A 55,713-nucleotide genomic window follows, 5' to 3' on the forward strand; every position below is an offset into this window, starting at 1 on the left:
AGTGCAAGTATTTGGCTTGGCCAGACACTTACACCTATCGGTTATTCGTTTTGTTAAAGAGCAGTGCTGCGTCGCGTTTCGTTTGCGGCGTCAGCTGAGGAGGCGAACTATAGCGAAGCACGCCCCCTCCGTCAACACCCCGCCACGCACTTTATCGCACCAAATCGGCAAGTCCTTGATTTCACAACCACCCCACCGCCAAGAAAAATGAAAAAGGTTGGCCGCAATGCTTGCGGCCAACCTTGAGCACTTCAAATACGGCGCGAGAATTACGCGTGATAAGCGGTGACGCGCTCCACTTCTTCCTTGGAGCCGAGGAATACCGCCACCCGCTCGTGCAGACCGTTAGGCTGGATATCGAGAATACGCTGATGGCCGTTGGTCGCCACGCCGCCGGCCTGCTCGATGATGAAGGCCATCGGGTTGCCTTCGTACATCAAGCGCAGCTTGCCCGGCTTGCTTGGTTCGCGCGCATCCTTCGGATACATGAACACACCGCCACGCACCAGGATGCGATGCACCTCGGCCACCATGGAGGCCACCCAGCGCATATTGTAGTCCTTGCCCAACGGGCCTTCGCTACCAGCCAGCAATTCGCCGATGTAGCGTTGCACCGGAGCTTCCCAGTGACGCTGATTGGACATGTTGATGGCGAATTCCTTGGTGGTTTCCGGCACCTGCATGCGCGTATTGGTCAACACCCAGGAACCCAGCTCACGATCCAGCGTGAAACCGTATACGCCCTGACCGAAGGTCAGCACCAGCATGTTCTGCGGACCATACAGTGCATAGCCGGCGGCCACCTGGCGACTGCCCGGTTGCAGGAAGTCCTGCTCGGTTGGCTGCTCGTTACCTTCCGGCGCTTCCAGCACCGAGAAGATGGTGCCGACCGAGATGTTGACGTCGATATTGGAAGAACCATCCAGCGGGTCGAACAGCAACAGGTAACGGCCACGCGGCATGTGATCCGGGATCGAGTGCGGCAGCTCCATCTCTTCGGAGGCCATCGCGCCGAGGTTACCACCCCACTCGTTGGCTTCCAGCAGGATGTCGTTGGCGATCACGTCCAGCTTTTTCTGGGCTTCGCCCTGCACGTTGCCGGTACCGGCCTCACCGAGCACACCAGCCAGCGCGCCCTTGTTGACGGAGTGGGCGATGGCCTTGCAGGCGCGGGCCACGGTTTCGATCAGCAGACGCAGGTCCGGCGGCAGTGCACCGTGCTGGCGCTGTTCTTCGATCAGGAAGCGGGAAAGGGAGATACGGCTCATCGTTGTCCTCGTATCGCAAGGTAGGTGGAAGGGGCTATGGGCAAAGTTTACCATCGCCCTTCTGCCATCGGGGGTGTTACCTGCGAACTACATGAATTGACAAAGAAAAACGCCCGACTTGGGCGGCGAGTGCACTCGATGCGCTCGCCAGTCGGGCGTTGACAGGATCAGGCGGTCAGGCTCAGGCGTTGAGTTCCTTGGCCAGGTACAGCCAGGTTTCCACCACGGTGTCCGGGTTCAGCGAGATGGTCTCGATGCCCTCTTCCACCAGCCACTTGGCGAAGTCCGGGTGATCGGACGGGCCCTGACCGCAGATACCGACGTACTTGTCGAGCTTGCGGCAAGCCTGGATCGCCATGTGCAGCATGGCTTTCACCGCTTCGTTGCGCTCGTCGAAGGTGGTGGCAATCGGGCCGCCGGAGTCGCGATCCACGCCCAGGGTGAGCTGGGTCATGTCGTTGGAGCCGATGGAGAAGCCGTCGAAGAATTGCAGGAACTTCTCGGCCAGTACCGCGTTGGTCGGCAGTTCGCACATCATGATCAGGCGCAGGCCGTTTTCGCCACGCTTCAGGCCGTTGGCGGCCAGGATCTCGATCACTTTCTCGGCTTCGGCCAGGGTACGCACGAACGGGATCATCACTTCCACGTTGGTGAGGCCCATCACGTCACGCACTTTCTTGATGGCGCGACATTCCAGCTCGAAGCAGTCGCGGAAGCTGTCGGCCACGTAGCGCGCCGCGCCACGGAAGCCCAGCATCGGGTTTTCTTCGTGCGGCTCGTACAGCTGGCCACCGATCAGGTTCGCGTATTCGTTCGACTTGAAGTCGGACATGCGCACGATGACCTTTTTCGGGTAGAACGCTGCGGCCAACGTCGACACGCCTTCGGCGATCTTGTCGACGTAGAAGTCGACCGGGCTCGCGTAACCGGCGATGCGATCGGTAATGGTCGCCTTCAGGTCGGCCGGCAGGGTATCGAACTCCAGCAGCGCCTTCGGGTGGATACCGATCTGGCGGTTGATCACGAACTCCATGCGCGCCAGACCTACACCTTCGTTCGGCAGCTGCGCGAAGTCAAAAGCCAGTTCCGGGTTGCCGACGTTCATCATGATCTTGACCGGGGACTTCGGCATCTTATCGAGCTCCAGCTCGATGATTTCCACATCCAGCAGGCCGTCGTAGATATTGCCGGTGTCGCCTTCGGCGCAGGATACGGTTACCTGCATGCCGTCGCGCAGCAGGTCGGTGGCGTCGCCACAACCGACTACGGCAGGAATACCCAGTTCACGCGCGATGATCGCGGCGTGGCAGGTACGGCCACCACGGTTGGTCACGATGGCAGCGGCGCGCTTCATCACCGGTTCCCAGTCCGGATCGGTCATGTCGGTCACCAGCACGTCACCGGCCTTGACCTGATCCATCTCGGACGCATCCTTGATCATGCGTACGGTGCCCTGGCCGATCTTCTGGCCAATGGCGCGGCCTTCGGCCAGCACAGTGGACTTGTTCTTCAGGCGATAGCGACGCAGGGTGTCCTTGCGGTCTTCCTGCGACTTCACGGTTTCCGGACGGGCCTGCAGGATGTACAGCTTGCCGTCGGTACCGTCACGGCCCCACTCGATATCCATCGGGCGGCCGTAGTGTTTTTCGATGATCAGCGCGTACTGGGCCAGCTCTTCCACTTCCGCGTCGGAGATCGAGAACTGCTTTTGCAGTTCCGGCGCCACGTCGACGGTTTTTACCGAACGGCCGGCTTGCGACGCGTCGGTGAATTCCATCTTGATCAGCTTGGAGCCCATGTTCTTGCGCAGCACGGCCGGACGGCCTGCTCGCAGGGTCGGCTTGTGAACGTAGAACTCGTCCGGGTTCACCGCGCCTTGCACCACTGTCTCGCCCAGACCATAGGAAGAGGTGATGAACACCACATCTTCGAAGCCGGATTCGGTATCGATGGTGAACATCACGCCTGCTGCGCCGCTATCGGAACGCACCATGCGCTGCACACCCGCCGACAGTGCCACCACATCGTGGGCAAAGCCTTTGTGTACGCGATAGGAGATGGCGCGGTCGTTATAGAGGGAAGCGAAAACGTGTTTCATGGCGTCCTTGACGTTGTCAAGGCCACGAATGTTCAGGAAGGTTTCTTGCTGGCCTGCGAACGAGGCATCGGGGAGGTCTTCTGCGGTGGCAGAGGAACGGACTGCGACGGAAATATCGGCACCACCGGCATCGGCGACCATTTTGTCCCAGGCTGTCTTGATGTCTTCATCAAGCTTGGCCGGGAATGGGGTGTCGATGATCCATTGCCGGATTTCCTTGCCGACGCGGGCCAGTTCGGTGACATCATCGATATCGAGTTTGCCAAGGGCTTGGTTGATTCGGTCGGCGAGGCCATTGTGCTGCAAAAAGTCACGATAGGCGTCTGCAGTGGTTGCAAAGCCTCCCGGTACTCGCACGCCGGAGTTTGCCAGCTGACTGATCATTTCGCCGAGAGAGGCATTCTTGCCGCCTACTTCTTCAACGTCGGTCATGCGCAGCTTCTCGAACCAGATGACGTAGTTCTCTGCCATCACTTCACTTCCTGTATGTGGATTGGACGATAGGGATAGCGCATTCTAGCCGAACAAGTCGCTGTTTGCGTAGCTACTTCTGCACTGCACAACGCAGGGTTTGCCCTGACTCAAGGCGCAATGCCGCTTTCTGGTGTTCTGCCCTGCACCACAATGTCGCGCTTTTGCCGACTGCCGCTGTAGTCGGATAACTACAGCGCACCATCGGCAGCCGCCATGCTTGCGGCTTGCATCCGCCGCCGCCTGCCCGCAGACTTGTTGCCGTAGACCGCCACTGGACATTTGCAGGAAATCACCATGCCGCACCGCCGTTCCGTTTTTTTTGTTTCCGACCGCACCGGGATCACCGCCGAATCACTCGGAAACACCCTACTGACGCAATTTGATGCCCAAGAATTCAAGCGCGAGACGGTACCGTTCATCGATACCGTAGAGAAAGCGCAGGAGCTGACGCGCCAGATCGACGAAGTCGGCGCCACCGACCACCTCAAGCCACTGGTGTTCACCAGCATCATCAAGGCCGATGTTCGCGCCGCACTGCAGATCAGCCACGCGCTGGTGATCGATTTTTTCGAGACCTTCATCGGCGAGCTGGAGCGGGAACTGGGTGAAAAAGCGACACTACAGCTCGGTAAAGCGCATGGCATGAGCAACGAGGAGGAATACGACCACCGCATCGAGGCGGTGAATTTCTCGCTCAATCATGATGACGGCGTAAAACTGAAGGACCTGGCCGAGGCCGACGTGATCCTGGTCGGCGTGTCGCGTTCCGGCAAGACCCCGACCTGCCTGTACCTCGCGCTGCAGTACGGCATCAAGGCGGCCAACTATCCGCTGACCCCGGAAGACCTCGACAGCCCGACACTGCCGAAGATGCTGCTGCCGTACCGCAGCAAGATGTTCGGCCTGACCATCGACCCGGCGCGCCTGCATCACATCCGCTCCGAGCGCCGTCCGGATTCGCGCTACGCCAGCATGGACAACTGCCGCCGCGAGGTGAACGAGGCCGAGTCGATGTTCCGCCACCATTCGGTGCCCTTCATCAGCACCACGCACAAGTCGATCGAGGAGATCGCCTCCACCATCATGCACAAGGCGCACCTCACCCGCCGCTTCTAAAAACGGCTTGACGCCCGCAGCGATGCCGTGATCTGATGAAAAACATGACTACCAAACCCGCAACCGCAGCTTTCTTTTTTTCCTGGTGGCGCCTCTGACGGCGGCACCGCGGTTGCGTACGTAAAGCAAACCCGGGAGCAGCCGACAAGGCGCCCGGGTTTTTTGTTGTCCCCCTCTCCCCTGCGCCAAGTCGGTCTCCCGCGAAATAACGGAGATCAGCATGGACATCCTCAGCACCGTATCCAGTAACGACATCATCCTCACCGGCGACCGCACCACCGGCCCGCTGCACCTTGGCCACTACGTCGGCTCGCTGCGCAACCGCGTGATCCTGCAGGAGCGCTGCCAGCAATTCCTGCTGCTGGCCGACGCGCAGGCACTCACCGACAACATGGGCAACTACCTGAAGGTGCGCGACAACGTGCTGCAGGTGGCGCTGGACTACCTCGCCGTCGGCATCGACCCGGCCAAGAACACCATTTTCATCCAGAGCCTGGTGCCGGAGCTGATGGAGCTGGCGTCCTACTATCTCAACCTGGTCACCGTATCGCGCCTGGAGCGCAACCCGACCATCAAGGACGAGATCAAGCTGCGCGGCTACGAGCGCGACATCCCGGCCGGTTTCCTCACCTACCCGGCCGCCCAGGCCGCCGACATCACCGCGTTCAAGGCCACCATCGTGCCGGTGGGCGCCGACCAGATCCCGATGATCGAGCAGACCAACGAGATCGCCCGTCGCTTCAACGGCAGCGTCGGCCGCGAGGTGCTGGTCGAGGCCCGCGCGGTGGTGCCGGCCGCCGGCGCGCGCCTGCCGGGCATCGACGGCAAGGCCAAGATGTCCAAGTCGCTGGGCAATGCGCTGCCGCTGTCGGCCAGCGCCGACGAGATCAGCCACGCGGTGAAGATGATGTACACCGACGCCCTTCACCTGCGCGTCGACGATCCCGGCCAGGTCGAGGGCAATGTGGTGTTCGCCTACCTGGACGCCTTCCACCCCGACGCCGGCCGCGTGGCCGAACTGAAGGCGCACTACCAGCGCGGCGGCCTGGGCGATGCGCAGATCAAGCGCGAGCTGGAGGACATCCTGCAGACGCTGCTGGCGCCGATCCGCGCCCGCCGCGAGGAGTACGCGCAGGACCCGGCGCAGGTGATGGCGCTGCTGAAGGAAGGCACCGCCAAGGCACGCACGGTGGCGGCGCAGACGCTGGCCGAAGTGAAGGCCGCGATGGGGCTGAACTACTACTGAGATCGTTTACCTTGCGGCCAACCTTCAACGTTGGCCGCACCGACATCGGGAGTCACACCATGGAATGGGTTTACCAGTGCCGTAACCTGGACGAAGTCCGCACACAGATCGATGCCCTCGACCGTGCCATCGTCAGCCTGATCGCCGAGCGCGGCCTGTACGTGCAGCAGGCCGCCGCCTTCAAGCACAGCGACGCCGAGGTAGAAGACGGCAAGCGCGTCGACCAGGTGATGCGCCGCGTCACCCGACTCGCCGGCGAGCTGGGCGCCGACGCCGCGCTCACCGCCAGGATCTACCGCACCATGATCGGCCACTTCATCGACAGCGAACGCGAAGAGCGGCTGCGCCTGGTCGACGAACGGGAGGCGCACGCATGAACGATGACGGCTCCGGCTTTTCCACGGTGCGATGGCGCCCCATCGCACCCGACAAAAAAGGCGACACCATGTGGTGTCGCCTTTTTTCATGCCGGCCGTGCAACTCAGGACAGCGCCAGCGCGCCGGCCAGCGTCCACATCACCGTGCCCACCACACCGTCCAGCACCCGCCACGACAGCGGCTTGGCAAACAGCGGCGCCAGCAGCCGCGCGCCGTAGCCCAGCGTCGCAAACCACAGCACCGACGCGGTACACGCCCCCAGCGCAAACCACAGCCGGCCGTCGCCCGCCTCCTGCCCGCCGATGCTGCCCAGCAGCACCACGGTATCCAGGTACACGTGCGGGTTCAGCAAGGTCAGCGCAAGCACCGTCAGCAGCGCCGCCTGCAGCGGCATGGCAGTGGCCCCGGCCGCGATCTGCAGGCTCTCGTCGGCCAGCACCGCCCGCCACGCGCGCAGGCCGTACCAGAACAGGAACGCCGCCCCGCCCCAGCGCGCCGCCTCCAGCAGCAGCGGACTCTGCTGGATCAGGCTGCCCATGCCGGCCACGCCGGCGGCGATCAGCACCGCGTCGCACAGCATGCACACCAACACCGTCACCCCGACGTGCTGGCGCAACAGGCCCATCTTCAGTACGTGGGCGTTCTGTGAACCGATGGCCATGATCAGGCTGGCGCCCAGACCCAGGCCCTTGAAATAGCTTGCTGTCAGCATGGTGTGCTCCACGAGGTAAGGTTGGCCGCAGTATCGCCGCAGCCGCCACGCAACAACAGCAAGATTAAATTATCTTGGCTATCATTAATTTCGTTTCACTTACGCTTCCCCCATCATGAAACTCGACCCCAGGCACAGCGAAGCCTTTCTGGCCGCGCTGGACAGCGGCAGCTTCGAGCAGGCCGCGCAGGATCTGCACCTGACCCCGTCCGCCATCTCGCAGCGCATCCGCGCGCTGGAAGAGGTGCTCGGCAAGCCGCTGCTGATCCGCAGCCGCCCCTGCCGCGCCACCCGCGAAGGCCAGCTGCTGCGCCAGCACCTGCAGCGCGCCGCGCTGCTGGAAGCCGATCTCGCCGCCACCTTCGCCGGTGACGACAGCGCGATGCTCAGCGTGTCGCTGGCGATCAACGCCGACAGCATCGCCAGCTGGTTCCTGCCGGCGCTCACGCCCTTCCTCGTCCGCGAGCGCGTGCTGCTGGACGCGATCGTCGACGACCAGGACCACACCTACACCCTGCTGCAGGCCGGCATGGCGCTGGGCTGCGTGTCCACCGAGCCGCAGGCGATGCGCGGCTGCAGCGCGAGCCCGCTGGGGGTGATGCGCTACCAGGCGCTGGCCAGCGCCGACTACCACGCACGCTGGTTTGCCGGCGGCGTCAGCCGCGACGCGCTGCGCCGCGCGCCGGTGATGATCTACAACCGCAAGGACAGGCTGCAGGCCGACTGGCTTCTGCAGCACTTCGGCCTGCCGGACGACAGCTACCCCTGCCACTTCCTGCCCGCGTCCGACCCCTACCTGCAGGCGGTGCGCCTGGGGCTGGGCTGGGGCATGCTGCCCGACGTGCAACTGGCGGCCAGCGGCCTGGCCGACACCCTGCTGCCGCTGCAGCCCGACAAGCCGGTGGACGTGGCGCTGTACTGGCACCACTGGCAGGTGCAGTCGCCACGACTGGCGCGCCTTAGCGACGTGTTGATAGAAGCCGCGCGCGCCGTGCTGCGGCCAACGTCGACCGGCTGAGCCGTCCCGTACAAGCGGCTTACTCCCGCCAGAAACAAGGTTGGCCGCACGCCGTGGCAGGCGGTGCGGCCAACTGTTGACGGGTTACACGGCGCTAGAGCGCGCCGTGCCTGACTTACTGCGCGACCGGGCCGGCCGGTAGCGGCAGCAGCTTGCCCATCGCGCTGGCGCCCTGCGCCGCGTGCTCCGGCAGCAGCTGCATGCCGAGCCAGACGCCGCCGACGATCAGCAGCACCACCAGCCCGCCCTTCCAGATGAAGCCGAACGACCAGTCGGCCTCGTCACGGTGCCGCAGCGCGAACAGGAAGGACAGCGGCGGAATGAAGAAGGTCAGCGAGCCCCACACGATGCGGCCGTGGTTGAAGGCCGCCATCGACGCGCCCAGGCAGCCGAGGTAGAACACCACCACGGCAACGGAAAACACCAGACCGATCAACGCGACCAGCCCCAGAATCAGCACACTCATTGTTTGTCAGCTCTTAAAAAGTCAGTTGCAGGCCATCGTACGCCACCGCCACGCCCGGCGGACACTGCGCCGACAACGCCTGGTATTCCAGCTGGTGCGTCATGTGGATCAGGAAGGTCTGCCTTGCGGCCAACCTTTGCGCCCACTCCAGCGACGCCGCCAGATGCAGGTGCGAAGGGTAAGGCTCCGGCCGCAGGCAGTCGAGGAAAAGCGTGTCCAGCCCGGCCAGCAGCGGCAGGCTGGATTCGGGAATGTCGGACACATCGGTCAGCCACGCCACATCGCCGATGCGCCAGCCAAGGCAAGGCCAGGCGCCGTGCTGCAGCGGGATCGGTGTCACCGTCACGCCGTTGATGTTCAGCGGCGCCGACACCAGCTCGGTGTGCAGCACCGGTTTGTCCCACACCGGCGACGGCGGCGCCAGCGCGTAGTCGAAGCGGCGGCGGATGTTGTCGAGCGTGAAGGCGTTGCCGTACAGGGTAACCGGTCCCTTCTTCACGTAGCAGAAGGCGCGCAGATCGTCGATGCCGTTGAGGTGGTCGGCGTGCGGGTGGGTGTAGAGCACGGCGTCGACGCGGCGGATGCCTTCGCGCAGCGCCTGCTGGCGCAGATCCGGCGAGGTGTCGATCAGCACGCCGGCGTCGCCGATGCGCACATAGGCGGAACAACGGGTGCGCCGGTTGCGCGCATCGTCAGAGCGGCAGGTCGCGCACTCACAACCGATGGCCGGCGTGCCGCTGCTGGAGCCGCAACCGAGTACCGTCCACTGCAGCTTGCTCATCGCCATCCCCTTAGCCCTGCCCCGCGACGCGCTGCGCCTTGCTGAACAGGCGGAAGTAGTTGTCGGTGGTCGCCTCGGCCACCGCCTCGAACGACAGGCCGCGCAGCTCGGCGATGTGCGCCGCCACGTGCTTGACGTAGGCCGGCTCGTTGGTCTTGCCGCGGAACGGTACCGGCGCCAGGTATGGCGAGTCGGTCTCCACCAGCAGGCGATCCAGCGGCACCTTCTGCGCCACCTCCTTCACCACCGCGGCGTTCTTGAAGGTGACGATGCCGGACAGCGAAATATGGAAGCCCAGATCCAGCGCGGCACGGGCGGTCTCCCAGTCCTCGGTGAAGCAGTGCATCACGCCGCCGGCCTGATCGGCGCCGTGCTCGCGCATCATGCGCACGGTATCGGCGGCGGAAGAACGGGTGTGGATCACCAGCGGCAGCCCGCTGCGGCGCGCGGCGCGGATGTGCACCGCGAAGCGCTCGTGCTGCCAGGCCAGATCGCCCTGGCACCAGTGGTAGTCGAGGCCGGTCTCGCCGATGCCGACCACCTTGGGGTGCAGCGCGTGCGCCACCAGCTCGTCCTCGCTGAATTCCTCGGCCTCCGGATCGTCCGGGTGGATGCCAACGGTGGCGAACAGGTTGGCATGCGCCTCGGCCAGCGCCAGCACCTCAGGGTACTTGGGCCGGCTGACGCCGATCACCATCGCGTGGCTCACGCCGTTGGCGGCCATATTGGCCAGCACTTCCGGCATGCGCGCGGCAAGGTCGGGGAAATTGATATGGCAGTGCGAATCGACCAGCATGATGGGCTTCCAAAAAAATTGCGGCCAACGTTGGCCGCAACATCTGACCGGCTAAATTGTAGAAGATCGGCCGCGGCCAGGGAATGCCCGCCTGCGGCTTTGTGTCACATGGTGTGCGTCGGCCGCGTCGAGTTCAGCGCGCCGCCGAGCAGGCTCTCGATCTTCAGCCGCGCCTGCTTGCAGGTCTCGTCGGCGGCGAACTCGATGCCGATGCCCTGGTTGCGGTTGTTGTTGGCGCCGGCGGGGGTGAGCCACGCCACCTTGCCGGGGATCGCCAGCTTCTGGGTGTCGTCCAGCAGCGTCAGCAGCAGGAACACCTCGTCGCCAAGGTTGTAGTCGCGGTTGGTCGGCACGAAGATACCGCCGTTGCGCAGGAAGGGCATGTAAGCCGCGTACAGCGCGCTGCGCTCCTTGATCGACAGCGACAGCACGCCGGGGCGGCTGGCGTCGGGCTTGATCTCGACTGCGTTATCCATGCTTGTCCCCTGTCATGCGGGTTTGCCGGCAAAGGCTTTCAGGTAGTTCATCAACAGGGCCTCCAGTTGCAGCCTTGTCACCAGGGTGTGCTGGCCGTACGGCGCCAGTGCGGTCAGTTCGCGCTGGCAATCCATTAAAGCATGGATGTTCAGCCGTGGCAGCAGGCGCTGCATCGCCGCCTGCTGCGCCGGGAAGTAGCGCACCGCACCGCCCAGCCGCAGCGCGGCCAGGTCGTGCAGCCATTTGCCCAGCCAGCGCAGCGGCAGCTCCAGCGCCACCTTCTGCTTGTCGACGGCGTCGGCGAGGCTCAGCACGCTGCCCATGCTGCACTCGGTCAGCCCGGACACGAACTGCTTGCGCAGCGCCGCCTCCGCCGCGTCGTGCTCGAACAGCGGCATGCCGCCGTGGAACGCCAGCTCGGCCGCGGCGTCGGCTACGCCCTGCTCGTTCACCCATGCCAGCGCCTGCGCCGAGGTGGGCAGGCTGAGCGGGAACTGGCGGCAGCGGCTCTTGATGGTCGGCAGCAGGCGCTGCGGCGCATCGGACACCAGCAGGAACACCACCTCGGCCGGCGGCTCTTCCAGCACTTTCAGCAGCGCGTTGGCGGCGGCCGGGTTCAGCGCCTCCGCCGGCTCCACGATCACCACCCGCCGGCCACCGCGGTGGGCGCTGAGGTGGGCGAATTCGATCACGTTGCGCACGCCGTCGATCTTGATGACCGGCAGCTTGCGTTTCGGCGCCTTGGCCTCCTTGCCCTCTTCCGCTTCCTCGTCATCACTGTGCGGCGTCAGCACGCGCAGGTCGGGATGGTTGCCGGCGGCCAGCCAGTGGCAGGCCGGGCACTGGCCGCAGGCGCGGTGGTCGGCCTGCGGCGCCTCGCACAAGAGCGCGCGCGCCACTTCCTGCGCGAATTCGCGCTTGCCGATGCCGGCCGGGCCGCTGAGCAGCCAGGCGTTGGGCAGGCGCTCGAAGTTGGCGGCCAACCTTTGCCAGTCGCCGGCTTGCCACGGGTAACGCATCAGGCCTGCGCCTTCAGTTCGGCCAGCCGGCCGGCCAGCTGCTGCTGGATGGTGGCGAGGTCGCCGCTGGCGTCGACCACGAAGAAGCGCTGCGGATAAGCGGCGGCGCGGGCGAGGTAGCTGTCGCGCACGCGCTGGTGGAAGTCCTCGCGCTCGCGCTCGAAACGGTCCGGCAGCCGCGTCTGACTCAGGCGCTGCTGCGACACCTGCAGCGGCACGTCGAGCAGGATGGTCAGGTCCGGCTGCAGGCCCTGCTGCACCCACTCCTCCAGCTGCGCGATGCGCTTGGCCGGCACGCCGCGGCCACCGCCCTGGTAGGCGAAGGTGGCGTCGGTAAAGCGGTCGCTGACCACCCAGCGCCCCATGGCCAGTGCCGGGCGGATGATGGAGGACAGCAGCTCCTGGCGGCTGGCGAACATCAGCAGGGTCTCGGTATCCAGCGTGGCCTCGGTGTCGACGTCGAGCAGCAGCTCGCGCAGCTTCTCGCCCAGCGGCGTACCGCCCGGTTCGCGGGTAAACACGGTGTCAACGTTGGCCGCAGCCAGCCAGTCGCGGATGAAGGCCAGATGCGTGGTCTTGCCGGCACCGTCGAGTCCCTCCAGCGTAATGAAGCGCGCTCTGGACATCGTCAACCTTTCTTCAGGATGTATTGGCGGACGGCCTCGTTGTGCTCGTCCAGTGTTTCGGAGAATTGGGTAGTGCCGTCACCGCGCGACACGAAGTACAGCGCGCGGCTCGCGGCCGGGTGCGCGGCGGCGTCCAGTGCCGCGCGGCTGACCAGCGCGATCGGCGTCGGCGTCAGCCCGGCACGGGTATAGGTGTTGTATGGCGTGTCGCGGCGCAGCGCGTCCTTGCCGATGCGGCCGCGATAGCGCTCGCCCATGCCGTAGATCACCGCCGGATCGGTCTGCAGCCGCATGCCGATGCGCAGGCGGTTGACGAACACGCTGGCCACCATGCTGCGGTCTTCCTCGTGCGCGGTTTCCTTCTCGATCAAGCTGGCCATGATCAGCAGCTGGTACGGGGTCTGGTACGGCAGGTCGGCATCGCGCGATTCCCACACCGTCTGCAGCTGCTGCATCAGCGTCTGGTTGGCACGGCGCAGCAGTTCCACGTCGCTGCTGCCGGGCAGGTAGTAGTAGGTGCTGGGGAAGAACAGGCCTTCGCCGCTGCCCTCGGGAATGCCCAGCTCGGCCAACAGGCGCTGCTCGCTCCAGCCGGCGCTGTCCTGGCGCAGGTCTTCCTCGCCCAGCAGGGCGGCGCGGAACTGGCGCAGGGTCCAGCCCTCGATGATGGTGACGCTGGCCTGGTCGGGGTGGCCGTCGTTGAAGCGCGACAGGTACTGCCACAGCGCGGTCGCACCGGAGAACTGGTACAGGCCGGCCCTGAGCTTGCGGTCGCTGCCCATCATGCGCGAGATCGCCACCATCACCCAGCGGTTGCGGATGGCGCCATCCTCTTCCAGCGTGCGCGCCAGCTGGCCCAGGGTGCGGTTGGGGGCCACGCTCACGGTATAGGGCGAGCCGGGCGGGGTCACCGGAACGGCGACCACCCAGGCCAGCCACAGGGCAAACAGCAGCGCGAGCGCGGCAAGGATACGGCCTATCAATCGGTGCATACGGACTTCATCAACTCAGGTAAAAAGAGGCGCTGGCGCCGGGTAAATAAGGGGCGCTGGCGCCGGACGCGCGATGATACCACGCACGCCGGTCGCCTTCCGCGCCAAAGCGGCGCACCGTTCAGGGCTGCGGCGACAGCACCACACCGTAGCGCCGCGACACGTCGGCGGCGGCCAGCGGCCGCAGCAGCAGGCTGCCTTCGGGCAGGCGCAGCTGCAGCGCAAGCGCGCCCTCTTGCCACGCCGCCCAGTCGGCCGCCGTCGGCGGCTGGCCGTCGCTGCTACGCAGCATCGCGTCGCTCAGCGCCAGCAGCTCGCGGTCATCCACCACCGCCAGCTCGCCGCCGGCCTCGACGAACAGCCGCCCGTCCTCGTCCAGCAGCGCCAGCCGCGGCGTGCCGGGGTCGATGTCCGGCAGCCAGTGCCAGCCGGCCTCGCCGCGGCGCGCCACGTAGGGCGCGGCGTCGAGCGCGACGTAGACCTTTTGCGGGCCGTTCTGCACGTAGTAGCGGCCGTCGCCGTCGCGCGCGTAGTTGCGGCGGAAGAAATCCACGATCGCGGCCTGGTTCAGCCGCTCCTCGCGCAGCCACCACTGGCCGCGCGTATCCAGCCGCAGCCAGCCGAACACGGCCGGCACGTTCGGCCACTTGACGAGTGACGCCAATACCATTGCATCCATGATTCGCTCCTGTCTCAGCTGTTGCGCAGTATGTCGGTGGGCGGGGTGCGCGTGATTTTACGCAGCAGCGGCCAGCCGGCAAGGCCGACCACCGCGCCGCCGCACAAGGCACCCAGCAGCGGCAGCCACAGGTTGGGCGCCAGCGGCAGGTTGAACAGCTGCACCGCCACCAGGCTGCCGATCGCCATCGCGCCGATGCCGGCCAAGAGCCCGGTCAGGCCGCCCAGCCACGCCAGCTCGGCGAGGATCACCGCGCGCACCTGCTGCCGCGAGGCGCCCAGCGCGCGCAGCAGCGCGACGTCGAACTGCCGCTCGTCGCGGGTGGCGGCCAGCGCCGCCCACAGCACCAGCACCCCGGCGGCCAGCGCCAGGCTGAACATGGTTTCCACCGCCAGCGCCAGCCGCCCGATCACCGCCTTCACCTCGCGCACGATGACGCTGATGTCGATCACCGTCACATTGGGCAGCGCCGCCACCAGCCGGTTGTTGAAGTCCCGGTCCGGCGCGCGGTAGCTGGTGATGTAGCTGGCGCTCTCGCCCCCCATCCAGCCGGCCGGCGCGATCACGAAGAAATTGGGCTGGAAGCTGTCCCACGCCACCTTGCGCAGGCTGGTCACCGGCGCCTGCCAGCGCTTGCCGGCGATGTCGAACACCAGCACGTCGCCCATGCGGATGCCCAGTGTCTCGGCCAGCCCCTGCTCCACCGAGAACGCCGGCTGCGTGCTGTCCGCCGGCCACCACCTGCCGGCGGCAAAACCGTTGCCCGGCGGCGGCGCGGCGCGCCACGACAGGTTGAACTCGCGCTCGGCCAGCCGCTGCGCGCGCTCGTCCTGGTAGTCGCTGCCCTTCACTTCGCGCTCGTTGATCATCAACAGCCGCGCCCGCGTCATCGGTGCCGCCTGCGGCGCGCTGCGGCCAACCTTGGCGAACAGCGCGTCCAGCGTCGCCTGCTGTGGCGCCTGCAGATTGATCAGGAACGAATCCGGCGCATCGGCCGGCAGCGACTTCTGCCAGGCGCCGATCAGGTCGTCGCGCACCACGGTCAGCGTCAGCAGCGCCATCAGGCTCACCGACAGCGCCGCGATCTGGATCACCGCCAGCCACGGCCGCCGCGCCAGGTTGGCCGCACCGTGGCGCCAGCCGACGGCACCGGACAGCGGCACGCGGCGCAGCAGGCGCACCACGCCCCAGGCCAGCAGGCCGACCGCCAGCAGGAAGCCGACCAGCCCGCCCAGCAGCCACAGCGCCAGCGTGCTGTCGCCGACCTGCCACGCCGCCAGGCCGAGCAGCGCGACAATGGCCAGCAGCGGCGCCAGCAGCGAACGGCTGGAGGTCGGCATGTCGGCACGCAACACCGCCACCGCCGGAATGCGGCGCAGCGCCAGCAGCGGCGGCAGCGCAAAACCGGCGAGCAGGATCAGCGCCGACAGCGGCCCGCTCAGCCAGGCGGTTAGTGCCGGCGCCGGCAACCCCGCGCCCAGCCACTGCTGCGCCAGCAGCAGCAAGCCGGCCTGCACCCCATAGCCGGCGACGGTGCCGAGCACGCCGCCCACCAGCGCCAGCCACAGGAACAGGCTGCCCCACACCAGCGCCACCTCGCTACCGGTCTGCCCCAGCGCGCGCATCACCGCCACGCTCTGCCAGTGCCGCGCCAGGTAGCGGCGCACCGCCAGCGCCACCGCCGCCGCCGACAGCAGCACCGACAGCAGCGCGGTCAGGCCGAGGAAGCGTCGTGCCCGTTCCAGCGCCGATTTCACCTCCGGCCGCGCCTCCTCGACATCCTCCAGCCGCGTGCGGCGGTCCAGCTGCGGCGCCAGCCACTGGCGGTAGCCGGCCACGCTGGCGGCATCGCCTGCCACCATCAGCCGGTAGCGCACGCGGCTGCCGTCCTGGACCAGACCGGTGGCGGCCAGATCGGCGTGGTTGAACAGCACGCGCGGGATGAAGTTGTACAGGTCCATCGCCCCGTCCGGCTCGCGCAGCACTTCCGCGCTCAGGCGCAGGCTGACGTTGCCGAGGCGCACGCTGTCCCCGAGGCGCAGGCCCAGCTTCTGCAGCAGCCGCGTATCGGCCCACAATTCGCCCGGCGCCGGCGCCAGCCGCCCCGCTTGCAAACCCTGTTGCGTGCGCAGCTGCACCTCGCCGCGCAGCGGATAGCCGCTGCTCACCGCCTTCAGCGTCGCCAGCACCGCCTGCTCGCGGGCGAACACCATAGATGGGAAGGTGGCCGCCTCCGCCTGCAGCAGGCCGCGCTGTGCCGCCTGCTGCCGCCACGCGTCCGGCGGCGGCCGGTTACCGTTGGACACCAGGTCGGCGGCCAGCAGCTGGCTGGCCTGCCGCGTCAGCGCCTGCTCGATGCGGTCGGAAAAGAAGGCGACGCTGCTCATCGCCGTCACCGCCACCAGCAGCGCCAGCAGCAGCACCGTCAGCTCGCCGGCACGCAGCTCGCGCCGCAACAGGCGCCAGCCCATCTGCAGCGACAGCCGGCTCATGTCGCCTCCCGCTGCAGGCGGCCGTCGTTGAGGCGGTAGACCGCGGCACAGCGCGACGCCAGCGCGGTGTCGTGGGTGACCAGCACCAGCGCTGTGCCGGCCTCGGCGTTGAGCTGGAACAGCAGCTCGATCACCTGCCGCCCGGTGGCCGGATCGAGGTTGCCGGTCGGCTCGTCGGCAAACAGCAAGGTTGGCCGCACCACGAAGGCGCGCGCCAACGCCACCCGCTGCTGCTCGCCGCCGGACAGGTGGCGCGGGTAGTGATCGAGACGGTGGCCGAGGCCGACACGCTGCAGCATGGCGCTGGCGGCGGCGCGGGCATCGCCGCGTCCGGCCAGCTCCAGCGGCAGCATCACGTTTTCCAGCGCGGTGAATTGCGGCATCAGCTGGAAGTTCTGGAACACAAAGCCGACCTTGTCACGGCGCAGCAGCGCGCGCTGGTCCTCGTCCAGCGCCGACAGCGCCTGGCCGGCCAGCCACACCTCGCCGGAACTTGCCGGGTCCAGCCCTGCCAGAATGGCAAGCAGCGTGGATTTGCCGCTGCCGGAGGCGCCGACGATGGCGACGCTCTCGCCGGCGGCGACACTGAAGCTGGCTTGGTGCAAGATGGTCAGCGTCTGGCCGTGGTAGTCGACCTGGCGCGCCAGCGCTTCGGCGCGCAGGATCACGTTATTTTCTGGAGATGGATTCATGCTTTATCGCTGCTTTCTGCTGGTTGTCTTGCTGCTGGCGCCGCACATGGCACACGCCGCGCGTATCGTGGTGTTCGGAGACAGCCTGTCCGCCGCCTATGGCCTGCGCCCGGAGCAAGGCTGGGTCAGGCTGCTGCAACAACAACTGGGCAGCACGCATCAGGTCATCAACAGCAGCCTGTCCGGCGAGACCACCGCCGGCGGTTTGGCGCGGCTGCCGGCGGTACTGCGGCAACAGCGCCCGGAGGTGCTGATTCTGGAGCTGGGCGGCAACGACGGCCTGCGCGGCCTGCCGCTGCCGGCGATGCAGGACAACCTGTCCGCCATGGTCCGCCTGGCCCAGCGCGCCGGCGCGCGGGTGCTGCTGGTCGGCATGGCGCTGCCCCCCAATTATGGCCCCGATTACGGTGCCAAGTTCCGGCAGGTGTATGACAAAGTCGCACGCCGGCACAAGGTAGCGCTGGTGCCGCTGCTGGTAGCCGGTTTCGAGCAGGACCTGGCGCTGTTCCAGGGCGACGGCATCCACCCGGTCGCCGAAGCGCAGCCGCGCATGGTACGCAACGTGCTGCCGGCGCTGACGCCGCTAATCGCCAGAAAATAGCAGGAATTGCTGTTTTTTGTGGCGAACGCAACGTTTTTCAGGCTTTTCCCACACTTCATGACATAAAGGTTAACCTTGTGACGGCGGCGGCCCATCCGGCTGCCCGCCCGCTGCCGCCCTCCCACAAGGATTTCCCATGCCCGCCGTTGCCGCCGCGCTCGCCCAGCGCCTGCTCTCCCCGTTCCGCGACCTGCCCGCCGGCGTCCACATCCAGATCGTCGCCACCCTGATCAACACCATGGGCGGCATCGCCAAGCTGTTCCTGCCGCTCTATTTCCTGGAGCGCTACCGGCTGCCCTACGGCAGCATCGGCCTCCTGATGGGCTGCTACGGCCTCGGCTGCTTTATCGGCGCCTACGCCGGCGGCGCCCTCAGCGACCGTCTCGATACCCGCAAGCTGTGCGCGGCGCTGCTGCTGGCCGGCGGGCTGCTGACCATATCGCTGGCGCTGCCGCTGCCGGTGTGGGGCTTCGTGCCGTTGCTGCTGCTGACCGGGCTGGCCGACGGCGGCTTCCGCCCCGGCAATATGCGGCTGGTGCTGGAGCCGTGCGCACCGTCGCAGCGCGCCACCGCGCAAGGCTTGTACCGGGTGGCGTTCAATCTCGGCGTCTCGCTGGCCGGCATCACCGGCGGCCTGCTGGCGGTATACGGCTACCAGTGGGTGTTCGTGGCGCAGGGTTGTGCCAGTCTGCTGGCCTGCCTGTGGCTGGTGATGGCCTATCGCCGCCAGCCGCAGGCACCGGGCCAGCCGCAGGCGCCTGCGGCCAACCTTGAGGCACAGGACGGTTCGCCGTGGCGGGATGCCGCCTTTTTGCGCTTCATCGCAGGGCAGCTGCTGATCCTGGCGGTATTCGACCAGATGTACGGCACGCTGGGCATGTTCCTGCGCGAACACTACCGGCTGGGGCCGCAGTGGATCGGCTATCTGTTCACCCTCAACGGACTGATGGTGGTGCTGCTGCAGGTGCCGATTGCGCAGCGCATCCAGCGCTGGGGGCTGGCGCGCAGCTCGCACCTCGGGGTGCTCGGCATCGGCCTGAGCTTTTGCCTGCTGAATGCCGGCACCGGTGCGCCGTGGGCGCTGCTGGCGATGCTGGTGCTGACCGTCGGCGAACTACTGCTGTCGCCGACCTGGTCGGTGATCGTGATGCAGTGCTCGGAAGGCCGGCAACGCGGCCGCTACCTCGGCATCTACTCCGCCGCGTGGAGCGGGCGCACGCTATATGCGCCGGCGCTGGGCACCTGGATCTACGGCACGCTGGGCGGTGCCGCCCTGTGGTGGCTGTGCGCCGGGGTCGCCCTACTGACCGTGGCACTGCAGGCCGGCGCGCTGCGCCAGATGCTGACACGCCCCTGAATGCAAAAAGCCCTGCACACGGTGCAGGGCTTCGGGCTTGCGGCCAACCTTGTGGCTGGCACGGGCAGGCGCTGATTACAGCGCGGCGGCGTTCTCGGCCAGGTAGGAAGCCACGCCTTCGGCGGACGGCTTCATGCCTTTCTTACCCTTGTTCCAGCCGGCCGGGCACACTTCACCGTGTTCTTCGGTGAACTGCAGCGCGTCAACCATGCGCAGCATTTCGTCCACGTTGCGGCCCAGTGGCAGGTTGTTGACTACCTGGTGCTGTACCACGCCGGACTTGTCGATCAGGAAGGAACCACGGAAGGCCACGCCACCGTCGGCTTCCACGTCGAAGGCCTTGCACAGGTCGTGCTGGATGTCAGCCACCAGGGTGTAGCCCACCTGGCCGATACCGCCTTTTTCCACCGGGGTGTTGCGCCATGCGGCGTGGGAGAACTGGCTGTCGATGGACACGCCGATCACTTCCACGTTGCGGGCCTTGAACTCGGCCAGACGGTGGTCGAAGGCGATCAGCTCGGACGGGCACACGAAGGTGAAGTCCAGCGGGTAGAAGAACACCACGGCGTATTTGCCGGCAGTTGCCTGCTGGAAGGAATAGTTGTCAACAATCTGACCATCGCCCAGTACGGCGGAGAAGGTTTTTTCGCCTGCAAAGAACGGTGCCTGTTTGCCTACAAGTACGGCCATGTGATTCTCCTTGGAGTTCGGTTATCTGTGAATCCTGCGGACGATGATCCGCAAACTGGCACGTTTATAAATCAGCACCGCGCCAGCTGCCAATTGAATATCCAAATTGCCGTCATTAAAACGGGCAATCACCTGCCAGCCAGGGCCGCCTCGTCGCCAACCATGCGAAACAGATAACGTTGGCCACAATCTGGATTAAAATAAAGCCATGCCGGCAATCGCCCCCAACCTCCTTTCAACCACCCGCCCCGGGATGACCATGAGCAAACAGCTGACCATACTGGCGGTAGACGATGTCAGCCAGCACCGCGCCATGCTGACACAGTTCATCCGCGAGCTGGGCCATGTGCCGGTTACCGCCAGCAACGGCCAGGAGGCGGTGGATTACTGCCGCGCCAGCATGCCGGACATGATCCTGATGGACATCCTGATGCCGGTGATGGACGGTTTTACCGCCACCCGCCACATCCGGGCGTTACTGGCCGGCCGCTGGATCCCTATCGTGTTCCTGTCGGCGCTGAACGAAGAAGCCGATTACCTGCACGGACTGGAGGCCGGCGGTGACGACTACCTGGCCAAGCCGGTCAACCTGTCGCTGCTGTCGGCCAAGATCAGCAGCCTGCAGCGCGTGATCGACATGCAGGAACGCCTTGCCGACAGCCACCACCAGCTGGAACAGTACTACGCCACCACCCAGCAGGAACACAGCCTGGCGCAGCACGTGCTGGAAAGCTTCAACACCGCCGCCAATGCCCGGCGCCACAATATCCAGAGCTGGCTGAAATCGGCGGTACACCTCAGCGGCGACGTGATCTGCATCGCACACTCGCCGTCCGGCACCGACCACGTGATGCTGGCCGACAGCACCGGCCACGGGCTGGTGGCGGCCATCTGCTGCCTGCCGGCGATCGACACCTTCCACGCCATGACCCAGCGCGGCGCCGGCATCGGCGAGATCGCCGAGTCGATCAACAGCAAACTGCACCAGACGCTGCCTATCGGCCACTTCGTCGCCGCCGCGCTGCTCGCCGTCGACTACCGCAGCGGCAGCATCACAGTGTGGAACGGCGGCATTCCCTGTTGCAGCTTCATCAACCGGCACGGCGAGCGGGAAAAAGCCTTCCGCTCCGCCCACCCGCCGCTGGGCACGCTGCCACCGGAGGCATTCGACCCGCAACAGGAGCAGTACCGGTGGCAGCATGACGGCGAGATCATCGTCTGCTCCGACGGCGTCACCGAGGCGCGCAACGCGGCGCAGCAGCAGTTTGGCGAGGACGGCGTGCTGCAGGCGGCCCGCGCGGCACAGGGGCACGACACCGCGACGCGAATCGCCACCGCCTTGCAGCAGCATCTGCAGCAACAGCACCCCATGGACGACGCCTCGCTGGTGGTGATCGGCTGCCGGCGCCAGCCGGCCCTGCCGCCCGCTGCGGAACCGCCAGCGGAGTAACAAGCCGCCGCACGAGCATGAAAAAACGGGAGCCGCGGCTCCCGTTTTGCTGTTGCTGCCTTGCGGCCAACCTTAGGCGGCCGGTTCGGCTTTCTGGCGCAGGCGCAGGTTCAGTTCCTTCAGCTGCTTCTCGTCTACCGCATTCGGTGCATTGGTCAGCAGACACTGTGCACGCTGGGTTTTCGGGAACGCAATCACGTCGCGGATCGACTCGGCGCCGCACATCAGCGTCACCAGACGGTCCAGACCGAAGGCCAGGCCACCGTGAGGTGGCGCGCCGAACTTCAGGTTGGCCAGCAGGAAGCCGAACTTGTTCTGCTGTTCCTCAGGGGAAATTTTCAGCGCGGCGAACACCTTCTCCTGCACGTCGGCGCGATGGATACGCACCGAACCGCCACCGATTTCCCAGCCGTTGAGCACCATGTCGTAGGCACGCGCGATGCACGCACCCGGATCGGTGTCCATCAGGTCTTCGTGGCCCGGTTTCGGGCTGGTGAACGGATGGTGACAGGCGGTCCAGCGGTCGGCTTCCTCGTCGTGTTCGAACATCGGGAAGTCCACCACCCACAGCGGGCGCCACTCCTTGACGAAGTAGCCGCCGGCTTCGCCGCGCTCGTGGCCGATCTTGATGCGCAGCGCGCCGATCGCCTCGTTCACCACCTTGGCCTTGTCGGCGCCGAAGAAGATGATGTCGCCGTTGTCGGCACCGGTACGCGCCATGATTTCGTTCAGCGCATTCACCGACAGGAACTTGACGATAGGCGACTGCAGGCCGCTGGTTTCGTCATTGGTGATCTTGCTCTTGTCGTTGACCTTGATGTAGGCCAGACCCTTGGCGCCGTAGATGCCGACGAACTGGGTGTAGTCGTCGATGTCCTTGCGCGACAGCGCGGCACCGCCCGGTACGCGCAGGGCGACCACGCGGCCGTTCGGCATGTCGGCCGCACCACGGAACACCTTGAACTCCTCGGTCTTCATCAGATCGGTCAGTTCGGTGAATTTCAGGCTCACGCGCAGGTCCGGCTTGTCGGAGCCGTAGTAGAACATCGCGTCGTTGTAGGCCATGCGCGGGAACTTGCCCAGCTCCACGCCCATCACGTCGCGGAAAATTTCCTGCGCCATGTTTTCGGTGATGTCCATGATCTCGTCCTCGTTCAGGAACGAGGTCTCGATATCGATCTGGGTGAATTCCGGCTGGCGGTCGGCACGCAGGTCTTCGTCACGGAAGCACTTGGTGATCTGGTAGTAGCGATCGAAGCCGGCCACCATCAGCAGCTGCTTGAACAGCTGCGGCGATTGCGGCAGCGCGAAGAACTCGCCCGGGTGCACGCGGGACGGCACCAGGTAGTCGCGGGCGCCTTCCGGGGTGGAGCGGGTCAGCATCGGGGTTTCGATGTCGATGAAGCCCTGCTTGTCCAGGTGATTACGCACGCCCATCGCCACCTTGTAGCGCAGGCGCAGGTTTTTCTGCATGGCCGGGCGACGCAGGTCGATTACGCGGTTGGTCAGGCGCACGTTCTCGGACAGGTTCTCGTCGTCGATCTGGAACGGCGGGGTGGCCGCGGCGTTGAGTATCTCGATTTCCTTGGCCAGGATCTCGATCTCGCCGGAGATCATCTTGCTGTTGGCGGTGCCGGCCGGGCGCTCGCGCACGATGCCGGTGATGGACAGCACGAATTCGTTACGCGCGCTGTCAGCGGTCTGGAATGCTTCCGGGGTGTCCGGATCGATCACCACCTGCACCAGGCCTTCGCGGTCGCGCAGGTCGATGAAGATCACGCCGCCGTGGTCACGACGACGGTGAGCCCAGCCCTTGACCGTAACGGTCTGGCCGAGAAATTTTTTATCAATCAAGCCGCAGTAATCGGTTCTCATGCAGAAGCCTTTTAGCCTTAAATTCGAAGATTCTTGTAATAAAAACAAAGGCAGAGGCGGGACAACCGGCCTCTGCTGAGCTCATTCAATAACGCATTTTACTTGCGTTTTTCACTATCGGGGGCACCGGGCGCGACAACGCCCATGGAAATGACGTATTTCAGTGCCGCGTCCACCGACATGTCCAGCTCGCGCGTGTCCTGCTTCGGCACGATGATGAAGTAGCCGGAGGTCGGGTTCGGCGTGGTCGGCACGTAGACGCTGACGAAGTCGTCCTCGCCCAGCTGCTGCTTCACCTCGCCGGACGGGGCGCCGGTCTGGAAGGCGATGGTCCACGCATTCTGGTGCGGGAAACGCACCAAGAGCGCCTTGCGGAAGGCCTGGCCGGAGTCGGACAGCAGGGTGTCGCTGACCTGCTTCACGCTGTTGTAGATGGTTTTCACCACCGGCGTGCGGGTCAGCACCAGCTCCCACAGGTCGAGCAGGCGCTGGCCGAGAACGTTGGCCGCCATGAAGCCGGTACCCAGCAGCACCGCGAATGCCAGCACCACGCCAAGGCCGGGGATGTCGAAGCCGAACAGGCTCTCCGGACGCCAGCCCTGCGGCAGCAGGTTCACGGTCTGGTCCAGGGTGCCGATGATCAGGTTCAGCACCCACAGCGTGATGGCGATCGGCAACCAGATCAGCAAACCGGCAATCAGGTAGCCGCGCAACGTCATTTTGATATGTTTCATCGGTATCTCAGGCACATCCGCCACTTCCGCAACCGCCGCTACCGCAAGCCGGACCGCTGCCACTGTTCTTGAAATCGGTAACGTACCAGCCGCTGCCCTTGAGCTGGAAGCCGGCCGCGGTCAGTACCTTGCCGTAACGCTGGCTGCCGCAGGACGGGCAGTCGGTCAGTGCTGCATCGCTCATTTTCTGCAGATGTTCGTTCTGTACGCCACAGGCATCACAGCGGTATTCGTAAATCGGCATGTTTTAGCCCTCCACAAACAAAGACGATGACATAATTCAATCGGATATTGCAGTGCATCAAAGATTGCCGCAATAAAACCCTGCATGATAATGGGGTCACAATCGCTGGCAATCAAGTAGCACGCCAAGCCAACGGGCGATTATATCCGACTGATAGAACAATAGAAAACGCTCGCTTCATCGCATTGCAACACGCGTGCCCGATGCTTTGCCGCCAGCGTCATCCTAACCTTTAGCTAACTGGAGTTGATCAGCATGAACCCATCCCACCTGCCGCTGGCCGGCAAACGCGGTCTGATTGTCGGTATCGCCAACGAACACAGCATCGCCTACGGCTGCGCCAAGATCATGCGGGAACAGGGCGCCGAAGTCGCCATCACCTACCTCAACGAAAAGGCGGAAAAATTCGTGCGCCCGCTGGCCGAAGGGTTGGCCGCACCGCTGATCCTGCCGCTGGACGTCCAGGCCGACGGCCAGCTGGAACTGGTGTTCGCCGCGATCGAGGAAACCTGGGGCCAGATCGACTTCGTGGTGCACTCCATCGCCTTCTGCCCGATGGACGACCTGCACGGCCGCGTCACCGACTGCTCGCGTGACGGTTTCCTGCAGGCGATGCGCGTGTCGTGCTACTCCTTCATCGAGATGGCGCGCCTGGCCGAGCCGCTGATGAAGAACGGCGGCGCGCTGATCACCATGAGCTATCACGGCGCCGACAAGGTGGTCGAAAACTACAACATCATGGGGCCGGTGAAGGCGGCGCTGGAAAGCACCACCCGCTACATGGCGCACGAACTGGGCCCGAAAGGCATCCGCGTGCACACCATCTCGCCAGGGCCGCTGAAGACCCGCGCCGCCAGCGGCATCGCCCACTTCGACCAGCTGATCGACGACGCCATCGCCCGCGCACCGCAAAACCGGCTGGTGGACATCGAGGACGTCGGCAACACCTGCGCCTTCCTCGCCTCCGACGCTGCCCGCGCGCTGACCGGCGAGGTCACCTACGTCGATGGCGGCTTCAACATCATGGCCTGAGGAACGACATCATGATCCGCGACGTACACGCCTTTAGCGACATCATCAGCCAGGCCACCGCCAACGGTCCGCAGCCGATGGCGGTGGCCCATCCCTGCAGCCCGGAAGCACTGCTGGGCGCGGTCGAGGCCGCCGAGCACGGCATCGCCACCCCGATCCTGATCGCGCCGCGCGCCAAGCTGCTCAAGCTGGCCGCCGGCATGGACATCGACCTCTCCCGCTTCGAGGTGATCGACGCCGAGCACAGCCACGCCGCCGCCGAGCGCGCGGTGGCACTGGTGCGCGACGGTCGTGCCGACAGCCTGATGAAGGGCAGTCTGCACACCGACGAGTTCATGAGCGCAGTGCTGGACCGCAGCAAGGGCATCCGCACCGACCGCCGCATCAGCCACGTGTTCGTGATGAAGGTGGAAAGCTACCCGCGCTACCTGTTCATCACCGACGCCGCCATCAACATCGAACCGGACCTGATGACCAAGCGCGACATCTGCCAGAACGCCATCGACCTGACCCACGCCCTCGGCGTGGCGCAGCCGAAGGTGGCGATCCTGGCGGCGGTGGAAACCATCAACCCGGCGATGCGCGCCACGCTGGATGCGGCGGCGCTGTGCAAGATGGCCGACCGCGGCCAGATCCGCGGCGCGCTGCTGGACGGCCCGCTGGCCTTCGACAACGCCATCTCGCACGCGGCGGCCGACACCAAGGGCATCGACTCGGCGGTCGCCGGCGAACCGGACATCTTGTTGGTGCCGGACCTGGAATCGGGCAATATGCTGGCCAAGCAGCTGACCTATCTGGCCGCCGCGGCCAGCGCCGGCATCGTGATGGGCGCCCGGGTGCCGATCGTGCTGACCAGCCGTGCCGACGATGCGGCCGGACGGCTGGCTTCGGCAGCGGTGGCCAACGTCTTTGCCGCCCACAGAAAAGGATAAATCATGAGCAAGGCCCTCATCGCCATCAATGCCGGCTCCGCCACGCTGAAATTCCGCGCCTACCAGCCGGACGGCGTGCAACTGCTGGCACGCGGCCTCGTCGACCGTTTCGGAGCCGCCGGCGCCAGCCTGGAGCTGGACTACGGCGGCCGCCAGACGCGGGTGACACTGGCCGGCAGCAGCCGCGACGAGGCGGTGGCGGCCGTGCTCAACATCCTTGCCGACAAGGGGCTGGAAGCGGTGGCGGTCGCGCACCGCGTGGTGCACGGCGGAGACCGCTACACCAGCCCGGTGGTGCTGACGCCGGAAGTGGTCGACCACCTGGCGGAGCTGATTCCGCTGGCACCGCTGCACCAGCCGGCCAGCCTGGGCGTGATGAGCGCCTTCGCGCGGCTGGACAGTCGGCTGACCCAGATCGCCTGCTTCGACACCGCCTTCCATTGCGGCCAACCCGAGGTCGCCACCCGCTTCGGCATCGCCCGCCACTGGCACGAGCAGGGCATCCGCCGCTACGGTTTCCACGGCCTGTCCTACGCATCCATCGCGCGGCGGCTGGGCGACATGGCGCTGGCCAGCCAGCGTGTGGTGGTCTGCCATCTGGGCAGCGGCGCCAGCGCCTGCGCCATCCACGACGGCCGCAGCATCGCCTCCAGCATGGGTTTTTCCGCGGTCGACGGCCTGATGATGGGCAGCCGCCCCGGCAACCTCGATCCGGAGGTGGTGCTGTACTGGCTGGAGCACGAGGGCATGGACATCGCCCAGGTGCGGCAGGAGCTGTACAAGCACAGCGGCCTGCTCGGCGTGTCCGGCCTGTCCGCCGACATGCGCGAGCTGCTGGCCAGCAAGGAGCCGGCGGCGAAGGAGGCGATCGAGCTGTTCTGCTACCGCGCCGCACGCGAAGTGGCGTCGCTGGCCACCGCGATGAAGGGGCTGGATGCGGTGGTGTTCACCGCCGGCATCGGCGAGCGCTCGCCGGAGGTGCGCGCCCGCATCCTGAAACAGCTGTCCTGGCTCGGCTTCGAGGTCGACCTTGCGGCCAACCTTGCTCGCTCGCAGCGCATCACCACGCCGCACAGCCCGCGCCACGCCTACGTCATCGCCACCGACGAAGAAGGCGAAATGGCCCGCGAGGCCGCCGCACTGCTCAGCGGCGACGTGCAGCTGTAATCCCGTACCCGGATAAAAGCGGCGGGCGGCGGATCACTCCGCCGCCCGCCGCTTGCATTCTGCCATCGCGCCTCAGTTGGCCAGCCAGTCGGTCAGCATCAGGCCGACCCCGAGCCCGCGCGAATGGTGGTTGTAGTCGAGCAGGCTTTCGCCGTAGCCATCAAACGCCTGCACATAGCCGCGCAGCCGCCCGGCCACCGGGAAGGTCCAGTCCAGCTGCAGCGCGCCCTTGCCGTGCAGCGGGTTGTAGCGCACGCGGCCGCCCAGGGTCTGATCGTTCCAGCGGTACACCGCCTGCACGTCGCCGCGGCCCATGTATCGGGTGATGTCCGGATTGTCGTCGGTAGCGCGCGATTCCGGCAGCCGGTACCACCAGCGCCCGGTCAGGCTCAGGTTGCCCTTCTCCGCGCCGGCCATCACGTAGGCCCGGTTCCAGCTGCGCGACAGCGGATCGGTCTGGCCGTTGGACTGGTGCACCACGCCGACCCCGGCCATGCGCAAACGCCAGCCCTGCCACGTCCAGTGCGCCGGCAGCGGCGTGGTCAGCATCACTTCCGGCTCGTAGTCGGTCTCGCGGAACGGGGACGACTGCCCCTTGTTGTACATCTGCCAGTGCGACTGCTGGGTGTAGCCGAACCACAGATCGGCCGGCGTGCCGAGCACGTTCTGCCACAGCTTGCTCTTGAACGAGAGCTGGTACTTGGTTTCGACATTGCTGAGCTTGGTGCCGAACAGGCTGACCGACTCCTGCGTCGGCGACGACGGCTGCGAATTGGGCGAGAACAGTTGCCACAGCGGCAGGATGTAGGTCGGCTGGTGCGCGCGCAGCACGAAGGTGCCCAGCTTGTTGTCCTCGTCCAGATCCCACTGCCGGGCCAGGCCCGAGGCGGAGAAGCGCGGCGCGGGCGGCGCCGTGTCGGCATCGGCCGCTACCGGCGCGGCGTCCAGTTGCGGCAACTCGTTTGCGGCCAACGTTGTCGCCGCCGGCGGGCTTGCCGGCGCGGCCGACAGTTCCGACGGCAGCAGCAACGGTGCCGGCGGCAGCAAGGCGTCGAAACAGGCCAGACGCTCGGCGTCCGCCAGGATGGCACGACACTGCTTGAACGGTGACAGCGCCTCATCGGCATACACTTGGCTGGCTAGCAGCAACAACACTGGCGGCAGCAACTTCATCGACTCACCCGCAATTCAGGAACAAAGCACGGTAGACCGCGCAGAAACACAAAAGGCTCCGCGATTGCGGAGCCTTTGCGTATTCTTGCGTCAAACCCGGATCAGGCAGCCATGGCCTTGATGTGGGCAGACAGGCGGCTCTTGTGGCGAGCTGCCTTGTTCTTGTGGTACACGCCTTTGTCAGCCAGACGATCAATCACTTTAACGGAAGCGAGGAACACAGTGTTTGCTACTGCCTTGTCGCCGGCTTCGATTGCTTTGATCACTTTCTTAACGGCGGTACGGAAGGCCGTACGCAGGCTTGCGTTGTGCGCGCGCTGCTTAAGGGCCTGGCGTGCACGCTTGCGAGCTTGTGCGCTATTAGCCATGGAATTCTCCTGATGAGCTGAATCTGAAACGGCAGATTTTAAGGCCTAAGATCACGTTTTGCAACAACAATACCTCCCGCGTAAACTACGCCCCTCGATAAAAGCGTCATCAACCCGTTCGGTAAAGCATGAATTTACTCAAAGCACTGGCAAAAGTCAGCAGCATGACCCTGGTTTCGCGCGTGCTCGGCTTCGTGCGCGATGCCATCATCGCGCGTGTTTTCGGCGCCGGCATGGCCACCGACGCCTTCTTTGTCGCCTTCAAACTGCCCAACCTGCTGCGTCGCATTTTTGCCGAAGGCGCGTTCTCGCAGGCCTTCGTGCCGGTGCTGGCGGAATACAAGGAGCAGCGTGGCGAAGCCGCCACCCGGCTGTTCCTGTCGCACGTCACCGGCACGCTCACCATCGTGCTGACGGCAGTGACCGCGCTGGGCATGTTGGCCGCACCGTGGATCATCTGGGTGTCCGCCCCCGGCTTTGCCGACGATGCCGGCAAGATGGCGCTGACCAGCGACCTGCTGCGCATCACCTTTCCTTATATCCTGTTCATTTCGCTGTCCTCGCTGGCCAGCAGCGTGCTCAATACCTGGAACCGCTTCTCGGTGCCGGCGTTCACGCCGACGCTGCTGAACGTGTCCTTCATCCTGTGCGCGCTGTTGCTGACCAAGTACTTCGACCCGCCGGTGCTGGTGCTGGGCTGGGCGGTGTTCATCGGTGGCATCGCGCAACTGGTCTACCAGCTGCCGCACCTGAAGAAACTGGACATGCTGCCGCTGCCGCGGCTGGCGCTGCGCGATGCGGCGGTGTGGCGCGTGGTGCGGCAGATGGGTCCGGCCATCCTGGGGGTGTCCATCGCCCAGGTGTCGCTGGTGATCAACACCATCTTCGCGTCCTTCCTCGCCTCCGGCAGCGTGTCGTGGATGTACTACGCCGACCGGCTGATGGAATTCCCGACCGGCGTGCTGGGCGTGGCGCTGGGCACCATCCTGCTGCCCTCGCTGTCCAAGTACGCCGCGCGCGGTGACGAGGCGCGCGAGGAGTTCAGCCACCTGCTGGACTGGGGCATCCGCCTGTCGCTGCTGCTGGCGGTACCATCCGCCGTCGGGCTGGCGGTGCTGTCCAAGCCCTTGATCGCCACGCTGTTCATGTACGGCAAGTTCAGCGCCCACGACGCGCTGATGACGCAGCAGGCGCTGATCGCCTACGCGGTCGGCCTCACAGGCCTGATCGTGGTGAAGGTGCTGGCGCCCGGCTTCTACGCGCGCCAGAACATCAAGACCCCGGTGAAGATCGGCATCGCCACGCTGATCGCCACCCAGTTGATGAACATGGTGTTCATCGGCCCACTGGCGCACGCCGGCTTGGCGCTGTCCATCGGCCTCGCCTCGTGCCTGAACGCGGGCCTGCTCTATTATCAGTTGAAGAAGCACGGCATCTATCGCCCGGACGCCGGCTGGGGCGGCTTCATCGCCAAGTTGCTGCTGGCCTGCGCGGTGATGGCCGGTGCGCTGCTGGCCATCCAGCACGGTTTCACCATCGACTGGCACGGCCACAGCTGGCAGCGAGCACTGTGGCTGACGCTGCTGGTGCTGCTGGGCGCCGTTGCCTACTTCGGCAGCCTGTTCACCATGGGCATGCGTCCGCGCCAGTTCATGCGCCGCGCACTATAACGATAACGCCGCCCTGTCGATACACGGGGCGGCAACCAGTCTTGCGGCTGACCATAAGATTTTGGTCCGGCCGCAGCATGAGGAATGACCATGAACCCGACCTACACTCCGGAATTCTCGCCGCTGGGCAAGAAGGTGGACTACCAGGACCAGTACGACGCCAGCCTGCTGTTCCCGATCGCGCGCCAGCAAAAGCGCGACGAAATCGGCGTCAACGAAGGCGCTCTGCCGTTTGCCGGCGTCGACCTGTGGACCGGCTACGAAGTCTCGTGGCTCAACGGCAAGGGCAAGCCGCAGGTGGCCATCGCCACCTTCCGCATCCCGGCCGACAGCCCGCGGCTGATCGAATCCAAGTCGTTCAAGCTGTACCTGAACAGCTACAACCAGACCCGCATCGCCAGCTGGCAGCAGGTGGCGGCACAGCTGGAGCTGGACCTGTCCAACGCCGCCGGCGGCAAGGTGACGGTCAGCCTGCTCCCGCCCGCCGAGTTCGGCCGCGAACGGATCGCGGAGCTGGCCGGCGAGTGCATCGACGAGCTGGACATCGAAGTCAGCAGCTACGCGCCATGCCCGGATGCGCTGCGCGCCGATGCGGCCAACATCGTCAGCGAAACATTGACCTCGCAGCTGCTGAAATCCAACTGTCTGGTCACCGGCCAGCCGGACTGGGGCAGCGTCGCCATCAGTTACACCGGCCCACAGATCGACCGCGAGACGCTGCTGCGCTACCTGATCGGCTTCCGCCAGCACAACGAATTCCACGAGCAGTGCGTGGAACGCATCTTCGTCGACGTGTTGCGCGCCTGCGCACCGAGCAAGCTGACGGTGTACGCGCGCTACACCCGCCGCGGCGGGCTGGACATCAACCCGTGGCGCAGCAACAACCCGGCCGCCGTGGCGCCGGACAACACCCGCACCGCACGGCAATGACACATTGCCGCCGCGCAAGGCACGGCCGGCAAAAGAAATTGCCGCCACAGGCTTGACAGGCGGCGGCGGCATCCGTATAGTTCGCGTCTCTCGCAAGCAACAGCAAACGAGAACAGTGCACCCGTAGCTCAGTTGGATAGAGTATTTGGCTACGAACCAAAGGGTCGGGCGTTCGAATCGCTCCGGGTGCACCACCACAGCGTCCCTATAGTTTAGCGGTTAGAACACTGCCCTTTCACGGCGGCGGCCGGGGTTCGATTCCCCGTGGGGACGCCAAGTTGCACCCGTAGCTCAGTTGGATAGAGTATTTGGCTACGAACCAAAGGGTCGGGCGTTCGAATCGCTCCGGGTGCACCACACAATTCAGTCCCTATAGTTTAGCGGTTAGAACACTGCCCTTTCACGGCGGCGGCCGGGGTTCGATTCCCCGTGGGGACGCCAGCATCAAGCAAAACACCACCTTCGGGTGGTGTTTTTGTTTCTGCCTCGATATTCCCGCCTTGCCATTCTTTTTGCTCTCGATATCGCATATTGATATATAAAATCAGTCTTTCTTGCCGCGTCCGCGCTCCGGTACAGTGCAACTGTCGGAATCCCCGGCACGGCAGAGACGCTGCCGACGATGCCAACAGCCAGAGAATTGAGCGCAAAGATGAATATCAGTCAGGAGAGGCTGACTCACCTCAAGCAACTTGAAGCCGAGTCCATCCACATCATCCGTGAAGTCGCCGCCGAGTTTGACAACCCGGTGATGCTGTACTCCATCGGCAAGGATTCGGCGGTGATGCTGCATTTGGCACAAAAGGCCTTTGCCCCCGGCCGCCCACCCTTCCCGCTGATGCACGTGGACACCACCTGGAAATTCCAGGACATGATCGCGCTGCGCGACAAGCAGGCGAAGGAATACGGCTGGGACCTGATCGTCCACGTCAACCAGGAAGGCGTCGACGCCAACATCAACCCGTTCACCGCCGGCAGTGCCAAGCACACCGACGTGATGAAGACCGAAGGCCTGAAGCAGGCGCTGAACAAGTACAAGTTCGACGCTGCCTTCGGTGGTGCCCGCCGCGACGAGGAAAAATCGCGCGCCAAGGAGCGCGTGTACTCCTTCCGCGACAAGAACCACCGCTGGGACCCGAAAAGCCAGCGTCCGGAACTGTGGAACATCTACAACGCCAAGATCAACAAGGGCGAGTCGATCCGCGTGTTCCCGCTGTCGAACTGGACCGAGCTGGACATCTGGCAGTACATCTTCCTCGAAAACATCGAGATCGTGCCGCTGTACTTTGCCGCCGAGCGCAAGGTGATCGAGCGTGACGGCACGCTGATCATGATCGACGACGACCGCATCCTGCAGTACCTCAGCGACGAGGAAAAAGCGAAGATCGAGACCAAGAAGGTCCGCTTCCGCACCCTCGGCTGTTATCCGCTGACCGGCGCGGTGGAATCGGAAGCCACCACGCTGGCGGAAGTGATCCAGGAAATGCTGCTGACCAAGACCTCCGAACGCCAGGGCCGCGTGATCGATCACGATTCGTCCGGCTCGATGGAGAAGAAGAAGATGGAAGGCTACTTCTAAAGAGCCCATTCAACGCCTGCTGCGCGTCGGCGATACCGCGTTGAAAACGACTTCGGAATGCTCATTGACCCCATGTCAACTCCGCTTTCTCAGCCGTTTTCGCCTTGTCTCGCTCTAGCTCGCGAGACGTTGAACAAGCTCCAAGCCCCTTTTTCGCCCCTACCGAATGTTCAAAGGTTGGCCGCATGCGGCCAACCTTGCTGATGCAAGGCACGACGCTCATGGCACACCAATCCGACCTGATCGCCAGCGACATCCTGGCGTACCTGAAGCAACACGAAAACAAGGACCTGCTGCGCTTCATCACCTGCGGCAACGTCGACGACGGCAAATCGACGCTGATCGGCCGCCTGCTGCACGACTCCAAGCTGATCTTCGAAGACCAGCTGGCGGCGATCCAGCGCGACTCCAAAAAGTACAACACCACCGACGAGGAGATCGACCTCGCCTTGCTGGTGGACGGCCTGCAGGCCGAGCGTGAGCAGGGCATCACCATCGATGTTGCCTACCGCTACTTCAGCACCGACCGCCGCAAGTTCATCATCGCCGACTGCCCGGGCCACGAGCAGTACACCCGCAACATGGCCACCGGCGCCTCCACCTGCAATCTGGCGGTGATCCTGATCGATGCCCGCTACGGCGTGCAGACCCAGACCCGCCGCCACAGCTACATCGTGAGCCTGCTGGGCATCAAGCACGTGGTGGTGGCCATCAACAAGATGGATCTGCTGGACTTCGACGAAGCGGTGTTCAACCGCATCCGCGACGAGTACCTCGCCTTTGCGGCCAACCTCGACATCGCCGATATCCGCTTCGTGCCGATCTCGGCGCTGCGCGGCGACAACGTGGTCACCGCCAGCGAGCGCACGCCGTGGTACGACGGCCAGACGCTGATGGGCATTCTCGACAGCGTCGAGATCGACCACGACGTGGCGCAGACCGCCTTCCGTCTGCCGGTGCAGTACGTGAACCGCCCGAACCTGGACTTCCGCGGTTTCTGCGGCACCGTCGCCAGCGGCGAGATCCGTCCCGGCGACCGCATCGTCGCGCTGCCGTCCGGCAAACAGAGCACGGTGGAAAACGTGGTGGTGCACGAGGGCAATCTCGACATGGCGCGCAGCGGCCAGGCCATCACCCTGACGCTGGCCGACGAGATCGACATCTCGCGCGGCGACATGATCGTGCGCGCCGACGAAGCTGCACCGACGGTCAGCCAGGCCATCGAGGCGCACCTGGTGTGGATGGACGAGAACCCGCTGGTGGTGGGCAAGGACTACGGCTTCAAGCTGGCCGGCAAGAACGTCACCGGTCGCGTCGAGCGCATCGTGCACCGCGTGGACGTGAACACGCTGGACGCGTTCGAGGCGGAAAAACTGCAGCTGAACGAGATCGGTCTGGTGCGCATCGCCTTCACCGCACCGGTGGTGTTCGACGCCTACAAAGCCTGCCGCGCCACCGGCAGCTTCATCGTCATCGACCGCCTGTCCAACGGCACCGCCGGTGCCGGCATGATCCGCGCCGCGGTGGCAGTGGACAGCGCCAGCCAGGACCAGAGCGACCTCGCCCGCCTGCGCGCGTTCGAAATCGAGTTCAACGCGCTGGTACGCAAGCACTTCCCGCACTGGGAGGCGAAGGACGTCAGCAAGCTGTTCGGCTGAACACAGCCGGGACATTGACACCACGACCAGCCCTGCGGCTGGTCGTTTTGTTTTGGGCGCACGCCGGATGCGGGGAACTTCCCGATGGCGCGGCGCCGGATGCGGCGGTTACAATTGCCGCCTTCCGGTTGTCTCCACACGAGCCAAAACAATCAAGGGTGCGCGCACTCGCCGGAAGCGCAGCGCGCCCTGCTCAACCCAGAGTCGAAAATGTCCCAACTCCGCTTGCTACGTCCTGTGCTGCCGCTGGCACTGACGCTGCTGCCGTCACTGGCCCACGCCAGCGTCAATGGCGCAGAACTCTCCATGCTGTGGGCCGTGCCCTTTGCCGGCCTGCTGTTAAGCATCGCCCTGATGCCGCTACTGGCCCCGGCCATCTGGCACCACCACTTCGGCAAGATCGCCGCCGGCTGGGCACTGGCCTTCGTGCTGCCGTTTGCGGCCAACCATGGTCTGGCCAGCGTCAGCCACGACATCCTGCACACCATGCTGCTGGAGTACGTGCCGTTCATCATCCTGCTGGTGGCGCTGTTCACCGTTGCCGGCGGCATTTTCATCAACGGCAACCTGCACGGCTCGCCACTGCTCAATAGCGGCGTGCTGGCTACCGGCACCGTGCTGGCCAGCTTCACCGGCACCACCGGCGCCTCGATGCTGCTGATCCGCCCGCTGTTGCGCGCCAACGACAACCGTCGCTACAAGACCCACGTGTTCGTGTTCTTCATCTTCCTGGTCGCCAATATCGGCGGCTCGCTGACGCCGCTGGGTGATCCGCCGCTGTTCCTCGGCTTCCTCAAGGGTGTCGGCTTCGGCTGGACCATGGAGCACATGCTGGTGCCGATGTTCAGTGCCAGCCTGATCCTGCTGCTGGTGTTCTTCGTGCTGGACAGCTACTTCTACAGCAAGGAAAGCGCGCAGACGCTGGCGCGCGACCCGACCCCGGACAGCCCGCTGCGCATCGAAGGCAAGCTGAACTTCCTGCTGCTGGGCGGCGTGGTGGCGGCGGTGCTGCTGTCCGGCGTGTGGCAGCCGGGCGTGGTGTGGCAGGTGTACGGCCTCGACATCGAGCTGCAGAACGTGGTGCGCGACGTGCTGTTGCTGGTCATGACCGGGCTGTCGCTGAAGCTGACGCCGCGCAGCTGCCGCGAGGCCAACGCCTTCAACTGGGGGCCGATGCTGGAGGTGGCCAAGCTGTTTGCCGGCATCTTCATCAGCATGATCCCGGTGCTGGCAATGCTGAAAGCCGGTACCGGCGGCGCCTTTGCCGGCCTGGTGCACATGGTGACCGCACCCGACGGCACGCCAGTCAACGTCGCCTACTTCTGGCTCACCGGCGCGCTGTCCAGCTTCCTCGACAATGCACCGACCTACCTGGTGTTCTTCAACCTCGCCGGCGGCGACGCGCAGCACCTGATGGCGACCGGTGCCAATACCCTGATGGCGATCTCGATGGGCGCGGTGTTCATGGGCGCCAACAGCTATATCGGCAACGCCCCCAACTTCATGGTGAAGGCGATCGCGGAAGAGCGCGGCGTGGCGATGCCGAGCTTCTTCGGCTACATCGGCTGGGCCTGTGCCTTCCTGATCCCGACCTTCCTGCTGCTCACCGTGCTGTTCTTCTGAAGCCGATGCCGCACTCGCGGCCAACCTTGCCCAAGGTTGGCCGCAAACAAAAAAGCCGCCCGAAGGCGGCTTTTTTCATGCGCTGACATTCACAAGCGGTAACTGCTCACCGTCATCAGCTTGGCGGACAGCTTCATCATGCCCTTCACCGGCAGCGGCAGCTCGGCCGCGCCCAGCTGCTGCGCCATATCGGCGTGCTTGAGCTCGTCGTCGCGCATCTGGCTGACGATGGCGCGGCTCTTGTCGTCCTGCGCCGGCAGTTCGCTGAGGTGGCTGTCGAGATGGGCGCCGACCTGGTGTTCGGTCTCCTGCAGGAAGCCGAGGTTCCACTTGTCGCCGAGCAGGCCGGCGGTGACGCCGATCGCCAGCGAGCCGGTGTACCACAGCGGGTTGAACAGGCTCGGGCGGCCGCCCAGCTCGCGGATGCGGCGCTCGGTCCACGCCAGGTGCTCCACCTCCTCGAACGCGGCGTGGCGCAGCGCCTCGCGCGCTGCCGGATCGCGCGCGGTCAGCGCCTGGCCCTGGTACAACGCCTGCGCGCACACCTCGCCGCAGTGGTTGACGCGCATCAGCCCCAGCGCGTGGCGTTTGTCTTCGGTGGACAGCTCCGCCTCGTCGACATCGTGGTCGGGATGCGGGCGGGCACTGCTGGCCGGCGCAAACAGGGTGCGCAGGCCGCGGTCGAATTCGGAAATCAGCTTATCTAGCATCATGTGCGGTTATGGCCTTCATCAATAGACGCGATTATACCTCGGCTGGGCTGCTGGTATAATCACCGGGTTTATTCCTGATGACTCAACCGGAAAAGGACTTTCACGCATGAATATCGACCTCATCGGCCCGGGCAAGAACATGCCGAACGACGTTAACGTCGTTATCGAGATCACCGCCAACAGCGCCCCAATCAAGTACGAATTCGACAAGGAAAGCGGCGCGCTGTGCGTGGACCGTTTCATGGGCACCTCGATGTTCTACCCGGCCAACTACGGTTTCGTGCCGCAGACCATCGCCGGTGACGGCGACCCGGTCGACGTGCTGGTGGTGACTCCGTTCCCGCTGCCGCCGGGCGTGCTGATCCGCGTGCGCATGCTGGGCCTGATCAAGATGGAAGACGACGGCGGTGTCGACGCCAAGCTGATCGCGGTGCCGGTCGAAAAACTGTGCCCGATGTACAAGGACATCCAGAAGCTGGAAGACCTGCCGCAGCTGCTGCGCGACCAGATGGTGCACTTCTTCGAGCACTACAAGGATCTGGAAAAAGGCAAATGGGTCAAAATCCAGGGTTGGGGTACACTGGAAGATGCCACCCGCGAACTGGAAGAAGGCATCGAGCGCGCCAAGCAGGGTTGATCCCGTGATGGCCGACACAGCCGGTGGCACACGCCACCGGCTTTTTTCATTCCGTTTTCAGGCAGCCCTCCATGATCCGACTCTCCCTCGACGCCCTGCTGGTACTGGACGCCATTGACCGTCGCGGCAGTTTTGCCGCCGCCGCCGAGGCGCTGTTCCGCGTGCCGTCCGCCATCACCTACAGCGTGCAGAAGCTGGAGCAGGATCTGGGCGTGATGCTGTTCGACCGCAGCGGCCACAAGGCCAAGCTGACCTCGGCCGGGCGACTGCTGCTGCAGGAGGGGCGCACGCTGCTGGACTCGGCGGCGATGCTGGAACAGCGGGTGAAAACCCACGCCACCGGCTGGGAAGGCGAATTGCGCATCGCCATCTCCGAACTGCTGCCGTTCGCGCGCGTGATCGATCTGGTGCGCGAATTCGACGAACTGGGCGCGCAGACCGAGCTGCGCCTGACGCGCGAGAACTTCGGCGGCATGTGGGATGCGCTGATCGACGGCCGCGCCGACCTGACCATCGGCGCCCCGGACATGCCGGTGCAGGGCAACCTGTACTGCCGCGAGCTGGGTCACGCCGCCTTCGGCTTTTGCGTCGCGCCGTCGCACCCGCTGGCACAGGCGGCAGAGCCGATCCCGGCGCACGAGCTGCGCAAGCACCGCATCATCGTGCTGGCCGACAGCTCGCGTACGCTGACGCCGCGCAGCGCCTCGATCCAGGAAGGCCAGACGCGACTGACCGTATCCAGCCTGGACGACAAGATCAATATGCAGTGCGCCGGCCTCGGTATCGGTTTTTTGCCACTGCAGCATGTGCAAAAACCGCTGGCTGACGGTCGTTTGCTGCTCAAGGCAGTGGAAGATGCGCGCGATCCCGTGCCACTATATTACGCATGGCAAACCAAGGAACCGGGGCAGGCGATGGCCTGGTTCCTGCAGCGTTTGCGCGACTTTGACTGGCACCTACTGTAAACACCGGATGGAACTGCCCGCCTCTCCCGCCACCACCCTCGACGCGTTGCAGCAGCGGCTGGCCGACTGCGGCCTGCAGCCGGCGGCCAGTCGCCACGGCACGGCGCTGTGCTGGCAGGGCTTGCGCCTGGGCGGCGGCAGCGACGCGGACATCGACGTCGAGCTGGCAGTCACCCCGCACCCGTCGGCGCGGCAATACGGTTTCATGCTCTTCGTCGGCTGCACCCCGGCCTTGCGCGAGCAGGCGCGCCCGCTGCTGGACGCACTCGCCCCGGCCGCCGGCGCCTGGCTGTGGTGCGGCCCACGCGGTGCCGGCCGCTTCTGCCAGCGCGTGTTCGACGCCTTCCTCTACATCAACGGCCCGCTGCTGCACGAAACGATGCGACACGGTCAGACCCAGCCGGACTGGCCGGCATTCTTCGCCAGCCAGCTGCAGCTGGGACAGCAGCTGCTGGCACTGGCGCGGCAGTACCGCCGCGCGCAGCACGATGACAGCCAGCCGGAGCTGGGCGCGCTGCTACAGGAATTCGCACGGCCTCCGCTACTGCACAGCCACTACGCGCTGACGCTGGCACGGCTGCTGGAGCTGGGCCTAGCCCAACAGCAGCTGACGCAAGGCATCTTCGAGCAGCTGCTGCGGCCGGCGCCCTGAGCCGACGGCCCGCACGCAAAAAACCCTGCACAGCGGTGCAGGGTTTTTGTTGGGTCTGACGAATGGTCAGCTTACGGTTTTTTTGCCGGAGCCGGTGCCGGCACCACAGTCGGTTTGGCGGTAGTCGCCGGTTTGGCTGCCGGAGCCTTGGTGGCGGCCTTGGCCGCACCAGCCCCGACCTGCAGATCCGCCTTCAGCTTTTCAAGGGTCTTGGCACCGATGCCCGGTACGTTTTCCAGATCGGCATAGCTCTTGAATGGGCCATTCTTGGTGCGATAGTCGATGATGGCCTTGGCCTTGACCGGGCCGATACCTTTCAGCGATTCCAGCTCCTGCTGGCTGGCAGTGTTGGCGTTGACAGCCGCGAGCGCTGCCACGGAGAACAGCAGGGACAGCAATGCAGCGAAGAAGAGTTTCATCATTTTGCTCCCATGATTGTTAATGACCGCGCCATCAATATCCCAAATAAATAAACATTAGCGCAAGACAAATTGCATGACGACCTTGGTTCCGATGTACGCCAGCAACAACAGCACGAAACCACCCAGCGTCCAGCGTATCGCCAGCCGGCCGCGCCAGCCGCGATACTTGCGGCCAACCAGCAAGGCGCCGAACACCAGCCAGGACGTCACCGCGAACACGGTCTTGTGGCTGAATACCGCCGGTTTGCCGAACACTTCCTCGGAAAAGAGTACGCCACTGGCCAGGCTGGCGGTCAATAGCAGGAAACCGGTTCCCAGCGTCTGGAACATCAGGTTTTCCATCACCATCAACGGCGGCAGCTTGCCGGACAGGCGCCCCGGCTTGCGCTCGTGCAGCGCCCGCTCCTGCATCAGCATCAGCATCGCGATCAGCGCCCCGATGGCAAACAGGCTGTAGGCCAGCAGCGACACCACCATATGCAGCAGAAAAGCGACATCGTTCACGGCGTAGGTATTGCGCGGCAGCGGCAGGATTTCCGCCAGCAGCACCGCGACAAATGCGACCGGCACCAGAAAGGTCTGCAGCCCTTCCATGCGCGAGAAATAGCTGCCGGTCCAGAAGATCAGCAACATCATCCACGACAGCAGCGACAGCGCGGTCCCCAACCCCAGACTCACCATGCCGCTGTGGGCAACCGGCAACGCCAGCACGATCGCATGCAGCAGCAGCAGCCCCCCCAGCAAGGAGTGCTCGATACCGGTCTGACGTGGCCACAGCACATGTCCGCGCCAGTGACCCAGGTAGTGAACCGCCAGGCCCAGGTAACCAAAAGTCAATAAAGTGACCAAGATGAAAAGTAATCCGCTCATGGAGGTGTGGCAGGTCTGCGAACCGGGGGCGGCTCGTGGTAAAATGAATGATTAAAGAGTCTACACCAAAGCAGCCCTTGCTTGGCAGACAGAAGGACACCGCATGCTCGACAACCTTACTTCCAGACTTACCAGTGCGCTGAAAACCATTCGTGGCCAGGCGCGCATCAGCGAAACCAACATCCAGGATGCCCTGCGCGAGGTGCGGCTGGCCTTGCTGGAGGCCGACGTCGCGCTTCCGGTCGTCAAGACTTTCATCGCCCAGGTCAAGGAACGTGCGCTGGGCCAGGAAGTGATGGGCAGCCTGACCCCGGGCCAGGCGCTGATCGGCATCGTCAACGACGAGCTGGTGCGACTGATGGGGGACAAGAACGACGCGCTGAACCTGGCCGCCGTGCCGCCGGCGATCGTGCTGATGGCCGGCCTGCAGGGCGCCGGCAAGACCACCACCGTCGGCAAGCTGTCCAAGCTGCTGAAGGAGACCCAGAAGAAGAAGATTCTGGTGGTCTCCGCCGACGTGTACCGTCCGGCAGCAATCGAACAGCTGAAGACGCTGGCCGAACAGGTTGGTGTCGAATTCTTCCCGTCGTCGCCGGACCAGAAGCCGCTGGACATCGCCGCCGCGGCGCTGGATCACGCCAAACGCCACCTGTTTGACGTGCTGATGGTCGATACCGCCGGCCGCCTCGCCATCGACGAGGCGATGATGGCCGAGATCAAGGCGCTGCACGGTTTCCTCAAACCGATCGAAACCCTGTTCGTGGTCGACGCGATGCAGGGTCAGGATGCGGTCAACACCGCCAAGGCCTTCAACGAGACCCTGCCGCTGACCGGTGTGATCCTGACCAAGATGGACGGCGACTCGCGTGGCGGTGCCGCGCTGTCGGTACGCCACATCACCGGCAAACCGATCAAGTTCATCGGTGTCGGCGAAAAGCTGACCGGCCTCGAGCCGTTCCACCCCGACCGCCTCGCCAGCCGCATTCTGGGCATGGGTGACGTGCTGTCGCTGATCGAAGATGTGCAGAAAGGCATCGACGAAAAAGAAGCGCAGGCGATGGCCAAGAAGCTGAAGTCCGGCAAGGGCTTCGACCTTGAGGACTTCAAGGCGCAGATGCAGCAAATGAAGAAGATGGGCGGCATGACCAGCCTGCTGGAAAAAATGCCGGGCGAGATCGGTCAGCTGGCCAAGGGCGTACAGGGCGCCGAGGCCGAGAAATCCATGCGCCGCATCGAGGGCATCATCAACTCGATGACCATGGAAGAGCGCCGCAAGCCGGAATTGCTGAAAGCCAGCCGCAAGCGCCGTATCGCCGCCGGCTCCGGTGTCAGCGTGCAGGAGGTCAACCGTCTGCTGAAGCAGTTCGAGCAGACCCAGAAGATGATGAAGCAGTTCTCGTCCAAGGGCGGGATCATGAAACTGATGAAGGGCATGAAAGGCATGATGCCTGGCATGTAAGGCAACGGCGGCCGGCGACGGCCGCCCCGTTTTTCATCTTGCACACGGATAGAGCTATGCATTACGACGTTGTCGTGCTGACCGATCACAAGCTGCTGGCGCTGGATGCCGCAGACTGGTACAGCCAGCAGGTACACACCGAGGACAATCTGGTACTGGCCGCGCTGGAACGACAAGGCCTCAAGGTTGGCCGCAAGGACTGGGCCGACCCGGCCTATGACTGGACGCAATGCCGCGCCGCCGTGTTCCGCAGCACCTGGGACTACTTCCACCGCTTTGCCGAGTTTTCGCCGTGGCTGGCCCGCGTCAGCCAGAGCACCCGCCTGTTCAACGAGGCCGGCCTGATCCACTGGAACATCGACAAGCACTACCTCGGCGCACTGGCCGAAGGCGACATCAACATCGTGCCGACCCTGTTCATCGAGCGCGGCGACCCGCGCTCGCTGGCGCACATCGTCGCCGAAAGCGGCTGGGAAGACGTGATCCTGAAGCCCACCGTTTCCGGCGCCGCCCGTCACACCTACCGCTTCCACGCACTCGACAGCGAACGGCACGAGTGCACCTTCGGCGAGCTGGTGGAACAGGAGGCGATGATGCTGCAGCCGTTCCAGCGCAGCATCCTGGAACAGGGCGAGCTGTCGCTGATGGTCATCGACGGCCAGTACACCCACGCCATCCGCAAGACCGCCAAGGCCGGCGACTTCCGCGTGCAGGACGACCACGGCGGCACCGTGCACCGCTTCGAGCCGTCCGCCGACGAGATCCTGTTCGCCGAAGCTGCCGTGGCGGCCGTGCCGTTCGACGTGCTATACGCCCGCGTCGACCTGATCCGCGACAACGACGGCGCACTGGCGATCATGGAACTGGAAATGATCGAGCCGGAGCTGTTCTTCCGCTTTTGCCCTGAAGCCGCCGACAAGCTGGCCGCCGGCATCGCACGCCGTCTGGCCGCCTGATTGCGGCCAACCTTGGTTCCCCTTTCTTTTTGAAGCAACCGGCCAGCCCCGCTGGCCAGCAACCTGGAAGCACTGAGTGATGAATCTGACAACGCTGACCGCCCTCTCCCCGCTCGACGGCCGCTACTCCGGCCAGGCCGAGCCACTGCGCGCCATTTTCTCCGAATTTGGCCTGATGAAAGCGCGCATCAAGGTCGAACTGGAATGGCTGAAAATGCTGGCAGCCGAACCGGGCATCGAGGAGGTAAAGCCGTTTTCCGCCGCCACCATCCGTGAAATCGACGACGTGATCGACAACTTCTCGATCCAGCACGGCGAAGAAGTGAAGGCGATCGAAGCCCGCACCAACCACGACGTGAAAGCGATCGAGTACTGGCTGAAAGAGCGCCTGTCCGGCAACCCGGAAGTGATGGCCGCCAGCGAATTCATCCACTTCGCCTGCACCTCGGAAGACATCAACAACCTGTCGCACGCGCTGATGCTGAAGACGGCCCGCAACACCGTGATGCTGCCGGCCGTGGACGAAGTAATCGCCAAGCTGTCGCAGCTGGCGCACGACCAGGCCGCCATCCCGATGATGAGCCGCACCCACGGCCAGCCAGCCACCCCGTCCACCATGGGCAAGGAACTGGCCAACGTGGTGTACCGCCTCAAGCGCCAGCGCGAACAGCTGGTGAAGCAGGAACTGCTGGGCAAGATCAACGGCGCCGTCGGCAACTACAACGCCCACATCGTCGCCTACCCGGACGTGGACTGGGAAAGCCTGGCCGGCCGCTTCGTGACCGGCCTGGGTCTGACCTTCAACCCGTACACCATCCAGATCGAGCCGCACGACTACATGGCCGAGCTGTACCAGCAACTGTCACGCATCAACACCATCCTGATCGACCTGGATCGCGACATCTGGGGCTACATCTCGCTGGGCTACTTCAAGCAGAAGGTGAAGAAGGACGAAGTCGGCAGCTCGACCATGCCGCACAAGGTCAACCCGATCGACTTCGAAAACTCGGAAGGCAACCTGGGCCTGGCCAACGCCGTGCTGGGCCACCTGGCCGAGAAGCTGCCGCTGTCGCGCTGGCAGCGTGACCTGACCGACTCCACCGTGCTGCGCAATATGGGCGTCGGCTTCGGCTACACCCTGCTGGGCTTCAAGGCACTGATGAAGGGTCTCAACAAGCTGGAGATCAACCCGGCGATGCTGGCTTCCGATCTGGACGCCACCTGGGAGCTGCTGGCCGAGCCGATCCAGACCGTAATGCGCCGCTACGGCGTGCCTAACCCGTACGAGCAGCTGAAAGAGCTGACCCGCGGCAAGGACGGTATCACCCGTGAAACCCTGTCCGCCTTCATCAAGGGTCTGGAAATTCCGGAAGCGGAAAAAGTCCGCCTGCTGGAGCTAACCCCGGCCGGCTACGTCGGCAAGGCGGAAGAGCTGGCCCGTCGCATCTGAGTTGCGGCCAACCTTGCAGGCAAAAAGCCACCCGTCGGGTGGCTTTTTTCATGCGTGCACCAGAATGTCCGGCCGTGCGCACAAAAATCGTGCACGACAAAAAGCCGTCAATCTGACTTATTGACGGCTTTTAAAATCCTTGGTTGCGGGAGCAGGATTTGAACCTACGACCTTCGGGTTATGAGCCCGACGAGCTACCAGACTGCTCCATCCCGCGACTGAGAAAAACATGATACCCTGCCCGACCACTACCGTCAAGCATTAAACACTCCAACTTACCCAACCCCAGTACCAGGTCGCGAGGATGACCACACCGAACACGATACGGTACCAGGCAAACACCTCGTAGGTATGCGTGGCGATGAAGCGCACCAGGGTGCGCACCGCCAGCAAGGCACTGATAAAGGCGGCCACAAAGCCGACCGCGAACATCGGCAATTCAGACAGCGACAGCACGTCACGGTGCTTGTACAGGTCGTAGAAGGTTGCGGCAAACATGGTCGGCACCGCCAGGAAGAAGGAAAACTCGGCGGCAACCTTGCGATCCAGCCCGAAGAACATCCCGCCGATGATGGTGGCGCCGGAGCGCGAGGTGCCCGGAATCATCGCCAGCACCTGGGCACAACCGACCTTCAGCGCGTCACGCCAACCGATGTCATCCACCTGGTGCACCCGTGTGGTGTGGGTGCGGCGCTCGGCGTACAGGATCAGCAAGCCGCCAACGATCAAGGCCGTGGCGACGCTGACCGGGTTGAAGAAGTAGTACTTGATCTGCTTGATGAACAGCAGCCCCATCACCGCCGCCGGCAGGAACGCCACCAGCAGGTTCAGCGCGAAACGTTGCGCCTTGGGGTCGGAACGCAAGCCGGTGGCGACGCTGACAAAACGCTGCCGGTATTCGAACAGCACCGCCAGGATCGCCCCCAGCTGGATCGCCACTTCGAACACCTTGCCCTCGTTAAAGAAGCCGATCAGATCGCCGATCACGATCAGGTGGCCGGTACTGGATACCGGCAGGAACTCGGTCAAGCCCTCCACCACCCCCAACAACAATGCTTTCGCCAAAAACAGCCAGTCCACCACGCCCCCGATCTTTCACTTCAATAATAAAAGGGTCGTCCACAGACGACCCTTGAGTCAGCATCATGCCTTGCTTATTTGCCGCTCGCCACCTTGGCCACCAGCTCGTTGACCACCTGCAGCAGGCGTGCCGGCTCTGCCGGCTGTGCCATGTACTTGCCGCCCACCACGATCGCCGGCGTACCCTGTACCGCGTAATCGCGAGTCATCTTGCTGGCACGGGCCACCTGCGCGTTCACGCCAAACGACTTGTAGGTCTGCATGAAGCTGGCGGTATTGACGCCCTGGCTTGGCAGCCACTGACGCAGCTTGTCTTCCTCTGCCAGGTTGATATTCTTCTTCATCACCGCTTCAAACGCAGGCTGATGAAGCTTTTCCAATGTCTTGGTCGCATTGAAGGTGGCATACAGGCGGGCCAGCCCTTCCATCGGCTTGTTCCAGACGATCTGCTCGCGACGGAACTCTACATTGGCCGGCAGCTTCTTGCGCCAGGCTTCCAGCGCCGGATCCAGGTTGTAGCAATGAATGCAGGCGTAAGAGAAGAACTCGATCACTTCCACCTTGCCGGCGGCAACGGTAGGCTGCGGCTTGGCCAGCACGGTGTAGTCACGCCCCTCGACCAGTGCAGCATGCGCCAGTGACGACGACAGGAACAAAGCGGCTAAAACCCATTTTTTCATCATGAAATCCACTCGATTATTGTTTGGCTGACAACTTCACCACCACCACATCAATACCATCCTGCCGCAGGCGCTGACGCAAGGCGTCGACATCGGCAGCCCGTTCGAACGGGCCGATCCGCACCCGGTGAATCAGGCCCTTTCCCGGCACGTTGCTGGACAGAATGTTGGCCTCCACCCCCATCAACGCCAGCTTGGCCTTCATATTGTCGGCATCGCTTTCGTTATTGAACGCGCCAGCCTGCAAATAGATCTTGGCCGGTGTCGCTGTCGGACGCTCGGCACGGGCATCGGTTCCCTGCGCCGGATCGACCGGCACCGCTTCCAGTTGCCCCGGCAGGATCTTGTAAAAGTCAAAGCGCTGCTCGTCGTCCTTTGGCGCGACGGCGGCACTTTGCGATGCCGCCGCTTTCGGTGCCGTCACCACCGGCGCCGGTTGGGCTGTATCCAGTTTCGCCCCCGGTGCCAGCACCTCGGCAACCGGTTCCGATGCGGTTCCGCGCGCAGCCTGCAACCGTTCCAGATTGCTGTACGGCACGCTGGCCTTGTTCATGTAAAACGCCACGCCTATCGCCACACCGACGCCGACGATCAGGCCGACCAGTACGCCGGCCATCATGCCGCCACCGCCCTTGCTGCTGCCAGAGGGTTTGCGGGGGGCGCTGCGTACCTGCTTCAAATCTCGATTACTCATGAAACTCACTAAATGGAGGGTATTGCCAACAACACGGGGATTCAACGACTGCCAAAGCTGGCCAACCCTCGCCTGAATTGTACTGCCTGCAACAGATGCGCCCGCTCCGGACGGGCGTGCCCGCCAAGGTCTGCCAGCGTACGCGCAATGCGCAGCACCCGGAAATAGGCACGCGCCGACAAGTCCAGCTTGTCCAGCATCTGGTTCAGTAATGCACTGTCCGCCGCGGACAAGGGGCAGACCTCGGCCAGCTCCGCCGCATTCAACTCGGCATTGACCTTGCCTTGCCGTTGCAGCTGGCGCTCGCGCGCCACCTCTACCCGCTCGCGCACCACGCGACTGTCCTCACCGTCGGGCAAGGCCTGCAGCTCGTCGAGAGACAAACTGCCGACTTCCACCATCAGGTCAAAGCGATCCAGCAGCGGACCCGATATTTTAGCGCGATATCGGCTGACCTGCTCGGGCGTACAGCGACAAGGCTTGCGCGGATGGCCCAGATAGCCGCAGGGACAGGGATTCATCGCCGCCAGCAACTGGAAACGCGCGGGGTAGCTGACCTGTCGCGCGGCTCTGGAGATATGGATCTCGCCGCTCTCCAGCGGTTCCCGCAACACCTCCAATACTTTGCGATCGTATTCCGGTAGTTCGTCCAGAAACAGCACGCCGCGATGGGCAAGGCTGATCTCGCCGGGACGCGGATCGGAGCCGCCTGTTAATCCGTTCGATATTTGCGAATATCGACGGAAACAGGAGTGCTAAATGCGACTGACCCGTTTCCTTCGCCCCCTTGCCCAACCATTTGATATGGTTCGCAGGCTCTATTTCCTTTCCCAACGCCCATCATCATACGCTGACATCGACCCAGGTATCGCTCCACTAGTAGAGCAATTCGCCCAAATCCCTAGCGTCCAAACACTCGCATCATGCCAAGGACACCCGACTCGGCATAGATCTCCCTACATCTCTTTCAGTTCAACGGTTGAAATTGCTGAAGCCATTGACGCGCGAGTTCAAGGTGCACTTTCGCAAAATCAGCTCAACTACTACTGGTCGATAATGGGCGTCTTCAACCAAGACAGTCGACTGACCTTTCTCCTGTACTCACCTGAACTCAAAGTGCTCGCTCGTGGCACTTGGTCAGCCTTCTATCACCTTGGGCTATGCCGGCAGGCTGTCGAGCAGGACATCGAGACCATTGGTCAGCTCATCGCCGGAAAAAACTGTGTATCGCTTCCTGGAGCCCGACATTGAGCAGCTACCAGATGCCGACCACGGCAACCAGCATGAACACCATTCCAACAAAAAATACCAAAAAAATACTCTTTGTCATTCTACGAGGCAAATTTTAAGATGAGAACCTCTCAAGCATGGCTTCTCAATGTGGGCACTCCTGACGCGGTTCGGCGCATCCCGATCAATACCATCAGCCTGACCGGGGAAGTTCTCGGCAAAGAGTTTGAATCCTCTCTTGAGCGCGACCTGATCATGAAAGCAGCCTGGAATCGCCAGCTCGACTGGTTCCAAGTGCAACCCGTCAAAATTCCCTTCCTCGACACCGATGGCAAACAGCGCAGCTATACGCCAGACCTGCTGATCAGCTTCATCCCTGATGCGATTACCGGCTTACCGGTCCGCCGCCCCTTGCTCTGCGAAGTGAAATATCTCGATGACCTCCGGCGCAATTGGCCAGAGCTGAAGCCCAAGTTCAGAGCGGCTCGCGCCTATGCACGTGAGCGCGGCTGGGAATTCAAGATCTTTACCGAGAAGCGCGTCCGCGATGGTCTGCTGCAGAACATTCAGTTCCTGTGGTCTTACCGGTTTGCCGCGGACCATCACGGCCATCGCGACCGGCTGATTCGCATGCTGGATGATATGGAGGAGACCAGCATCGCAGGACTGCTAGAGGCCTGCTACCTCCCAAGCAACCGTTACGGCCGCGGCGAAGGTCAGTGGACGTTATGGTGCCTGATTGCCAAGCAAACCATCCTGTGCGATCTGAGCCTTCCTCTATCAATGGAGACCCGCGTCTGGCTCACTCCAATACTTCAGGCCGACGATGCCGGTGACGAGGACTAACTGATGGCAACACTTCCTTTACTCCGTTTGCTACCCGGAGCCGTAGTCTATGACAGTGAGCGTCAGCGTTACGTCATCGTTGACCTGCTCAATGTTTCAATGGTTCTGGTGGAGGACGACCAAGGGCGGCGTAGAGCCAAGGCGGCGGTCATGTTGACCCCCGACCTCACCCCCACCCAAGCCAATCACTCTCACGGCGATTTGCTCACCATCCCACGCGATGAATGGGAGCGCGCCTGCAGAATTGCTACAGCACTTCAGCCGCTGGTCGAGAAGGGACGCCACAAGCGCACGCGGGATGAAGTAAAAGCCTTGGCAGACCAGCTGGGTAAGCATCAAGCCACGGTTTACCGCTGGTTGATCGATTACGAGAGCACAGGACTGGTCTCATGCCTGTTACGTAAGATCCGCAAGGACAAAGGCGACAAGCATCTCGACCCTCGGGTCGAAGCTATCATTCAGACCTGTATCGAGACCCTTTACCTCACTAATCAGTGCCGTACTGCGGCCAGCACAGCACGGGAAGTACAGAGTCGCTGCAAGAAGGAAAACCTGCCACCCCCAGATCCGAACACGGTGCGCAGTCGTATCCTGGCGATCGATGACAGCTTGCGGATGCGTAAACGCGAGGGTTACAAAGCCGCCAATGAACGGTACCAGCCAATTCTGGGCAACTTCCCAGGGGCCGACTTCCCGCTGGCCGTCGTGCAAATCGACCACACGCCGATGGACGTTATCGTGGTCGACGAGGTCCACCGCCTGCCGATCGGCCGCCCTTATTTGACGCTCGCAATCGATGTCTACAGCAAGATGGTGGTCGGTTTTTACATCTCCCTGGACCCACCGGGTGCGCTCTCGACCGGCCTGTGCATCTCTCGCGCCATCCTGAGCAAAGAGACCTACCTGCAGCAGTTGGGCATCGATGACTTGGAGTGGCCATGCTGGGGGGTGATGCGGACGATTCATACCGATAACGCCAAGGAGTTCCGAGGCACGATGCTGGGCCGAGCTGCCACAGAGTACGGCATCATCCCGCAGCGACGCCCCAAGGGCCGCCCTCAATACGGTGGGCATATTGAGCGGGCCTTCCGCACCTACATGAGCGAGGTGCACAACGAGATCCCAGGAACGACCTTCTCTAACCCCAAGAAACGGCGCGACTACGATTCTGAGGGCAATGCCGTCATGACCCTGGACGCCCTCGAGTTTTGGTTCACCCTGTTCTTGCTGGGCGTGTTTCATCAACGCCCCCACTCCGGTAATGAAGGACGTCCGCCAACGGTGCAATGGGAATTGGGCATCTTTGGCAATGGCTCAACCGTACTGGGACGTGGCATTCCTGCTCGAGTCCCTGACGAGGACAAACTGCGCCTGGATTTCCTGCCTTTCGTCGAGCGTACCGTGCAGGAATATGGCGTGGCTTTCGAGTGCGTGGAGTACTGGTCAGATGCCTTGCGACGTTTCATCCATGCCAAGGCGCCAGACAGCCAGAAGATGAAGCGCTTATTCGTATGTCGCTACGACCCACGCGACCTGAGCCGCCTCTGGTTTTTTGATCCAGAGAGCAAGGTCTATATCGAGCTGCCCTACCGTAACCTGACCCGGCCTTCGATCAGCTTGTGGGAATTGCGGCTGGCAAAGAAACAGCTCCGAGAGGAATCCATGTCCTCGACCAATGAGGAGCTGATTTTCCGGACGGTTGATCGGATGCGCGCGCTGGTTTCGAGCGAGTCGCAAAAAACCAAGGCGGCGCGGCGGCTGCAGCAACGCCAAAAGGGCTGGAAAAAACAACGCAAGGAGACCGCTGCGGCGCCGGTCACGCCGGCACCGAAGTCAGCATCAGCACCGACTCCCTCCACGTCGTCAGATACTGATGACTTTCTCCCCTTTGACGACATCCGGGAAGTCTAATTGTCATGACCCAGCCCTCACGCAAGCTGTCACCACGCGCCACAGCCCTATTGTCGGCTTCCGATCAGGAGCGCATCGCCCATATCAATCATCCTTTGTTCATTAACTATCCGCGGGCAAGTGAGTTGCTGGCAGAGATGGAAGACTTGCTGGAGCACCCGCGTACTAATCGGATGCCCAATCTACTGTTGGTCGGACGCTCCAACAACGGCAAGACCGAGATCCTGAGTGAGTTCATGAAGCGTCATCCGGCGGATGAACAACTCGACCAGGAAACAATCTATGCCCCGGTGATCTATATTCAAGCACCACCGGGACCAAGTGAGCACCTTTTCCTCAACAAGATGCTGCTGATGCTGGGGATTGTCGTAAAGGTGAATGAGACGCCCGATCGCAAGCTGCTGCAACTGATGGAGGTTATGCGTCAGATCGGTACCCGAGTGCTGCTGCTCGACGAGTTGAATGCCCTGTTGGCAGGCAGCGTCACTAAGCAACGTTTCTTCCTGAACATGCTCAAATACCTGAGCAACGAGCTGCAGATCTCGATCGTGGCAGCGGGGACCCAGGATGCGATTCAAGCGGTAAAAAGTGATGCACAGATCGAGAGTCGCTTTCCCTTGCGCCGGCTACCACGCTGGCAGGAAGGAGACAACTTCAGGCGACTGCTGGCCAGCTTCGAGTACACCCTGCCACTGAAGGAGGCCTCAAGCCTGCAAAAGGTTGACCTTGCTCGCAAACTGTTCGGCATGAGCGAGGGAGTAATTGGTGAGTTGTCGAATATCATTCGCAGTGCGGCACAACATGCTATCAAGACCGGTGAGGAACGTATCACCTCAGACGTGATCGACAATTGCCCTTATGTCACCCGTAAATCCGATCAAGGGGACGAGCCGCTCTGACCTCCTAGCGGGGTTGTCGGAGGGGCTTTGGCCCCTCCACCTTAAGCCCTTGCCTGACGAGCTACTCAGTTCTTGGCTCATCCGCCTCGCTCATGCCCATCAGCTTAAGACAGAGACTCTGTGCTCGATGCTATTTGGTAGCCGGAGTACGATCTGGAACCGGGACATCGACCGTCTTGCCCCGGTGCGGGTACTGACAGGACTTAGCCATGCCACCGGCACACCACTTCTTCAGGTTGAACAAACCACTTTACCGGCACTCGCGGGTCTGCTGTCCGGCTCAATTCCAGCCAATGGGCACGCGGCCTGGATTGTTCCGCTTAGCCTCCTCCATCGACGCCGACGCCGGCCCGGCTTAATGTATTGCCCAGCCTGCCTGTCCGAAGAGCAAGGACCGTATTATCGACGCCTCTGGCGTCTCGCCTGGGCGACGGTTTGTGTGAAGCACTGTTGCTTGTTGCAAGATACCTGCCCCGCTTGTGGCGCCGCAGTTTCGCCTCACAGAAACGATATGATCGGACGTGAGTTCATCCCCACCTCTACCACGCGCATCACTTGCCCCATCTGCCAACACCCACTGACGAAGCAGACTCTGATCTCAGCCAAACGCGAACTTGTCGACTTTCAGATCCTGCTAGAAAACGCACTGGGACAAGGCTTCATCGACTGGGGGGGCAACCCGAGCCTTCACTCTGTCCTCTTCTTTGACGGTTTACGTGCTCTGCTCTCTGGTGGTCTCCGCGCCATGAGGCGCAGTGACCCCACCCTGTCAGGTCGGGCGCCAATATTTGAGCGACGTCCGCTGGACGAGCGACGAGAGGGGATGCTGCTGCTTGGGCATTGGCTTGATCTCTGGCCTCAGAGATTCTTGGCCGAAGTCGAGCAAAATGGTTTCCGCTACTCGGAACTGACGAAGTGGCGCAGCCCGTTTCCCTACTGGTGCGATCAGGTACTCCACCCGCTGAACCAGCAGCAGGCCAAGACGGCCGACCTGGAGGCCGAAACGATCATGCACGTAGTGCTGAGGAAAAAAGGGAAATACAGTCTGCCAGCGGCCAGGCAGCTCGCCGGCAAAGACCTATCCAAGATCTGGCTGCGTTTGCACCCCAGACGAAAGCTGCCCCACGAAACGCTGGAAACCGCAGTGGTCGCGGTGGATCATCAAATCGCCGGAACCCTCGACTCAGCCGAACGCCTCAAGCTGCTGCGCACCAAATTCATGCTGGTTGGACGCTATGGACTTCAGCTGAGGCCATCTGCGCTTGCCTCCCTTACATTGGCAGGGATTTACCGCCTAGGGCTAACGATCCCGATCGTCAGTTTCTACGAGGTTCCTCGCACCCGAGAGCAAGCTGCAGCCTGGCTAGTCTGGTATTGGCACCGTGTTCGTCCTTTGACGAAACCAGTCAGAACAGAGAAGCGCCTCTTCACGGGGCTGGATACGGGAAGCGGTTTATCCGCCAGCAGTTGCAGCCTGTGGACCCAGCTTCCCACTTTCTGTCGCCGAGACTACGCCTGAACGTCCCCTGTGGCCGCCCCACGCAGCTGTTTCAACCTCCCCTCTCGCCAGCGCCGTAGTAATGCCACCTGATCCTGCTCTTCCAGCTGACAGAGCAGATCCAGCAACGCCCGCATCCCCAGTGGTTTATTTACACCTCGCAAGTACTCGGTGTAAGTGCGTCGACTGATACCAAGGCGCGCCGCCATCTCGTCTCGGGTGATGCGCTCGCCTTTGCCCGCCTCGAGCGTGTGGTGTACCTGTTTCACGAAAGTATGGAGTTGCATGTCAGCCACAAATACTCTTTTTCATATAACATGAATATGCCATATTCAGGCAGGTTTATGTACATTTTAGCGTCAATGGAATATAATCAGGAATAATTTGTAACCTATTTTGTAGTTGCAGCTATCATTGAGGTACCAAAACACCATTAAGGGACCTGTTGATGCCGCGTATCACTGCCGATGAAGCCGAACTGTTGTCGCCCTATCTGTCGGAGTTCACTGAAGTCATTCTGTTGGCTTGGACTGATTGGCTAACAAGCTCCATTGCAGCCCACATGCAACATAAGCGTGTGCGCGCCAACAACGTATGGAACCAAATGGTCACGCACGCCAAACGCCTCTTCGAAGGGAGGACGGGCATCCAAGTCGTGAAGGTTCGCAATACCTGGGATGGGCTTCTCATTGGCGAGCGCATCTTTGTACGTATGAAGAAGGGTAATGAGCAGCTTCTTTCCAGCAACGTACGCACCGCACTGTCACAGGCATTCAATGACCCCGAAGAGGATCTGTACAACGGCGTGGTCATGCTTGACCTGGTGTATGTCCTAGATAAGGTAGAAGCAGAAGTCGAGCGGGTCGCCCTCGTCCAGCGTGATCACGATCGTATCGTCTGGACGCTTGACCTTCTCAATGACGATGAGAACAAGCAGAATGTGCTACCTTTCGCCCCTCCACAGCCTGTGCAGGAAGAGCGATCGGTCGCAGATCGAGTGCTGCAGCCGCGTAGAGAAGAGCACGAAAATGAAGGAACACAGCAACAGCAGGATCGACGAGTTTCGTCCTGATCTTTTGGCGCTTCGGCGCCGCATGAATGGCATCAGCCAAACAGAACTGGCTGAGCGGGCCGGCATATCGCAGGGGACTTTGTCCAAATGGGAACAAGGTCTCCGCCCGGTCACCGAGGAAGGCATCGAGAAACTGGCACAGTCGCTAAACTGTCCAGTTTCTTTTTTCTGTCAGTCGGAGCGCGTCTATGGCGCCCCGATAAGCGCCCACCCGATGTACCGGAAGAAAGCATCGACAGGGCAAAAAGTCCTAGATCAACTGATCGCAGAGCTGAATGTGCGCATCAGCCACCTTCGCACTTTGCTGGAGAGCGTGGATCTCAGACCCGAGCTCCAGCTGCCGCATTACGATCCTGATGATTACGAAGGCGAGATCGCGCAAATCGCTGCCAACGTTCGCCGTGCCTGGTATGCCCCCAGTGGCCCGATCCCGGATCTGACGGAGTATGCAGAGCGGGCGGGGTGCATCGTCGTGCACTGCGAGATGGGTGATGCCAAGTTGGATGGCGTCAGCTATCAAGTCCCGGGATTGCCCCCGATGATCTTCCTCAACCGAGATCAACCAGCGGACCGCATGCGCTTTACCCTTGCCCACGAGATCGGGCACCTCGTCATGCACCCCTATCCCACGCTCCACATGGAAGACGAAGCCAACCAGTTTGCGTCGGCATTGCTGATGCCTGAAAGCGATATCGGTGCGGAACTGCGCGGACTGACAATTGAGAAAGCGGCCTACATGAAGCCATACTGGCGTGTCTCCATGGCAGCACTGATCTACCGCGCTCGTACGCTCAACCGAATAGATCAGTCCAAGTACGAATACATGTGGCGGCAGATGTCGTTCAAAGGTTTCCGGACACGAGAGCCTGAGAGCCTGGACTTCCCCAAGGAGCGGCCGAGCGTAATGCCCGCCCTACTTGAGAACATGACCAAGAATATGGGCTATAGCCTCGAAGAATTGGCCGCCATCTTGCATCTGCATCTCAAGGAAGTCGTCCGGCTGTACGGTCTCACCGCTCCAAATCGCCCTTCGTTGCACGTTATCAAATAGGATGCTCCAACTTGCCATCTCGACGCAGAAAAAACACATCGGGAGGAGGCCATCCCATTTGATTCAGATCAGCACTGTTATAGTGGGCATGTACTCACCAATAGTGAGCTTGCCACCATGGTCTGCAATCATGTTTTGAGGGGAAATTTAAGACGCTTTAAGTATTTCCAGGTCTAAGACGCGCTTGATTCTGGGCCTTGAAAAGCTGAAATTAC

General features: G+C 63.3%; 55 protein-coding genes, 5 tRNA genes and 2 pseudogenes (1 of these 62 only partly in view). 33 read left to right on the top strand and 29 right to left on the bottom strand.

Translation table 11 applies throughout. The features are described 5' to 3' along the window. Positions 1 to 269: 269 nt before the first annotated feature. Entirely contained in the window at positions 270 to 1,268 is a 999-nt protein-coding gene (locus PQU96_RS10475) for a class 1 fructose-bisphosphatase (protein WP_272772271.1), read from the bottom strand. Between the two features lie 181 nt (positions 1,269 to 1,449). Next, complete coding sequence (gene ppsA / locus PQU96_RS10480) at positions 1,450 to 3,837, bottom strand: phosphoenolpyruvate synthase (protein ID WP_272772272.1); 2,388 nt, start codon at positions 3,835 to 3,837, stop codon at positions 1,450 to 1,452. A 297-nt stretch (positions 3,838 to 4,134) separates the two neighbouring features. Here ppsA and ppsR point away from each other — a divergent pair, with 297 nt between their 5' ends. The 3 genes from ppsR to PQU96_RS10495 all read left to right on the top strand — a co-directional run bounded on the left by ppsR (position 4,135) and on the right by PQU96_RS10495 (position 6,579). Continuing rightward, entirely contained in the window at positions 4,135 to 4,956 is an 822-nt protein-coding gene (gene ppsR / locus PQU96_RS10485) for a posphoenolpyruvate synthetase regulatory kinase/phosphorylase PpsR (RefSeq protein WP_272772273.1), read from the top strand. A 220-nt stretch (positions 4,957 to 5,176) separates the two neighbouring features. Further along, positions 5,177 to 6,202, top strand: a complete 1,026-nt coding sequence (gene trpS / locus PQU96_RS10490) for a tryptophan--tRNA ligase (protein WP_272772275.1) — start codon at positions 5,177 to 5,179, stop codon at positions 6,200 to 6,202. A gap of 59 nt (positions 6,203 to 6,261) precedes the next feature. Continuing rightward, positions 6,262 to 6,579 (top strand): chorismate mutase, encoded by a 318-nt coding sequence (locus tag PQU96_RS10495; protein ID WP_272772276.1) that lies wholly within the window; start codon positions 6,262 to 6,264, stop codon positions 6,577 to 6,579. 104 nt (positions 6,580 to 6,683) lie between these two features. Here the strand turns inward: PQU96_RS10495 and PQU96_RS10500 are convergent, their stop codons facing one another. Then, positions 6,684 to 7,292, bottom strand: a complete 609-nt coding sequence (locus PQU96_RS10500; protein ID WP_272772277.1) for a LysE/ArgO family amino acid transporter — start codon at positions 7,290 to 7,292, stop codon at positions 6,684 to 6,686. A 115-nt stretch (positions 7,293 to 7,407) separates the two neighbouring features. Here PQU96_RS10500 and argP point away from each other — a divergent pair, with 115 nt between their 5' ends. Then, entirely contained in the window at positions 7,408 to 8,310 is a 903-nt protein-coding gene (gene argP / locus PQU96_RS10505; protein WP_272772278.1) for an HTH-type transcriptional regulator ArgP, read from the top strand. 115 nt (positions 8,311 to 8,425) lie between these two features. On the opposite strand, the gene PQU96_RS10510 is transcribed toward argP, so the two are convergent. The 10 genes from PQU96_RS10510 to PQU96_RS10555 all read right to left on the bottom strand — a co-directional run bounded on the left by PQU96_RS10510 (position 8,426) and on the right by PQU96_RS10555 (position 17,330). Next, positions 8,426 to 8,776, bottom strand: coding sequence for a hypothetical protein (locus tag PQU96_RS10510; RefSeq protein ID WP_272772279.1), 351 nt, complete (start codon positions 8,774 to 8,776; stop codon positions 8,426 to 8,428). Positions 8,777 to 8,789: 13 nt separating this feature from the next. Beyond that, positions 8,790 to 9,557, bottom strand: a complete 768-nt coding sequence (locus PQU96_RS10515) for an MBL fold metallo-hydrolase (protein ID WP_272772280.1) — start codon at positions 9,555 to 9,557, stop codon at positions 8,790 to 8,792. Between the two features lie 10 nt (positions 9,558 to 9,567). Continuing rightward, entirely contained in the window at positions 9,568 to 10,353 is a 786-nt protein-coding gene (locus PQU96_RS10520; RefSeq protein WP_272772281.1) for a TatD family hydrolase, read from the bottom strand. Between the two features lie 104 nt (positions 10,354 to 10,457). After that, on the bottom strand, positions 10,458 to 10,829 hold the full coding sequence (locus tag PQU96_RS10525) for a PilZ domain-containing protein (RefSeq protein WP_047967842.1): 372 nt from the start codon (positions 10,827 to 10,829) through the stop codon (positions 10,458 to 10,460). A gap of 12 nt (positions 10,830 to 10,841) precedes the next feature. Then, entirely contained in the window at positions 10,842 to 11,849 is a 1,008-nt protein-coding gene (gene holB / locus PQU96_RS10530; protein WP_272772282.1) for a DNA polymerase III subunit delta', read from the bottom strand. Further along, positions 11,849 to 12,475, bottom strand: a complete 627-nt coding sequence (gene tmk, locus PQU96_RS10535; RefSeq protein WP_272772283.1) for a dTMP kinase — start codon at positions 12,473 to 12,475, stop codon at positions 11,849 to 11,851. Before tmk ends, holB begins: the two co-directional genes overlap by 1 nt. Positions 12,476 to 12,477: 2 nt before the next feature. Beyond that, positions 12,478 to 13,467 (bottom strand): endolytic transglycosylase MltG, encoded by a 990-nt coding sequence (gene mltG, locus PQU96_RS10540; RefSeq protein WP_272772284.1) that lies wholly within the window; start codon positions 13,465 to 13,467, stop codon positions 12,478 to 12,480. A 121-nt stretch (positions 13,468 to 13,588) separates the two neighbouring features. Continuing rightward, the gene (locus tag PQU96_RS10545) at positions 13,589 to 14,146 is read right to left on the bottom strand and encodes a DUF2946 family protein (protein WP_272772285.1); all 558 of its coding nucleotides are present in this window, start codon (positions 14,144 to 14,146) and stop codon (positions 13,589 to 13,591) included. Positions 14,147 to 14,160: 14 nt separating this feature from the next. After that, complete coding sequence (locus PQU96_RS10550; RefSeq protein WP_272772287.1) at positions 14,161 to 16,638, bottom strand: ABC transporter permease; 2,478 nt, start codon at positions 16,636 to 16,638, stop codon at positions 14,161 to 14,163. After that, positions 16,635 to 17,330 (bottom strand): ABC transporter ATP-binding protein, encoded by a 696-nt coding sequence (locus PQU96_RS10555; RefSeq protein ID WP_272769977.1) that lies wholly within the window; start codon positions 17,328 to 17,330, stop codon positions 16,635 to 16,637. The genes PQU96_RS10550 and PQU96_RS10555 overlap by 4 nt, the downstream gene beginning before the upstream one ends. Between PQU96_RS10555 and PQU96_RS10560 the strand changes: the two genes are divergently transcribed. Further along, a complete protein-coding gene (locus tag PQU96_RS10560) occupies positions 17,329 to 17,931 on the top strand; it encodes an arylesterase (RefSeq protein ID WP_272772289.1) in 603 nt (200 codons plus the stop codon). The two genes, PQU96_RS10555 and PQU96_RS10560, sit on opposite strands and share 2 nt — an antisense overlap. A gap of 136 nt (positions 17,932 to 18,067) precedes the next feature. Then, positions 18,068 to 19,288 (top strand): MFS transporter, encoded by a 1,221-nt coding sequence (locus tag PQU96_RS10565; protein WP_272772290.1) that lies wholly within the window; start codon positions 18,068 to 18,070, stop codon positions 19,286 to 19,288. Positions 19,289 to 19,363: 75 nt separating this feature from the next. On the opposite strand, the gene PQU96_RS10570 is transcribed toward PQU96_RS10565, so the two are convergent. Continuing rightward, positions 19,364 to 19,978: a peroxiredoxin gene (locus PQU96_RS10570; RefSeq protein WP_272772291.1), complete on the bottom strand. Its 615-nt coding sequence runs from the start codon at positions 19,976 to 19,978 to the stop codon at positions 19,364 to 19,366. A gap of 259 nt (positions 19,979 to 20,237) precedes the next feature. Here PQU96_RS10570 and PQU96_RS10575 point away from each other — a divergent pair, with 259 nt between their 5' ends. Continuing rightward, complete coding sequence (locus PQU96_RS10575; RefSeq protein WP_272772292.1) at positions 20,238 to 21,428, top strand: fused response regulator/phosphatase; 1,191 nt, start codon at positions 20,238 to 20,240, stop codon at positions 21,426 to 21,428. A 72-nt stretch (positions 21,429 to 21,500) separates the two neighbouring features. On the opposite strand, the gene aspS is transcribed toward PQU96_RS10575, so the two are convergent. The 3 genes from aspS to PQU96_RS10590 form a co-directional block, all read right to left on the bottom strand. Then, entirely contained in the window at positions 21,501 to 23,303 is a 1,803-nt protein-coding gene (aspS, locus tag PQU96_RS10580; protein ID WP_272772293.1) for an aspartate--tRNA ligase, read from the bottom strand. Between the two features lie 98 nt (positions 23,304 to 23,401). Next, a complete protein-coding gene (locus PQU96_RS10585; RefSeq protein WP_272772295.1) occupies positions 23,402 to 24,037 on the bottom strand; it encodes a DUF502 domain-containing protein in 636 nt (211 codons plus the stop codon). A 7-nt stretch (positions 24,038 to 24,044) separates the two neighbouring features. Then, entirely contained in the window at positions 24,045 to 24,281 is a 237-nt protein-coding gene (locus tag PQU96_RS10590; RefSeq protein ID WP_272772297.1) for an FmdB family zinc ribbon protein, read from the bottom strand. A gap of 255 nt (positions 24,282 to 24,536) precedes the next feature. On the opposite strand from PQU96_RS10590, the gene fabI reads away from it, so the two are divergent. The 3 genes from fabI to PQU96_RS10605 are packed head-to-tail and all read left to right on the top strand — an operon-like array spanning position 24,537 to position 27,412. After that, complete coding sequence (gene fabI, locus PQU96_RS10595; protein WP_272772299.1) at positions 24,537 to 25,313, top strand: enoyl-ACP reductase FabI; 777 nt, start codon at positions 24,537 to 24,539, stop codon at positions 25,311 to 25,313. A gap of 11 nt (positions 25,314 to 25,324) precedes the next feature. Beyond that, positions 25,325 to 26,245, top strand: a complete 921-nt coding sequence (locus tag PQU96_RS10600) for a bifunctional enoyl-CoA hydratase/phosphate acetyltransferase (protein WP_272772301.1) — start codon at positions 25,325 to 25,327, stop codon at positions 26,243 to 26,245. A gap of 3 nt (positions 26,246 to 26,248) precedes the next feature. Then, positions 26,249 to 27,412: an acetate/propionate family kinase gene (locus tag PQU96_RS10605; RefSeq protein ID WP_272772302.1), complete on the top strand. Its 1,164-nt coding sequence runs from the start codon at positions 26,249 to 26,251 to the stop codon at positions 27,410 to 27,412. A 72-nt stretch (positions 27,413 to 27,484) separates the two neighbouring features. Here PQU96_RS10605 and PQU96_RS10610 read toward each other — a convergent pair whose 3' ends face one another. Continuing rightward, complete coding sequence (locus PQU96_RS10610; protein ID WP_272772304.1) at positions 27,485 to 28,585, bottom strand: phospholipase A; 1,101 nt, start codon at positions 28,583 to 28,585, stop codon at positions 27,485 to 27,487. Positions 28,586 to 28,686: 101 nt separating this feature from the next. Further along, a complete protein-coding gene (rpsT, locus tag PQU96_RS10615) occupies positions 28,687 to 28,953 on the bottom strand; it encodes a 30S ribosomal protein S20 (protein WP_047967825.1) in 267 nt (88 codons plus the stop codon). A 128-nt stretch (positions 28,954 to 29,081) separates the two neighbouring features. Between rpsT and murJ the strand changes: the two genes are divergently transcribed. From murJ to PQU96_RS10660, 9 genes are all read left to right on the top strand, one after another. Next, positions 29,082 to 30,623 carry a murein biosynthesis integral membrane protein MurJ gene (gene murJ, locus PQU96_RS10620; protein ID WP_272772305.1) on the top strand — a complete coding sequence of 514 codons (1,542 nt, stop codon included), beginning with the start codon at positions 29,082 to 29,084 and terminating at the stop codon, positions 30,621 to 30,623. A gap of 90 nt (positions 30,624 to 30,713) precedes the next feature. After that, entirely contained in the window at positions 30,714 to 31,553 is an 840-nt protein-coding gene (queF, locus tag PQU96_RS10625; protein ID WP_272772306.1) for an NADPH-dependent 7-cyano-7-deazaguanine reductase QueF, read from the top strand. Positions 31,554 to 31,670: 117 nt separating this feature from the next. Continuing rightward, positions 31,671 to 31,747: transfer RNA gene (locus PQU96_RS10630), tRNA-Arg, on the top strand. 7 nt (positions 31,748 to 31,754) lie between these two features. Continuing rightward, positions 31,755 to 31,829, top strand: a tRNA-Glu gene (locus PQU96_RS10635). Positions 31,830 to 31,833: 4 nt separating this feature from the next. Continuing rightward, positions 31,834 to 31,910, top strand: a tRNA-Arg gene (locus PQU96_RS10640). Positions 31,911 to 31,919: 9 nt separating this feature from the next. Next, positions 31,920 to 31,994 (top strand) — tRNA-Glu (locus tag PQU96_RS10645). A 211-nt stretch (positions 31,995 to 32,205) separates the two neighbouring features. Next, positions 32,206 to 33,132: a sulfate adenylyltransferase subunit CysD gene (gene cysD, locus PQU96_RS10650; RefSeq protein ID WP_255909204.1), complete on the top strand. Its 927-nt coding sequence runs from the start codon at positions 32,206 to 32,208 to the stop codon at positions 33,130 to 33,132. Between the two features lie 221 nt (positions 33,133 to 33,353). Next, on the top strand, positions 33,354 to 34,790 hold the full coding sequence (cysN, locus tag PQU96_RS10655) for a sulfate adenylyltransferase subunit CysN (RefSeq protein ID WP_272772307.1): 1,437 nt from the start codon (positions 33,354 to 33,356) through the stop codon (positions 34,788 to 34,790). Between the two features lie 210 nt (positions 34,791 to 35,000). Further along, complete coding sequence (locus PQU96_RS10660; RefSeq protein ID WP_272772308.1) at positions 35,001 to 36,413, top strand: sodium:proton antiporter; 1,413 nt, start codon at positions 35,001 to 35,003, stop codon at positions 36,411 to 36,413. An 89-nt stretch (positions 36,414 to 36,502) separates the two neighbouring features. Here PQU96_RS10660 and coq7 read toward each other — a convergent pair whose 3' ends face one another. Further along, a complete protein-coding gene (gene coq7 / locus PQU96_RS10665) occupies positions 36,503 to 37,123 on the bottom strand; it encodes a 2-polyprenyl-3-methyl-6-methoxy-1,4-benzoquinone monooxygenase (protein ID WP_272772426.1) in 621 nt (206 codons plus the stop codon). Between the two features lie 109 nt (positions 37,124 to 37,232). Here coq7 and ppa point away from each other — a divergent pair, with 109 nt between their 5' ends. The 3 genes from ppa to PQU96_RS10680 all read left to right on the top strand — a co-directional run bounded on the left by ppa (position 37,233) and on the right by PQU96_RS10680 (position 39,380). After that, complete coding sequence (gene ppa, locus PQU96_RS10670) at positions 37,233 to 37,763, top strand: inorganic diphosphatase (protein WP_189353431.1); 531 nt, start codon at positions 37,233 to 37,235, stop codon at positions 37,761 to 37,763. Positions 37,764 to 37,834: 71 nt separating this feature from the next. Beyond that, positions 37,835 to 38,728 carry a LysR family transcriptional regulator gene (locus PQU96_RS10675; RefSeq protein ID WP_272772309.1) on the top strand — a complete coding sequence of 298 codons (894 nt, stop codon included), beginning with the start codon at positions 37,835 to 37,837 and terminating at the stop codon, positions 38,726 to 38,728. A 7-nt stretch (positions 38,729 to 38,735) separates the two neighbouring features. Next, complete coding sequence (locus tag PQU96_RS10680) at positions 38,736 to 39,380, top strand: hypothetical protein (protein ID WP_272772310.1); 645 nt, start codon at positions 38,736 to 38,738, stop codon at positions 39,378 to 39,380. Positions 39,381 to 39,451: 71 nt separating this feature from the next. Here the strand turns inward: PQU96_RS10680 and PQU96_RS10685 are convergent, their stop codons facing one another. Together PQU96_RS10685 and PQU96_RS10690 are read right to left on the bottom strand one after the other, a co-directional pair. Next, positions 39,452 to 39,802 (bottom strand): ComEA family DNA-binding protein, encoded by a 351-nt coding sequence (locus PQU96_RS10685; protein ID WP_272772311.1) that lies wholly within the window; start codon positions 39,800 to 39,802, stop codon positions 39,452 to 39,454. 54 nt (positions 39,803 to 39,856) lie between these two features. Continuing rightward, entirely contained in the window at positions 39,857 to 40,639 is a 783-nt protein-coding gene (locus PQU96_RS10690; protein ID WP_272772312.1) for a cytochrome C assembly family protein, read from the bottom strand. 136 nt (positions 40,640 to 40,775) lie between these two features. Between PQU96_RS10690 and ffh the strand changes: the two genes are divergently transcribed. The 3 genes from ffh (at position 40,776) to purB (ending at position 44,537) form a co-directional block, all read left to right on the top strand. Further along, a complete protein-coding gene (gene ffh, locus PQU96_RS10695) occupies positions 40,776 to 42,131 on the top strand; it encodes a signal recognition particle protein (RefSeq protein WP_272772313.1) in 1,356 nt (451 codons plus the stop codon). Between the two features lie 56 nt (positions 42,132 to 42,187). Continuing rightward, a complete protein-coding gene (locus PQU96_RS10700; RefSeq protein ID WP_272772314.1) occupies positions 42,188 to 43,087 on the top strand; it encodes an ATP-grasp domain-containing protein in 900 nt (299 codons plus the stop codon). A gap of 79 nt (positions 43,088 to 43,166) precedes the next feature. After that, a complete protein-coding gene (purB, locus tag PQU96_RS10705; RefSeq protein ID WP_272772427.1) occupies positions 43,167 to 44,537 on the top strand; it encodes an adenylosuccinate lyase in 1,371 nt (456 codons plus the stop codon). A gap of 140 nt (positions 44,538 to 44,677) precedes the next feature. On the opposite strand, the gene PQU96_RS10710 is transcribed toward purB, so the two are convergent. The 5 genes and pseudogenes from PQU96_RS10710 to PQU96_RS10730 all read right to left on the bottom strand — a co-directional run. After that, a tRNA-Met gene (locus tag PQU96_RS10710) sits at positions 44,678 to 44,754 on the bottom strand. A gap of 44 nt (positions 44,755 to 44,798) precedes the next feature. Next, complete coding sequence (locus PQU96_RS10715; RefSeq protein ID WP_272772315.1) at positions 44,799 to 45,617, bottom strand: undecaprenyl-diphosphate phosphatase; 819 nt, start codon at positions 45,615 to 45,617, stop codon at positions 44,799 to 44,801. A gap of 74 nt (positions 45,618 to 45,691) precedes the next feature. Next, entirely contained in the window at positions 45,692 to 46,300 is a 609-nt protein-coding gene (locus PQU96_RS10720) for a thiol:disulfide interchange protein DsbA/DsbL (protein ID WP_272772316.1), read from the bottom strand. A 13-nt stretch (positions 46,301 to 46,313) separates the two neighbouring features. Continuing rightward, the gene (locus PQU96_RS10725) at positions 46,314 to 47,036 is read right to left on the bottom strand and encodes an SPOR domain-containing protein (protein ID WP_272772317.1); all 723 of its coding nucleotides are present in this window, start codon (positions 47,034 to 47,036) and stop codon (positions 46,314 to 46,316) included. Next, positions 47,033 to 47,701 (bottom strand): annotated as a pseudogene (locus PQU96_RS10730) (ATP-binding protein); the annotation flags it as partial. The pseudogene PQU96_RS10730 and the gene PQU96_RS10725, both read right to left, overlap by 4 nt. Positions 47,702 to 47,750: 49 nt before the next feature. On the opposite strand from PQU96_RS10730, the gene PQU96_RS10735 reads away from it, so the two are divergent. The 6 genes and pseudogenes from PQU96_RS10735 to PQU96_RS10755 all read left to right on the top strand — a co-directional run bounded on the left by PQU96_RS10735 (position 47,751) and on the right by PQU96_RS10755 (position 53,396). Next, positions 47,751 to 48,242, top strand: a complete 492-nt coding sequence (locus PQU96_RS10735; RefSeq protein WP_272772318.1) for a hypothetical protein — start codon at positions 47,751 to 47,753, stop codon at positions 48,240 to 48,242. 99 nt (positions 48,243 to 48,341) lie between these two features. Next, positions 48,342 to 49,067 (top strand): TnsA endonuclease N-terminal domain-containing protein, encoded by a 726-nt coding sequence (locus PQU96_RS10740; protein ID WP_272772319.1) that lies wholly within the window; start codon positions 48,342 to 48,344, stop codon positions 49,065 to 49,067. Positions 49,068 to 49,070: 3 nt separating this feature from the next. Then, on the top strand, positions 49,071 to 50,978 hold the full coding sequence (locus PQU96_RS10745; RefSeq protein ID WP_272772321.1) for a TnsB C-terminal domain-containing protein: 1,908 nt from the start codon (positions 49,071 to 49,073) through the stop codon (positions 50,976 to 50,978). Positions 50,979 to 50,983: 5 nt separating this feature from the next. After that, positions 50,984 to 51,877 (top strand): TniB family NTP-binding protein, encoded by an 894-nt coding sequence (locus PQU96_RS10750; RefSeq protein WP_272772322.1) that lies wholly within the window; start codon positions 50,984 to 50,986, stop codon positions 51,875 to 51,877. Continuing rightward, positions 51,837 to 52,325: pseudogene (locus PQU96_RS15965) on the top strand (TniQ family protein); the annotation flags it as partial. The gene PQU96_RS10750 and the pseudogene PQU96_RS15965, both read left to right, overlap by 41 nt. A gap of 63 nt (positions 52,326 to 52,388) precedes the next feature. After that, positions 52,389 to 53,396 carry a hypothetical protein gene (locus PQU96_RS10755; protein ID WP_272772323.1) on the top strand — a complete coding sequence of 336 codons (1,008 nt, stop codon included), beginning with the start codon at positions 52,389 to 52,391 and terminating at the stop codon, positions 53,394 to 53,396. On the opposite strand, the gene PQU96_RS10760 is transcribed toward PQU96_RS10755, so the two are convergent. Continuing rightward, a complete protein-coding gene (locus PQU96_RS10760; protein ID WP_272772324.1) occupies positions 53,387 to 53,671 on the bottom strand; it encodes a helix-turn-helix domain-containing protein in 285 nt (94 codons plus the stop codon). The two genes, PQU96_RS10755 and PQU96_RS10760, sit on opposite strands and share 10 nt — an antisense overlap. A 152-nt stretch (positions 53,672 to 53,823) precedes the next feature. Here PQU96_RS10760 and PQU96_RS10765 point away from each other — a divergent pair, with 152 nt between their 5' ends. Together PQU96_RS10765 and PQU96_RS10770 are read left to right on the top strand one after the other, a co-directional pair. After that, a complete protein-coding gene (locus PQU96_RS10765) occupies positions 53,824 to 54,447 on the top strand; it encodes a hypothetical protein (RefSeq protein WP_272772325.1) in 624 nt (207 codons plus the stop codon). Continuing rightward, on the top strand, positions 54,404 to 55,498 hold the full coding sequence (locus PQU96_RS10770; protein ID WP_272772326.1) for a helix-turn-helix domain-containing protein: 1,095 nt from the start codon (positions 54,404 to 54,406) through the stop codon (positions 55,496 to 55,498). The genes PQU96_RS10765 and PQU96_RS10770 overlap by 44 nt, the downstream gene beginning before the upstream one ends. Before the next feature lie 211 nt (positions 55,499 to 55,709). On the opposite strand, the gene PQU96_RS10775 is transcribed toward PQU96_RS10770, so the two are convergent. After that, positions 55,710 to 55,713, bottom strand: the 3' end of a protein-coding gene (locus PQU96_RS10775; RefSeq protein ID WP_272772327.1) for a hypothetical protein. 1,232 nt of this gene lie beyond the right edge of the window; the window shows 4 of its 1,236 coding nt (coding positions 1,233-1,236); its start codon lies beyond the right edge, outside the window; it ends in the stop codon at positions 55,710 to 55,712.

It is taken from the genome of Vogesella margarita, assembly GCF_028548475.1.
Taxonomy (GTDB): Bacteria; Pseudomonadota; Gammaproteobacteria; order Burkholderiales; family Chromobacteriaceae; genus Vogesella; species Vogesella margarita.

Coding starts and splice junctions, on each gene's coding strand:
- PQU96_RS10475 (WP_272772271.1), bottom strand. CDS start 1,268: ATGAGCCGTATCTCCCTTTCCCGCTTCCTGATCGAAGAACAGCGCCAG.
- ppsA (WP_272772272.1), bottom strand. CDS start 3,837: ATGGCAGAGAACTACGTCATCTGGTTCGAGAAGCTGCGCATGACCGAC.
- ppsR (WP_272772273.1), top strand. CDS start 4,135: ATGCCGCACCGCCGTTCCGTTTTTTTTGTTTCCGACCGCACCGGGATC.
- trpS (WP_272772275.1), top strand. CDS start 5,177: ATGGACATCCTCAGCACCGTATCCAGTAACGACATCATCCTCACCGGC.
- PQU96_RS10495 (WP_272772276.1), top strand. CDS start 6,262: ATGGAATGGGTTTACCAGTGCCGTAACCTGGACGAAGTCCGCACACAG.
- PQU96_RS10500 (WP_272772277.1), bottom strand. CDS start 7,292: ATGCTGACAGCAAGCTATTTCAAGGGCCTGGGTCTGGGCGCCAGCCTG.
- argP (WP_272772278.1), top strand. CDS start 7,408: ATGAAACTCGACCCCAGGCACAGCGAAGCCTTTCTGGCCGCGCTGGAC.
- PQU96_RS10510 (WP_272772279.1), bottom strand. CDS start 8,776: ATGAGTGTGCTGATTCTGGGGCTGGTCGCGTTGATCGGTCTGGTGTTT.
- PQU96_RS10515 (WP_272772280.1), bottom strand. CDS start 9,557: ATGAGCAAGCTGCAGTGGACGGTACTCGGTTGCGGCTCCAGCAGCGGC.
- PQU96_RS10520 (WP_272772281.1), bottom strand. CDS start 10,353: ATGCTGGTCGATTCGCACTGCCATATCAATTTCCCCGACCTTGCCGCG.
- PQU96_RS10525 (WP_047967842.1), bottom strand. CDS start 10,829: ATGGATAACGCAGTCGAGATCAAGCCCGACGCCAGCCGCCCCGGCGTG.
- holB (WP_272772282.1), bottom strand. CDS start 11,849: ATGCGTTACCCGTGGCAAGCCGGCGACTGGCAAAGGTTGGCCGCCAAC.
- tmk (WP_272772283.1), bottom strand. CDS start 12,475: ATGTCCAGAGCGCGCTTCATTACGCTGGAGGGACTCGACGGTGCCGGC.
- mltG (WP_272772284.1), bottom strand. CDS start 13,467: ATGCACCGATTGATAGGCCGTATCCTTGCCGCGCTCGCGCTGCTGTTT.
- PQU96_RS10545 (WP_272772285.1), bottom strand. CDS start 14,146: ATGGATGCAATGGTATTGGCGTCACTCGTCAAGTGGCCGAACGTGCCG.
- PQU96_RS10550 (WP_272772287.1), bottom strand. CDS start 16,638: ATGAGCCGGCTGTCGCTGCAGATGGGCTGGCGCCTGTTGCGGCGCGAG.
- PQU96_RS10560 (WP_272772289.1), top strand. CDS start 17,329: ATGCTTTATCGCTGCTTTCTGCTGGTTGTCTTGCTGCTGGCGCCGCAC.
- PQU96_RS10555 (WP_272769977.1), bottom strand. CDS start 17,330: ATGAATCCATCTCCAGAAAATAACGTGATCCTGCGCGCCGAAGCGCTG.
- PQU96_RS10565 (WP_272772290.1), top strand. CDS start 18,068: ATGCCCGCCGTTGCCGCCGCGCTCGCCCAGCGCCTGCTCTCCCCGTTC.
- PQU96_RS10570 (WP_272772291.1), bottom strand. CDS start 19,978: ATGGCCGTACTTGTAGGCAAACAGGCACCGTTCTTTGCAGGCGAAAAA.
- PQU96_RS10575 (WP_272772292.1), top strand. CDS start 20,238: ATGAGCAAACAGCTGACCATACTGGCGGTAGACGATGTCAGCCAGCAC.
- aspS (WP_272772293.1), bottom strand. CDS start 23,303: ATGAGAACCGATTACTGCGGCTTGATTGATAAAAAATTTCTCGGCCAG.
- PQU96_RS10585 (WP_272772295.1), bottom strand. CDS start 24,037: ATGAAACATATCAAAATGACGTTGCGCGGCTACCTGATTGCCGGTTTG.
- PQU96_RS10590 (WP_272772297.1), bottom strand. CDS start 24,281: ATGCCGATTTACGAATACCGCTGTGATGCCTGTGGCGTACAGAACGAA.
- fabI (WP_272772299.1), top strand. CDS start 24,537: ATGAACCCATCCCACCTGCCGCTGGCCGGCAAACGCGGTCTGATTGTC.
- PQU96_RS10600 (WP_272772301.1), top strand. CDS start 25,325: ATGATCCGCGACGTACACGCCTTTAGCGACATCATCAGCCAGGCCACC.
- PQU96_RS10605 (WP_272772302.1), top strand. CDS start 26,249: ATGAGCAAGGCCCTCATCGCCATCAATGCCGGCTCCGCCACGCTGAAA.
- PQU96_RS10610 (WP_272772304.1), bottom strand. CDS start 28,585: ATGAAGTTGCTGCCGCCAGTGTTGTTGCTGCTAGCCAGCCAAGTGTAT.
- rpsT (WP_047967825.1), bottom strand. CDS start 28,953: ATGGCTAATAGCGCACAAGCTCGCAAGCGTGCACGCCAGGCCCTTAAG.
- murJ (WP_272772305.1), top strand. CDS start 29,082: ATGAATTTACTCAAAGCACTGGCAAAAGTCAGCAGCATGACCCTGGTT.
- queF (WP_272772306.1), top strand. CDS start 30,714: ATGAACCCGACCTACACTCCGGAATTCTCGCCGCTGGGCAAGAAGGTG.
- cysD (WP_255909204.1), top strand. CDS start 32,206: ATGAATATCAGTCAGGAGAGGCTGACTCACCTCAAGCAACTTGAAGCC.
- cysN (WP_272772307.1), top strand. CDS start 33,354: ATGGCACACCAATCCGACCTGATCGCCAGCGACATCCTGGCGTACCTG.
- PQU96_RS10660 (WP_272772308.1), top strand. CDS start 35,001: ATGTCCCAACTCCGCTTGCTACGTCCTGTGCTGCCGCTGGCACTGACG.
- coq7 (WP_272772426.1), bottom strand. CDS start 37,123: ATGCTAGATAAGCTGATTTCCGAATTCGACCGCGGCCTGCGCACCCTG.
- ppa (WP_189353431.1), top strand. CDS start 37,233: ATGAATATCGACCTCATCGGCCCGGGCAAGAACATGCCGAACGACGTT.
- PQU96_RS10675 (WP_272772309.1), top strand. CDS start 37,835: ATGATCCGACTCTCCCTCGACGCCCTGCTGGTACTGGACGCCATTGAC.
- PQU96_RS10680 (WP_272772310.1), top strand. CDS start 38,736: ATGGAACTGCCCGCCTCTCCCGCCACCACCCTCGACGCGTTGCAGCAG.
- PQU96_RS10685 (WP_272772311.1), bottom strand. CDS start 39,802: ATGATGAAACTCTTCTTCGCTGCATTGCTGTCCCTGCTGTTCTCCGTG.
- ffh (WP_272772313.1), top strand. CDS start 40,776: ATGCTCGACAACCTTACTTCCAGACTTACCAGTGCGCTGAAAACCATT.
- PQU96_RS10700 (WP_272772314.1), top strand. CDS start 42,188: ATGCATTACGACGTTGTCGTGCTGACCGATCACAAGCTGCTGGCGCTG.
- purB (WP_272772427.1), top strand. CDS start 43,167: ATGAATCTGACAACGCTGACCGCCCTCTCCCCGCTCGACGGCCGCTAC.
- PQU96_RS10720 (WP_272772316.1), bottom strand. CDS start 46,300: ATGATGAAAAAATGGGTTTTAGCCGCTTTGTTCCTGTCGTCGTCACTG.
- PQU96_RS10735 (WP_272772318.1), top strand. CDS start 47,751: ATGCGACTGACCCGTTTCCTTCGCCCCCTTGCCCAACCATTTGATATG.
- PQU96_RS10740 (WP_272772319.1), top strand. CDS start 48,342: ATGAGAACCTCTCAAGCATGGCTTCTCAATGTGGGCACTCCTGACGCG.
- PQU96_RS10745 (WP_272772321.1), top strand. CDS start 49,071: ATGGCAACACTTCCTTTACTCCGTTTGCTACCCGGAGCCGTAGTCTAT.
- PQU96_RS10750 (WP_272772322.1), top strand. CDS start 50,984: ATGACCCAGCCCTCACGCAAGCTGTCACCACGCGCCACAGCCCTATTG.
- PQU96_RS10755 (WP_272772323.1), top strand. CDS start 52,389: ATGATCGGACGTGAGTTCATCCCCACCTCTACCACGCGCATCACTTGC.
- PQU96_RS10765 (WP_272772325.1), top strand. CDS start 53,824: ATGCCGCGTATCACTGCCGATGAAGCCGAACTGTTGTCGCCCTATCTG.
- PQU96_RS10770 (WP_272772326.1), top strand. CDS start 54,404: ATGAAGGAACACAGCAACAGCAGGATCGACGAGTTTCGTCCTGATCTT.